Below are 55,937 nucleotides of genomic sequence, written 5' to 3'. Positions count from 1 at the left end.
ACCCAACTTGACTTCAGGACGTGTCGTGTCAGCACCATGCTGCGCCCCTACCGGCCGATTTTGCTCAGCCAGATTGCCGTGTGCATTGCGGGCAAAGTCCGGCAGGAAGGAGGCCAACTTGGGTTCCGGTGCACAGTCCTTCATGCAGGCGACATTGCTGGTGTCCGACTTTTTGGTGCCCCCAAACTCATTACCGGGCCACATGTTGTGCGCTGTCGTCATGCCATTGCGGTTCGGCATGCGGGCCTGCACTTCGGCGATGTTCTTGTCCGACAAAGTGTAGTTATCGGGAACAATGCCGTTCAGGTTTAACAAAAATGCGGTCACTGCATAGACTTCATCCGTCGTCAGCGACTTGGGCGCAGTCCACGGCATAGCACGGTTGATGTAGTCCCAGATCGTTGATAGTGAGGCGACCTTCATGAAAGTCGTCCGACCCGGAAAATTGCGATTGGTCAGGTTCGCAACATGGCCAGTCTTGATATCTTCAGGGGTTATGCCGCCCACCAGCGGGCTGAATACCTCACCTGACTCACCAAAGAAGCCATGGCACTGGGCACATTTACCCTCCCAGATATCTTGCCCCTTGGCAACCGTACCGGAACCTGCTGGCAGCCCCTTAAAGTCTGCCCTCACATCGATGTCCCATGCCGCCACTTCTTTGGGTGTTGCCAAGCGGCCCACCCCTGGGTAATGAGAGGCGGTTTGCGCACCGGCGAATCCGGCGGCAGCAAATAGCGCAGTCAGCAAAACAGCTTTACGAAACCTGAACATTTTTCACCTCACCGTTTTCCTGGACCAACCACGACTGAATGGCGTTGTTGTGATAAATGGAACGCGTGCTACGCACGGCGCGAAGTTGCTGGTAGGTGGGCTGCACAAAACCTGTTTCATCAATGGCCCGGCTCTGAATAATGGCAGGCTTGCCGTCCCACACCCAATCGAGGTTAAAGCGCGTGAGGGCTTTGGACAAGACAGGCGTTTCCAGTCGCGCGGTACGCCAATTACGGCCACCATCCACCGACACATCCACTCGCTTGACCTTGCCACGACCCGACCATGCCAGACCCGTGATGTTGTAAAAACCCTTGTCAAGCAACACCTGCCCACCCGAAGGCGTGGTCACGACACTCTTGCACTCCTGAATGCTGGAGTACTGGCGGTGCTGACCGCTTGGCTGTAAATCAATGTAGTGAACAGCCTCGTCTTTGGTGGCGTAGGGCTTGTCACCGACTTCGATGCGACGCAGGTATTTAACCCAGCTCACACCCTGCACACCGGGCACGATCAGGCGCAGCGGGTAGCCCTGCTCAGGCCGCAGCATTTCGCCATTCTGGCCATAGGCCACAAACACCTCGCCCGACTTGATCAAGCTCATGGGAATGGTCCGGGTCATGGAAGAGCCGTCAGCCCCCTCAGCCAAAACAAACTTGCCATTCTTAAGATCGGCACCCGCCAACTCCAGCAAGGTAATCAGTGGCACACCGGTAAATTCGCTACAGGACAGCATGCCGTGCGTGTACTGCACCGTCGGCACCGCGACATTACCCCAATCGACTGCCGTGTTGGCGCCGCACTCAATGAAGTGGAAACGCGAGACTGAAGGCAGGCGCATGATTTCGTCCAAGGTGAATACCTTGGGCGACTTCACCATGCCGTTGAGCATCAAACGATGCTTGGAAGGATCAATATCCCACCAACCCTGGTGATGACGTTCGAAGTGAAGACCACTTGGCGTCACGATACCGAACAATGACTGCAAAGGCGCAAACGACACCGACGCCTGGGTAGTCTGAGTCAGACCCGGACTTTGGCGGCGCTTGACATTGGCCTCATATTTGGAAGGCTTGCCGTAACTCCCTTCAGGGTCTACCCCCTGCCCCAAACCTTTGCTGTGCTCAGGCAGATTAAGGATATTGGGATCGCCGCCCTCGGCAGGCACCGGATTACCCTGAGCCATGACGGCCGGTACAGCGACACCCGCTGCCGCGGCTGCAAATGCGCTGCGAATGAAATCGCGCCGACCATTCTTGGCTTCGGTCACAACGGTCTTGATTCCGTCCCGATTCAAAAAACTTTCAGGGGCCTTGTGGACTCTCCCCGAACTTAAATCTTCTTGCGTCACACGATCTCCTTCAATGAGTTTCACGGTCTATATTTATATATTCGCAACCAGTAATATATTTTATTGACCGAACAATTCCATAGGTGTTTTTACTGATCTTTAAGCCGTTCTGTTGGTTTTTTGAAAACTACTTGAATCGGTAATGGTCACGATTCAGAACGGCAGCGATTGAGGTGACTTCGTCAGGAAATAGACTGAGGTTGAGTTCGGTATTGCACGACTCCACCATGCCCCGTAAAACGCCAGGGGCATTCACGCGGCCTGCGGGTTTGTAGATAGCACTTCCGTCTCCTCCCACCTTCTGCTGGTGGCAGGCTGAACACTTGCTTTCAGCAATCAACTTTTCACCCAACTTGAGGTCGGCGCCCTCGAACATAGCGGGAACCTGGGCACCAGCCGATGTCAAAGCAAGCAAAAACAGGGGGAAGATAAATTTGTACATACAGCTCACGATTACGGAAGGGAGACTGCGCCATGCAATACACCCGATTTGCGTCAATGAGATATTGATGCATCACGCGCCGGGTCTTGCCCCGGACGTGATGCATCAAGATACCGTGACTAGATCAGCTCAATAGCGCCAGCCGAACTGGATGCCAAGGGCTTGTTGCGACATCTTGACGGTGTCTTGAACAGCAGGATTGAGCAAATTAGCCCCTGTAACTGAATTGGAAGGCGCATACATATAGGAGAAGCTCACCTCTGTTTTGTCAGACAGGGCATAGGTTCCACCCAAGGTGTAATGCGTTGTGACAACACCTGGAGCTAGGATATTGAAGGTCACATCACGACCCTGGACAGGGTTATCTCCTACATTGACGCCACCGCGCATCGTCAGTTGAGGTGTTGCTTGCCATTGAACGCCCACCTTCCAGACGTTAATATCAGACCAACCAAAGCCTGGGCCATCAGCAGCGCCCAACTGCTTACCCAGCAGCAAATTACCGCTTGGATTGCTTATAGCGCGGACGCCACTGTAGCCAATGCGTTGGTAATCCAAGGCGAATAGAACACTCGGCGTAGCTTGAAAACTAGCACCTAAGGTGTAGTTCTCTGGGATATCAAAGCCACCATCTTCCGCAAACAGGCCCGCATATTTGGAGAACTTGGACATGGAAATCTTGGGCGAATATGAAGCACCAAGAGTCACCTTGTCATTGATCTTTCCAAGATAACCCAAGCGCACTCCGATACCATTGCTCGTGTCATATCCATTGTTGGTCAAGGCACCCGGAGAAGCAGAATATCCTGCAAATGGCGAAAGACCCTCTGCCTTGAACCGCTGATGCACCAACAAGGGAGAAACGCCAACCGAATGCTTGTCGCTAAACTTATAGGCCACAGTCGGAGCCACAATCAACTGAATCAAGTTAACACCCAATGCAGGAGTGCCACCGAAAAAGTTAACCGGGTAATCGGTATTCATACCGCCGTTGCCATAAACCGTGATGCCGACACCCAGTTTGTCGTTGATGGCGCGGTTGTAGCCGAACTCCGGCACATAAAACAAATTGCTATCACTTTTTGCAGACGCCCCACCTGTGTTGGACGACTCACGACTGGGCATAAAAAAGTCCAGTCCGAGCTCAGCACGGTTACCTACCCACGCCGCTATCGCCGGGTTGTTGGCACCGGCAAAGGCGTCGTCGGTCATGGCGACGGACGCGCCACCCATGCCTTTGGCTTTCATGCCGTAGCCATGTGAAAAATACCCATTGGTGGCCATGGCCGCTGTCAGTGGTCCGGCAATGATCGCCAGCGCAGCCAGATTACGAACCACTTTTGCTGTCTTTGTCTTACGCATTCAATGTCTCCTGTTTATATTTTTAAGTTGCGCGGTTTAAAACTCGCCTTTGGCAGCGCGGTCCATCATTTGGTAGATGGTTTCGCGAACTTTCCAGGCTTCTTCCTTCAAAGGCGATGGCAACTTGCGTCCCATCTTGACCATCATGTCCATGTTGAGGGTGTAAATCCACAGGCCATCGTCTTTTTCGACCACGGTCAAACGGCAAGGCAGATAAGCCCCCATGTGCGGGCTGAAATCAACCATCATGCGAGCCGTCGTGGGAGAGCAATAAGAGTAAACCTTGAGAAACTTTTGCTTGACACCGGTACGAGACTCCAACTCTTTGGACAGAGGCAGATCGCCCACACTCTTCATGTTTCGCTCAGTCGCAACGGTAGCAAATACCTGCTCAATATCTGCAACGGTTAACCCGGCTTTGACTTTACGTTCCCAGGTCGTGGCCACCGCAATGTCACCACCGCTGTCAACCCAGCGATCCCACATCTTGCTGGCTTCCGTGCCAGCGCCGTCTTCCAGTTTTCCTAGTGTGCTGATGCTGCCGCATCCAGTCAAAAGCACAGCGGCGACCAAAGGCAGCCATTTCAAATATTTTGTCAAAACGTTCACTTTTATTTCCTTGATTCAAGGCGGTTGCCATCGATAGATAGGTGTGCATCAGTGACGAAAATTAATTCTTCTATTGATGTGGATCAGATAGTGCTTCAAGAAGCAAGAAACTAACATTAGGATCAACCCTATACCCTGCGGGGTAGGGTATTAAATCCAGAATAATTTCGTAGGTTGAACGCTTGCAATCTGGCAAACTGCGAGGGTTTTATGCATCGAAACAATGGATTCACATGGCAACAAAAAAAAATTCACATCAACCCGAGTCGGCTACAGCCGTTTCCGACTATCGCGCTGATCACCAAAAAGATGTGGTTAATCGTTTGCGCCGCATTGAAGGCCAGGTGCGCGGCTTGATCGAGATGATCCAGAACGGGCGATCATGTGAAGAAGTTGCGATACAAATGTCTGCTGCGCGAAAAGCCATGGACAAGACGTTTTACCGGATGATGGCCTGCTCGGTGATGGAAGCTGTCTACGATTCCAAATCGGAGGCGCAAACCATTGTTGAGGTGGAACGCTCGGCCCGCATGCTTGAAAAATTCGGATGAAAAAACTGATCACCTGCCAAGCGTGTGCTCAAGCAAGCCGCCTCGCCAGCTAAACCAGTTCTAATTTTCGGGGATATCGCGGCAAACAGTTTTTCCACTTGAGCGGAAGGCTTTGCTATGCGTATACCCACTGAAAATGCCATACCGGCATCAGTGAGGTTTACAAAGTGCGCACATCAGTTTGAATAATCAACTGTGCCTACAGGTCATTAATCGCACGCTAGGTTAGACATTTCAAATGTCCGGGCAATAGGTATTTTTGCGATCACCACGACGTGCCTGCCATCCCGCGACTCCGGACTGGAAACAACGCTTTCACAAGTCACCCGCAACCGGAAGCCTACTTTCCAGGGGCCAACGTGTCGTTCGGTCAATCGGGTTTTATCGCCCAAATATCTTCAATAAAAACAAACACTTAAAACGGGTGTTAAGGGTATTCCCGCGGTCTGACTCAGCTTGGCTCGTGAATTGCGATATGTAGAAAGCCAGTGCATGAACACCGGCCGATGCAGCCCCTAATGCCTCAAGCAAGAGGGGACCTACGAAGATCAAAAAGCAATTGGAGACATCCCAAGATGGAAACTTTTTACGAGGTGATGCGCCGCCAGGGCATATCCCGCCGCAGTTTTTTGAAGTACTGCTCCCTGACCGCCACGTCGCTCGGCCTGGGCCCGGCTTTTGTGCCGCAAATCGCCTACGCCATGGAAAACAAACCACGCACGCCGGTGTTGTGGCTGCACGGACTGGAATGCACTTGTTGCTCTGAATCCTTCATCCGCTCGGCACACCCGCTGGCCAAGGACGTCGTGCTGTCCATGATTTCGCTCGACTATGACGACACCTTGATGGCCGCAGCCGGTCACCAGGCCGAGGCCATCCTCGAAGAGATCATGGTCAAGTACAAGGGCAACTACATCCTCGCGGTAGAAGGCAACCCGCCGCTGAATCAGGACGGCATGAGCTGCATCATTGGCGGCAAACCGTTCATCGAGCAGCTGAAGCATGTGGCCAAGGACGCCAAGGCCATCATCTCCTGGGGCTCGTGCGCCTCCTGGGGCTGCGTGCAGGCCGCCAAGCCGAATCCGACGCAGGCGACACCGATCCACAAAGTCATCTTCGACAAGCCGATCATCAAGGTGCCAGGCTGCCCGCCGATCGCCGAAGTCATGACCGGGGTGATCACCTACATGCTGACCTTTGACCGCATCCCCGAACTGGACCGCCAGGGCCGGCCCAAGATGTTCTACAGCCAGCGCATCCACGACAAGTGCTACCGCCGGCCCCACTTCGACGCCGGCCAGTTTGTCGAAGCGTTTGACGATGAGTCGGCACGCAAGGGCTACTGTTTGTACAAGGTCGGCTGCAAGGGCCCGACAACTTACAACGCCTGCTCGACCACGCGCTGGAACGAAGGCACGAGTTTCCCGATCCAGGCCGGCCACGGCTGTATCGGTTGCTCGGAAGACGGCTTCTGGGACAAGGGTTCGTTCTACGACCGACTGACCGACATCCATCAGTTCGGCGTTGAAGCCAACGCGGACCAGGTCGGCGGCACCGCGGCGGCTGTGGTCGGCGCTGCGGCGGTCGCCCACGCGGCGGTATCGGCCATCAAACGCGCGAACCAGAAGACAGACACCCGCAAAAGTGAATCAGCCCCTGCTGACCACTGAGCCCAACACAAGACAACCAAGGAAACAACATGGGTGCATACGAAACGCAAGGTTTCAAGATGGATAACACGGGCCGACGTATTGTGGTCGATCCGGTGACGCGCATTGAAGGTCATATGCGGGTCGAGGTCAATGTCGACAGCAGCAACATCATTCGCAACGCGGTGTCCACGGGCACGATGTGGCGCGGCCTGGAAGTGATTCTCAAGGGCCGCGACCCGCGCGACGCCTGGGCCTTTGTCGAACGTATTTGCGGCGTGTGCACGGGATGCCATGCCCTGGCATCGGTGCGTGCCGTGGAAGACGCGCTCGGTATCGTGATCCCGAAAAACGCCTACCTGATCCGCGAAATCATGGCCAAGACGCTGCAGGTGCACGACCACGCGGTGCACTTCTACCATCTGCATGCGCTGGACTGGGTGGATGTGGTGTCCGCCCTCAAGGCCGACCCGAAAAAGACCTCCGAGTTGCAGCAGCTCGTGTCCCCCAGCCACCCAATGTCGTCACCCGGCTATTTCCGCGACATCCAGAATCGCCTCAAGAAGTTTGTGGAGAGCGGCCAGCTCGGGCCTTTCATGAACGGCTACTGGGGCTCCAAAGCTTATGTGTTACCGCCTGAAGCCAATTTGATGGCCGTCACACACTACCTTGAAGCACTGGACTTGCAAAAGGAATGGGTCAAGATCCACACCATCTTCGGCGGCAAAAACCCCCATCCGAATTATCTGGTGGGCGGCATGCCCTGTGCGATCAACATCGACAAGGAGGGCGCGGCGGGGGCACCGGTCAACATGGAGCGACTGAACTTTGTTGAGCAACGCATCAAGGAGATGATCGAGTTCAACAACAATGTCTACATCCCGGACGTGTTGGCCATCGGCACGATCTACAAGAACGCCGGCTGGCTTTATGGCGGCGGACTCGCCGCGACTAATGTGATGGACTACGGCACCTACGAAAAAGTCATGGGCGACCACAGCACACAAAAGCTACCGGGCGGCGCCATCCTCGACGGCAACTGGGACAAAATCCACGCCGTTGATGTGCGCGACCCGGAGCAGGTGCAGGAGTTTGTGACGCACAGCTGGTACAAATACGGCGACGAAACCAAAGGCCTGCACGGCTGGGATGGTGTGACCGAACCCAATTACGTATTGGGCGAGAAGACCAAAGGGACCCGCACCAGCATCGACGAAATCGACGAAAGCGCCAAGTACTCCTGGGTCAAGTCACCGCGCTGGCGTGGTCACGCGATGGAGGTCGGCCCGCTGTCGCGCTACATCCTGGGCTACGCCCACGCCCAGCAAGGCAACAAGAATTGCCAGCGGGTCAAGGAGCAAATCGACACCTCCGCCGCCATCATCAACAGTGCGTTCCCCAAGGCCTTGGGCATGGCTGAAACGCAGTACACCGTCAAACAATTGATGCCAACCACGATTGGCCGCACGCTGGCGCGGGCGCTGGAGTCGCAGTACGCCGCCGAAATGATGTATGACGACTTCAAGGAGATGGTTGCCAACATCAAGGCTGGCGATACAGCCACCGCCAATGTCGAAAAATGGGATCCATCCACCTGGCCCAAAGAGGCCAAGGGCGTGGGTACCGTCGCGGCACCCCGTGGCGCCCTGGGTCACTGGATCAAGATCAAGGACGGCCGCATTGAAAACTACCAATGCGTAGTGCCAAGTACCTGGAACGCCAGCCCGCGCGACCACAAAGGCCAGATTGGCGCCTTCGAAGCCAGCTTGATGAACACGCCCATGGCCAACCCGGAACAACCGGTGGAGATTTTGCGCACAATTCATTCGTTCGATCCCTGCATGGCCTGCTCAACCCATGTGATGGGCCCTGACGGGCAGGAAATGGCCACAGTCACAGTGCGCTAAGCGCCTCGGTTGTAACTCATCCAGTATTACCAGGAGACATTTCAAAATGAGAAAAATCAACTTACTGCGGTCCACGGCCGCCTTGACACTGATGACGACGATAGCCTCGGCGCATGCCCATCCCGGGCATGGTGCCGAGGGGTTTATCTCTGGCATCGTCCATCCATTTTTGGGGTTGGACCACTTGCTTGCCATGGTGGCTGTCGGCATTTGGTCCGTCGTCATGTTGCCCAAGGCCCATCGCCTAGCAGGTCCGGCTCTGTTCGTCGCCATGCTGCTCGTAGGTGCTCTTGTGGCATTAACGGGCGTGGTGCTGCCACAAGTAGAGCCAGGCATCGCAGCCAGTGTGGTTGCGTTGGGCACGCTGCTTCTCTTGGCTCGCCGGATAGGACTGATGGCAGGTTTAACTCTGGTATCAGTCTGCGCGCTTCTACATGGATATGCCCATGGTGCCGAGCTGATTTCTGGGCAATCATTTGCAGCCTATGCTGCAGGCTTCATGCTCGGGTCTGCTGCACTGCACGGGGTCGGTCTTGCCGCAGGCGATTCACTGCAGCGCTTGCCGACATGGGTTGGCCGCACCGCAGCCGTACTGATGGGCGCATCAGGTTTGTTGATGCTGGCGGCGCGTTTGTAAGCGCACGCCAAAGATTGCCTTCAACGGAGAAGCACCATGTCTTTAACACGCGCCACACCGGGCAAGCAAATCAACGCAGCGGTAGTTGATGAAGCAGCGGCCGACGCGCTCGCGGTTGCCCAAGCCTCATCCATCAAATCAGTTTACGTCTATGAGGCTCCCGTGCGTATTTGGCACTGGATCAATGCCTTAGCGATCATGGTGTTAGCCGTTACAGGCTATTTCATCGGTTCGCCTTTGCCAACAATGCCTGGGGAGGCAAGTGATCATTTCGTGATGGGCTACATTCGATTCGCTCACTTTGCCTCGGGCTATGTACTCGCTGTTGGTTTACTTGGCCGTATTTATTGGGCAGTCGTGGGTAATCATCATGCTCGTGAAATATTTTGGGTACCAATTTTTCAACGTGTATATTGGCAATTAGTTTGGGACATGTGTAAATGGTATGCATTTCTCAGCACGCGGCCCGGCAGATTTGTAGGCCATAACCCATTAGCACGATTTGCGATGTTCTTCATGTATCTGCTAACAACTATATTCATGGTTGTTACTGGATTTGCACTGTACGGAGAAGGTGCGCAAATGGGTTCTTGGCAAGAGCGATTTTTTGGTTGGGTGATTCCTTTGATGGGGCAATCACAGGACGTACATACTTGGCATCATTTAGGTATGTGGTGGTTAATTATTTTCATAATTGTGCATGTCTATGCAGCAATAAGAGAAGACATCATGGGCCGCTCCAGCGTGGTCAGTACCATGATCTCTGGCCATCGCACTTTCAAGGACTGATGATGGTGACTACCGCGTGGCATCAATTGTCGGCAACGCAGGGCACCCCACCCGGCGTGCCGCCACGCGCGCCCTGGCATCCAGGGCATTTTCTGAATCGCAATTACCTCGCGCCCATGGGTTTGTCTCAGACCAACGCGGCGCGCCTGCTGGGTGTTTCGCGTCGTCGTTTGCATGAATTGGTGCGAGGGCAACGCAGCATGACCCCCGACACGGCCATCCGCTGTGCCTTGGTGTTTCGGTCTGACGCCACGTTTTGGCTGGCCCTGCAAGCCGCGTGGGACAACTTCCAGGCGTGGAAGCTGTTGCGTTCACGGCCGGGCCACGCGCCCGGTATTCGCTAACCCCCTATTGAAGAGATAAATTAACCATGAGCCCTCATTCGCTTCAAACCGCCTGTCACCAGGGTGGTGACAACCCGGAGACCATTTGCGTTCTGGGCATTGGTAACGTCCTGTGGGCCGATGAAGGCTTTGGCGTGCGATGTATCCAGACACTACAAAGTCGCTACGAATTTGCACCCCACGTCCGGTTGATTGATGGTGGCACACAAGGCCTGTATTTGATTCAGCATGTGCAAGAAGCCACCCGCCTGCTTATCTTTGATGCCATCGACTACGGACTTGTCCCTGGCACACTGAAAGTCATTGAGGACGATGAAGTTCCCCGCTTCATGGGCGCCAAGAAAATGAGCTTGCACCAGACTGGCTTTCAGGAAGTGCTCATGCTGGCGCAACTGACCGAAAAATTTCCGCGTCAAGTCATGCTGATCGGTTGCCAGCCCGAGGAGCTGGACGACTACGGCGGCAGCCTGCGGCCCCGCGTCAAGCAAGCCATGGAAGACGCCCTGGCGCTGGGCGTACATGCCTTGCGTAACTGGGGTGCGCAACCACAGGCCCGAACCCGACCTCTCACTGAGCGCGAGGCGGTGACGTTCGCCCAGCTTGATCTGGCGACCTATGAGGACCAACGGCCCGACGAAGACCTGGCTTGCCGCATGGGCGACGAGCGGTTCTTTCCTACTGCTGTAACGAGCTGAGTCCACCCCATCATGTGTATTGGTATTCCCATGCAAGTTGTCACCGTCGAGCCCGGTCATGCCCTGTGCCAGGGACGCGGTGAACGTCGACGCGTCAACACCGCCCTGGTCGGCGCGGTGGTACCGGATGAATGGCTGCTGATCTTCATCGACAGCGCACAGGAGCGGATCAGCGTTGAGCGGGCCCAGGAAATCAATGCCACGCTGGATCTGATGGAAGCGGCACTACAGGGCAACAGTCACGATCTCATCGTGGGATTCAGTCTGCCATCCGCCATGAGCCTGGAACAGCTATTGGCGCTGTCGGGTTCGAATCAACAGCAACCTTTGGAGAAGTCTCTTGAACACTAAAACCGTTGATGCTGCAAGCAGCGAAGCTTTTGTCACCCTACCCGTTCAGCCACCTCGCGCTGTGCCAGAAACATCTCCTCTGATTGAGCGGCTGGTCAGTGTGCATGGTGCCACCTGGGTCGATGAAAAAACCATTGACGCCTGGGCCGCCGAAGGCGGCGACCGGGTGGTCTTGTTTGCCGGTGACGCGGTGCAATTTCCAGAGGGACAGGATGTCGCCGTGGTGCTGCCTGAATTGCAACGCTGCTTTCCGGGTCGTTTCAAGGTGGCCGTCGTACCGCGCCAGATCGAGCAGGACCTGGCCAAACGGTACGGATCTCAACGCTGGCCCACGCTGCTATTTCTGCGAGATGGCCAGTACGTCACCACGCTATGCGGCATGCACGACTGGGACGAGTACGTGCAGGAAATGGCCCGCGCGCTGGCCATGCCGATTTCGCGCGCCCCGACGATTGGCATCCCTGTGGTCAGCGCCACCGCGTCTGGCACGTCCTGCCACTGAAGCTGTTATTAAAAAGGTATATCGAGATGAAAGATTTTCCCATTCCCGTCGTCAGTATCGGCCCCGGCAGCCAACTTGAGGATGAGGTGCTGGACTACATGGCCATGCCGCAGGGCATGGAAACCTTCCGCCCGCCGGTGTTGCCGGAACCGGAAGAAATTGCGGCGCGCGTCGGTGCGCACATCGCTTTGCGCGAGGCACTGGCGCAACTGGAAGAGGTACGCCACGGCGGCCCCAACCGCAGCGTGGACCTGAACCATTTGTCCCTACCTGATTTGAAATTGATCAACCAGGTCCTCGGTGAAGGCGAAGTCAGTTCCATCGTGAAAAGCGCAGGGGATGCGCAAGTCGAGTTGAACATTCAGGAATCGGTGTTTGCCGGCGTCTGGCGCGTCATTCAGTCGGTCAATGGCGCGGTGGTGTCGGACACACTGGAGCTGGGCGCTGTGCCGTCGGTACTCAAGACCACGGCCAGGCAAGACGTCTGGCCCACCGTGCCACGCTGGGAAGGAGCATTGCCACCCAATGTACAGAATGCGCCGTCATTGCTGGCCGAAATCGAGGACCAGTGGCGCACCTGGCAACCCGGCCAGCCGGCGCATGTGGTGAACCTCACTTTGCTGCCCATGTCCAACGAAGACATCGGTTTTCTCGATCACCATCTGGGCACAGGCCGCGTGCTGATTCTCTCGCGCGGCTATGGCAACTGCCGCATCACCAACACCTGCACGCCCCATTGCTGGCGCGTGGTGTATTACAACTCGCAAGATCTGGTGATCCTCAACACGGTCGAGGTCACCGAGATCCCGGAAGTGGCACTGGCCGCGCCGGAAGACCTGAATGACTCCTATGAGCGCCTCAAGGAAGTGCTCGAATGGGTGGAGCAGGCATGATTTCCTCCAGCGCCCCCCGCTTTGAAGGCAGTTACCTCGGCAACAGTGCGCGCTTGCCGGCGACCGCACGGCTGGAGTGCAAGATTTGCTGGTGGGTCTATGACCCGGCGTTGGGCGACCCGGTGTGGCAGGTGGAGCCGGGTACGGCATTCAGCGAACTCCCGAGCCACTGGCGCTGCCCCGTGTGTGATGGCGAAGCCGAACAATTCATGGTACTGGTGGACGCGGCATAGGCCAGGATCAAGATGCGCAACCTGACCCTTCTGTCACCCCTCGCGGTCGCGCTACGTTCGCGAACTGAGGCGCTGGTCGCTTTGTTTGACAACGTGGCCAAGGCCCGCATGGCTGGCGTTCCCATTTTGAACCCGGCGCTGCGCGTGGAAGCCCTTGGGTTTGAACTGTGCGATGGCGATGGCGCCGAAGCGGGCGGCACACACGGTGCCGTGGGTGTGCTGGTGACGCCGTGGTTCATGAATCTGGTCTGGTTCCCGCTGGAGCGTATCGATCAACCCGAGCGTGCAGGAAACAGCCGGGTCCATCAGGTTGGGACCGAAGGCTTTGATTTCATCGCCGGTCATGAAGCCGCTTTTGGCAGTTATGAAGCCTGTTCGCTCTTTTCGCCCATGTTCGAGTTCCCTGACCAGGCGGCGGCGTCCGCCACCGGCGCGGCTGTTCTGGCAGCGCTGCGCCAGCCACCGGCGCCTGCGCCAGTCGCCACACCCGCACTCGCCGTTCAAGGACCTGCCGCGCCAAGCAAAGCTGCCGACCTGGCTGCGCGCCGGGCCTTCCTGTTCGGTCGCCGGTCGGTTGCAGGAGAAGCGACATGAGTCTGCGACGGCCCGACGACTTGGCCGGGAGGCTGCGTGTGGCGCCAGGTCAAGCCCGCCCCCACAACCTGGTGAGCAGCCGCCGCGACTGGGCGGCTCTACTCACGCGCGGCGTGTCCGCCGCCTCCTTGCCAAGCCGGCTGGGCAGCCTTTTCAGTCTGTGTGCTCATGCGCATCGCCTCTGTGCAAACCTGGCCGTCACGGCCGCGCTCGGGCGTTCGGAGCCCTCCGGCTTGAGTGCGGCGCAGGACCTGCAACAGGAAACCCTGCGCGAGCATGTGCGCCGCATCGGTCTGGACTGGCCCGAGCAGCTGGCTTTGGGGCTGGCGTCCGAACAGGCGAGGCAGCAAGCCCATGCCGCCCTGCAACAGTGCCCGCTGTTTACTTCTGTGGCGTTGGACCGGTCCAACGGCCAACTCAACGAGCCCTGTCCCGGCCTGCAGCAGTGGCTGGGAACACATCTGCTGGGTATGCCAACGCAGGCCTGGCTGAGCCAGTGGGAACAGGACCCCGCCGCCTGGTTGCGCGCATGGACCGAAGACAGCCCTGGCTGGCTGGCCGGCTTGTTGCGCCAGGCCCGGCCGCTGGCTGACCGGGCAGCGCCTGCGGCTCCGTTTTTGCGCGTGCACACCAGCGAAGCAGGTTTGAGGGTATTGGCCGACTGCCTGGTTCGCCAGCCCGGCTTCACCCGCCAACCCCTGTGGCGCGGTCAGTGTGCCGAAACCGGCCCCTGGACGCGTCTGCGCCAGGCCACACCAGAAGTGATCAACACACCGTGGCTGCGCCTGGGCTCGCGTCTGGCCGAACTGGTGCGCCTGGCGTTGCCCGATGAACCGGGCCGCTGCGGCGCGTCCTGGCTGACCATGGGCAGCATGGCAACGGCCCGGCGCGAAGGCCTGGCCTGGGTCGAAATGGCGCGCGGCCTGCTGGTGCACCATGTCCAGCTCGACGGTACTGGGGACGATTCGCGGGTGGCATCGTGCCAGGTGCTGGCGCCCACGGAATGGAATTTCCATCCGCAAGGCGCGGTCGCTCAGACGCTGGAACAGCTGCCGACCCCAGGCATGTCAGGGATTTGCCGGGAGGTTGATCTGCTCTTCAGCGCGTACGATCCCTGTGTGAAACATGAAATTTTGACGGAGGACTGCCATGCATGAAGCCAGTCTGGCAGGGGGCATTCTCAAGCTGGTGGAAGACGCGGCGCTGCGCGAAGGGTTTCGCCGTGTCACCCTGCTTCGCCTCGAAGCCGGGCAACTCGCCGGCGTGGAAGCACGCGCCTTGCGGTTTGCCCTGGAGGCCCTGGCGCCGGGCACCTGCCTGCAGGATGCCCGCTTTGACATTGACGAGCCGCCCGGCCAGGCCTGGTGCTTGCCCTGCAGCGCATCGGTCACGATTCAGCAGCGCGGCGACGCCTGTCCGATCTGCGGCCACTACCAACTGCAAGCCACCGGCGGCACCGAACTGCGCGTCGTCGACATGCTGGTGGAAGATGATTGATATGACAACGAAGGAGACAACAACATGTGTGTAGTTTGCGGTTGCGCTGACACGGGCAGATCAGCAGCTGTGGCGGGGGTGCAAGAGCACCCTCACAGCCATACCCATGAACATGGCCATGAAGGTGCGCATTCCCATGTTCACGATGCCGTGCATGACCACGAGCACGACCATGTCCACATCGATCCCCGCAGTGGTGACCTGCATTTTGGCGCCGGTGCTGCCCGGGTTTCCGTGCCCGGCATGAGCCAGACCCGCGCCATCAAGCTGGAGATCGACATACTGGGTGCCAACAACCGCATCGCCAGCCAGAACCGTCACCATTTCGAGGCGCATGGCGTCACGGCCTTGAATCTGGTATCCAGCCCCGGCTCGGGCAAAACCACCTTGCTGTGCGCCACCATCAACGCCCTCAAGCGGCGTGAGCCGGGTTTGCATGTGGCGGTGATCGAAGGCGACCAGCAAACCAGTTTTGACGCCGACCGCATCCGGGCCACCGGCGCCCCGGCGGTGCAAATCAACACCGGCAAGGGCTGCCACCTCGATGCACCGATGGTGGCCCAGGCGTTTGCGCAATTGCACCAGCACCCTGATGATGCGCGTCACGCCGCCCATCAACACGACCACAGCCACGATCACCCGCACGCTCATGAGCATGCGCATGTTGACGCCCGCAGTCTGCTGTTCATCGAGAACGTGGGCAACCTGGTGTGCCCCGCTGTCTGGGACCTGGGCGAAGCGGCCAAGGTGGCCATTTTGTCGGTGACCGAAGGCGAGGACAAGCCGCTCAAATACCCGGACATGTTCGCCGCGTCGAAGCTGATGATCCTCAACAAGATCGACCTGCTGCCCCATGTGCAATTCGATGTGCAGCGCTGCATTGAACTCGCGCGCCGCGTCAACCCGGGCATCGAGATACTGAAGCTGTCAGCCACTACCGGCGAGGGCATGGACGCCTGGCTGAACTGGCTCGGCTACGCCATGGAACCGGCATGAAAACCGCCAACGTGCCCAGCGTGCTGGCCTGCGGTGCGTGGCTCAAAAATGCCGCGTGTTTGTTCACCTCGGGTCAGCCCCAGTGGTCGCCACTGCATGGAGATTTGAGCCACCCCGAGGCGTGCCGGGCGCTGGAAGTGTCCGCGCGCACCCTGCTGCGTCAGGCGCCGCAGCCGGTGACGGCAGTCGCGCATGATCTGCATCCTGATTTCTATAGCACGCGCCTGGCCATCGAACTGGCGCATGAGCTTGGCGTGCCGGCCATCGGCGTGCAGCACCACCATGCACACATTGCCGCCGTCATGGCCGAACACGGCGTGCAGGGTCCGGTGGTCGGTCTGGCGCTCGATGGCGTGGGCCTGGGCACGGACGGCACCGCCTGGGGCGGCGAATTGCTATGGGTCGACCAAACCGCCTGGCGACGTCTGGGTCATCTGTGGCCACTGGCGCTGCCAGGTGGTGACGTGGCGGCGCGCGAACCCTGGCGCATGGCGGCCGCCGCGCTGCATGCGCTGGGCCGCACCGGCGAAGTCGGCCAGCGCTTTACCCCGGTCGTCGGAAAAACTGCCGCCGAAATGGTGCAGCACATGCTGGAGCGCGGCATCAACTGCCCGAGCACCAGCAGCACCGGGCGCTGGTTTGATGCCGCCGCCGGCGCCTTGGGCCTCAGCGTGCGCCAGACCCATGAAGCCGAAGCGGCCATGGCGCTGGAGCAGCAAGCGCAAGCCTGGTTGGCACAGAACGGTACGCCAGCGCAGGCGCACGAGGTGGCCGAGCACAACACGGAACAACTTGACCTGCGCCCGTTGCTGGCGCGACTGCTTGAAACACCGGCAGGCGACGGTGGCGTGCCCGCTGCGGCCGCCTGGTTTCATCTGGCCCTGGCCGATGCGCTGGCCGACTGGGCAGCACAGGCCGCGGAACAGACCGGCACCCGCACCGTGTGTCTGGGTGGCGGCTGCTTTGCCAACCAATTGCTGACAGGCCGGGTTACCACCGGGCTGCAAGGGCGCGGGCTTCGTGTGCTCTTGCCGCAGCAGCATTCCTGTGGCGACGCGGGGCTGGCGCTGGGCCAGGCCTGGGTGGTGGCACACCGCGCATATACTATTAATTCAATAGCTGCTAGCGCATATTCCACGGGGGCTAGAGGCCAATTTCACCCAATTCATTCACCCGAAACCGAAAGCCTGCCATGTGCCTAGCCATTCCCGCCAAACTCGTAGAGCTTCTCGCCAACGAGCAGGCCATTGTCAATCTGGGCGGTATCCGCAAGGAAATTTCCATTGCCCTGGTGCCCGGTGTGGCGGTCGGCGACTACGTGATTGTTCACGTCGGCCACGCCATCGGGCGCATCGACCCGGAAGAAGCCGAACGCACACTCGCCTTGTTTGGCGAGATGGCGGAGTTTGATGCCCAACAGGCGGAGCTTGCCCCATGAAATACATCGACGAATTCCGCGATGGCGACATCGCCCACAAGATTGCCGAGCGTCTGGCAGCCGAAGTGCAGCCCGGCAGGAACTACAGCTTCATGGAGTTCTGCGGCGGCCACACCCATGCGATTTCGCGCTACGGCATCGCCGAACTGCTGCCCAAGAACGTGCGCATGGTGCACGGACCGGGTTGCCCGGTCTGCGTGCTGCCAATCGGCCGCATCGACCTGGCCATCGGGCTGGCGCTGGAGCGCAACGTGATCGTCTGCACCTATGGCGACACCATGCGCGTACCGGCCTCCAATGGCCTCTCCCTGGTAAAGGCCAAGGCACGGGGTGGCGATATCCGCATGGTGTATTCCGCCGCCGACGCTTTGACCATTGCGCGACAGAACCCGGAGCGCGAGGTGGTGTTTTTTGCCATCGGCTTCGAGACCACCACGCCACCCACGGCTTTGGCGATTCGTGATGCGCAGCGCCAGGGTTTGAAAAATTTCACCGTGTTGAGCTGCCATGTGCTGACGCCCTCGGCCATCACACACATCCTGGAATCGCCCGAGGTCCGTCAATACGGCACGGTGCCGATTGACGGCTTCATCGGCCCGGCGCATGTGAGCATCATCATCGGCTCCGGCCCCTACGAGCATTTTGCCGAGGAATACCGCAAGCCGGTGGTGATTGCCGGGTTTGAACCGCTGGATGTGATGCAGGCCGTGCTGATGCTGGTGCGCCAGGTCAACGAAGGTCGCTGCGAGGTTGAAAACGAATTCTCCCGCGCTGTTGACCGCGACGGCAACCTCAGCGCCCAGGCGCTGGTGTCCGAGGTGTTTGAGCTGCGCACCAGTTTCGAGTGGCGCGGCTTGGGCGAGGTGCCTTACAGTGCCCTGAAAATCCGGCCCGCCTTTGCCGAGTTCGACGCCGAGCGCCGGTTCAGTCTCGACTACCGCCCGGTGGCCGACAACAAGGCTTGCGAGTGCGGCGCCATTCTGCGCGGCGTCAAGAAGCCGACGGATTGCAAGATTTTTGGCACGGTCTGCACACCAGAGAATCCAGTCGGTTCCTGTATGGTCTCCAGCGAGGGCGCCTGCGCCGCCCACTATTCCTACGGCCGCTTTCGCGACATCGCCATCGTGGCAGAAACCGCATGACCCTCATGACCAAGAAAAACTACCTCCGCCCACTCGACATCAAACATGGCCGCATCGACATGGGCCATGGCGCCGGTGGGCGTGCCGCCGCCCAGCTGATTGAAGAACTGTTCGTGACCGCGCTGGACAACCCCTATTTGCGCCAGGGCGACGACGGCGCGTCGTTTGCCATTCCCGTCGGGGGGCGCATGGTGATGGCGACCGATGGTCACGTGGTGTCGCCGCTGTTTTTTCCGGGCGGTGATATTGGCTGCCTGAGCGTGCATGGCACCCTCAACGACGTGGCCATGTCCGGGGCACAGCCCCTGTATCTGGCGGCCAGCTTCATCCTTGAAGAAGGTTTCCCGCTGGCCGAACTCAAGCGCATCGTGAACAGCATGGCAGCCGCCGCGCGGGAAGCCGGCGTGCCCGTCATCACCGGCGACACCAAGGTGGTGGAGCGCGGCAAGGGCGATGGCGTGTTTATCAGCACCACCGGCGTCGGTGTGGTGGCGCCGGGTGTTGATATTTCAGGCATCAATGCGCGCCCGGGCGATGTCGTGCTGCTGTCGGGCACCATTGGCGACCACGGCGTGGCAATTATGTCAAAACGTGAGTCGCTGGAGTTCGAGACCACGATTCAGTCCGATACGGCCGCCCTGCACACGCTGGTGGCGGCCATGCTGCAGGCCGCACCCGGCGGCGTGCGCGTGTTGCGCGACCCGACGCGTGGTGGCTTGGCCACCACGCTCAACGAAATCGCTGGTCAGTCGGGCGTTGGCATGGTGCTGGAAGAAGCCTCAATTCCCGTGTTGCCGCAGGTCGATGCGGCCTGTGAGTTGCTAGGCCTGGACCCGCTGTACGTCGCCAATGAGGGAAAACTGATTGCGATTTGCAGCCCTGAGAGTGCCGATGCCCTCTTGCTGGCCATGCGTGCCCACCCGCTAGGAACTCAGGCGGTGCGCATAGGGACGGTGACCGAGGACCCCCACCATTTTGTGCAAATGAACACCAGTTTTGGTGGACGCCGCGTGGTGGACTGGCTTAGCGGAGAGCAACTACCGCGAATCTGTTGACGCCATGCGCATTCTCTTGCTCTGCCACAGCTTCAACAGCCTGTCACAACGGCTGTTTGCGGCGCTGAAAGCACGGGGGCACCAGCTGTCCGTGGAGCTGGACATTTCGGACTCGGTCACCGAAGAGGCCTGTGCCCTGTTCCAGCCGGATGTGCTGATCGCAACGTTTCTCAAGCGACGCATTCCCGAGTCCGTCTGGCGCTCGGTGGTGTGCTTGGTGGTGCATCCCGGCCCGCCCGGGGATCGCGGGCCGGCGGCACTGGACTGGGCGGTGCTGGAGCAGGCGCCGCAATGGGGCGTCACCGTGTTGCAGGCCAATGCCGATTTCGACGCCGGCCCGGTGTGGGCTCACGCCAGTTTCGATATGCGCCCGGCCAGCAAGGGCAGTCTCTACCGGTCGGAAGTGACCCAGGCGGCCGTGGTGGCGGTGCTGCGCGCCGTGCAGCGCTTGGACGTCAACGACCCGCTGGTGGCACCGACGGAGGGGGTCGAGGCCGGCCCGGGCTCGGTTGGCAGCGCTTGGCGACCCGCCATGCCGCAGACCGCGCGCCGCATCGACTGGCTGAGCAGTAGCACAGCCGACATCCTGGCCCGCCTGCGCAGCGCCGACGGCCAGCCGGGCGTCCAGGACGCGCTGTTTGGCCACCCCTGCCATTTGTTTGACGCCCAACCGGCCACCGGAACGGCTCTGCAGGCGCTGGCAGGCACTGCAGCAGGTGCGGTGGTGGCCCAACGCGACGGTGCCCTGTTGCGGCGCACCGTGGATGGCGGCGTCTGGATCGGACAAGTGCGCCTGGCCCGCGCCTGCGGCGATGAGTCGGCCTTCAAGCTGCCGGCGACGCTGGCCTTTGCGCCGGAGGCGGCCACGCTGCCGGTGTGGTCCGTGCCGCTTGAACGCGAAAACGACGAATGGGCCGAGCTGCGTTATTGGGAGCGGGGGCCGGCGGGCGCCCGCGTGGGCTGTCTCTCGTTTGACTTCTACAACGGCGCCATGTCCACCGAGCAGTGCGAGAGCTTGCTGGCCGCGCTCCAACAAGTCAAGCAACGCGACACCCAGGTACTGCTGCTGCTCGGCGGGCGCGACTTCTTCAGCAACGGCATCCACCTGAACTGCATCGAGGCGGCAGCGCATCGACCTGACAGCAGCGCAGCGGACGAATCCTGGCGCAACATCAACGCGATGAACGATGTGGCCCAAGAACTCATAGCCACCACCGACCGGATCACGGTCGCGGTGCTGCGCGGTAATGCCGGTGCGGGCGGTGTGTTTCTGGCCCTGGCGGCCGACGAGGTCTGGGCGCACCCCGGCGCAGTGCTCAACCCCCACTACCGCAACATGGGCAACCTCTACGGTTCCGAATACTGGACCTACCTGCTGCCGCGGCGTCTGGGGCCAGAGCGGGCGCGCGAACTTATGACGCAGCGCCTGCCTCTGCTGGCCGTTGACGCGCAGCGCATGGGGCTGCTGGACCGCTGTCTGGACACCTCCCCTGCCGGGCTCGAACGTGACGTTATCCCTGATGCACTGGCGCTGGCGCTCACCTACAATTTGCCGGAGCGAATCCTGCAGAAACAGCAGGTCCGCGCGGCCGACGAGGCCACCCGGCCGCTGGCTGATTACCGCAAGGAAGAATTGACCCGCATGCACCGCAATTTTTACGGTTTCGATCCCAGCTACCACGTGGCACGCTACCACTTTGTGCACAAGCTGCCCCATGCCTGGACGCCCCGGCATCTGGCCGTTCACCGCCCATGAACCTGACTGACACCTTGCCGACGGTACTGGTGGTGGACGACGAAGTGCGTTCGCAAGAGGCCATGCGCCGCACGCTCGACGAAGACTTCACCGTGTACACCGCCGGCGACGCCGACGAGGCGCGCGCGCGGCTGGAGCGCACCGACATCAGCGTGATCCTGTGCGATCAGCGCATGCCCGGGCTGACCGGTGTCCTCTTCCTGAAAGAAGTCCGCGAGCGCTGGCCGGACACGGTGCGCATCGTGATCTCGGGCTACACCGACTCCGAAGACATCATTGCCGGCATCAACGAGGCGGGCATTTACCAGTACATCCTGAAACCCTGGATACCCGACCACCTGCTGGCCACGGTGCGCAATGCAGTGGAGGCGCAAACGCTGCAACGCGATACCAACCGGCTCCACCTGGAGCTGCGCTCCAGCACCCCCGTACTGCGCCAGCGTGCAACGGCCAAGCTGACGCGGGCGCGCAGCATCTTCGATTTCGACCGCATTGAACGGGCACCCGGCAGCCCGCTGGACGCCGTCTGCGAAGTCGCGGTGCGCGTAGCGCGCTACGACCTGAGCGTGCTGGTGCTGGGGGAATCCGGCACCGGCAAGGAACTGCTGGCGCGCGCCGTGCACTACGCCAGTCCGCGTGCGGCGGGCGCCTTCGTCGTGGAAAATTGTGCCGCGATTCCCGACACGCTGCTGGAGTCGGAACTGTTTGGCCACAAACGTGGCGCGTTCACAGGCGCCTATGAAGACCATCCCGGGCTGTTCCAGCGGGCCAACGGCGGCACGGTATTTCTCGACGAAATCGGAGAAACCTCGCCCGCATTCCAAGTGCGCTTGCTGCGGGTGCTGCAAGAGCGCGAGGTCCGCCCGGTCGGTGCTGCCCACTCGGTCCCTGTGGATGTGCGCGTGGTGGCAGCCACCCACCGGGATCTGGAACAACGCGTGAGTGAAGGCCTGTTTCGCGAAGACCTGTACTACCGCATCGCAGGTGTGTCGATCACGGTGCCACCGCTGCGCGAACGTGCTGGCGACATCGCGCCAATTGCCCGCCGTCTGGTGCATGAAGTAGGTGCCGAACTGGGCCGCCCGGGCGCCACCCTCAGCGATGAAGCGCTGGCGTGCCTGATGGGCTACCCGTGGCCGGGCAATATTCGCGAATTACGCAATGAAATTGCCCGTGCTATTGCACTCAGCGATGACGATGTTGTTGGCGCTCAGGCTTTTTCATTGCGGGTTCTGCACGGCCAGGCTGGCTTGGCGACGGCGAGCCAGGCCAGATCCAACGCCGCCGCCCTGCCCCGCAGCGGCACGCTGAGTGAGCGGCTTGATGCCATTGAAGCCATGGTGCTGCGCGAAACCCTGCTGCGCCACCGCTGGAACAAGACACGCGCCGCCACGGAACTCGGCTTGTCGCGCGTCGGCTTGCGCGGCAAGATGGCCCGCTTCGGACTGGAGGGTTGATCATGGCAAATTCGGTACCAACCGGCCCGGCCTTCAATGTGCTGTGGCTGCAATCCGGTGGCTGCGGTGGCTGCAGCATGTCGCTGCTGTGCGCCGACACCACCGATTTTCATGGCCAGTTGCGCGACGCGGGTGTCAACCTGATGTGGCACCCTTCCCTCTCGCTGGAAAGCGGCCACGAGCTGATCGCCATGCTGGAGGACATCGTGGCCGGGCGCTTGCGACTGGATGCCCTGTGTATTGAGGGCTCACTCCTGCGCGGACCGCACGGCACCGGCCGCTTCCATGTGCTGGCCGGCACCGGCATTCCGATGATTCACTGGGTTACGCGGCTGGCAGCGCGGGCGCGCCATGTGGTGGCGGTCGGCAGCTGCGCCGCCTGGGGCGGCGTGACGGCCGGTGGCACCAACCCCACCGATGCCTGTGGCCTGCAGTATGAGGATGACCGCATGGGCGGTCTGCTGGGGGCCGAGTTCCGCTCGGCCAGCGGCTTGCCGGTGATCAACATCGCGGGTTGCCCCACGCACCCCAGCTGGGTGATCGACAGCTTGATGGCTCTGGCCGCCGAAACGTTTGGCGCGGATGATCTCGACACGCTGGGGCGCCCCCGCTTTTACGCCGACCAGCTGGTGCACCACGGCTGCACGCGCAACGAATATTACGAATACAAGGCCAGCGCCGAAAAACCGTCCGATCTGGGCTGCATGATGGAGAACATGGGCTGCAAGGGCACGCAGGTGCATGCCGACTGCAACACCCGGCTGTGGAACGGTGAAGGCTCCTGCACGCGCGGCGGCTACGCCTGCATTGCCTGCACCGAACCTGGTTTCCAGGAGCCCGGCCATCCTTTTCACAACACCCCCAAACTCGCCGGTATTCCAATCGGCCTGCCGACCGACATGCCCAAGGCCTGGTTTGTGGCCCTGGCATCGCTGTCCAAGTCCGCCACGCCCCGGCGCGTCAAGCTCAACGCCGTGGCCGACCACCTGGTCGTCGCTCCGGTCGCCCGTAAAACCCGATTGAAATGACGCTCTTGCCATGACACGCTTAATCGTTGGCCCGTTCAACCGCGTCGAGGGCGACCTCGAAGTAACGCTCGACATCGATGCGGGCCGCGTTACCTCGGCCCACGTCAATGCCCCGATGTACCGGGGTTTCGAGCAGATTCTGCAGGGTAAAAACCCGCACGATGCGCTGGTCTATGTGCCACGCATCTGCGGTATCTGTTCAGTTTCGCAGTCGGTGGCTTGCGCGCGAGCCCTGGCCAGCTTGGGCGGCATCGAGATGCCACCCAATGGCCAGCACGTGACCAACGTGATTCTGGCCACCGAAAACCTGGCCGACCACCTCACGCATTTCTATCTTTTTTTCATGCCCGACTTCACGCGCCCCGTCTATGCGCACCTGCCCTGGCATGCCGAGGCAGTGCGCCGCTTCGCCACGCAGACCGGTGAGCAAACGCGGGCAGCGATCGCTGCCCGTCAGCGCTGGTTCACGCTCATGGGCACACTGGCAGGCAAGTGGCCACATACACAAAGCATCGAACCCGGTGGTTCGACGCGACCCATCGAAGTAGCCGAGCGCATTCGCCTGTTGGCCAAGGTCCGCGAATTCAGGGGCTTTCTGGAGCGCCAACTGTTTGCGGCGCCGCTGGAGCAGATCAGTGAACTTGCCACCGAAAACGCGCTGTGGGCCTGGCATGCCCAAAACCCCTGGGGCGGCGATTTCCGCCTGTTTTTAAGCATGGTGCAAGACACTGCACTGGCGCGTTTGGGGTCTGGCCCCGGTCGTTACCTCAGTTACGGCGCCTATCCACAACCGCAGGGCGGCTTTGAATTTGGCGCCGGCGTATGGCACGCCAACACCGGCGCACTGGCACCACTGGACGAGCGCGGCATCCGTGAGGACGCCACCTACGCCTGGCTGTCCGATGCGGCTGGACCACGGCACCCGGTCGAAGGCATCACGCTGCCGGATGCCAACAAGGCGGCGGCCTACACCTGGAACAAAGCCCCGCGCCTGGCTGGCGAGGTGATTGAAACCGGCGCCATTGCACGGCAACTGGCCGCCGGGCACCCGCTCATCCAGGACGTCGTGGCCCGTTATGGCGGCACCGTTTACACGCGGGTCCTGTCACGCCTGCTGGAACTGGCGCGCGTCGTGCCCATGATGGAGCGCTGGCTGCAACAACTGCAACCCAATCAAGCCTACTGCGTACCAACCCCGACGTTCACCGAAGGGGTGGGTGTGGGCCTGAGCGAGGCGGCGCGTGGCAGCCTGGGCCACTGGGTGGTGGCCAGCAAGGGCCGCATTGCCAATTACCAAATTGTGGCGCCCACCACCTGGAACTTCTCGCCCCGCGATGCGGCAGGCATGCCCGGTGCGCTGGAGCAGGCGCTTGTTGGCGCCCCGGTCCAAGCCGGAGAAACCACGCCTGTGGCGGTGCAACACATCGTGCGCTCCTTCGATCCGTGCATGGTTTGTACCGTGCATTGACCGCAACACATTTGCATCCCATGGTTGAACCTTCCTCCGCGAGTCTGCCCGCCTCTCATCCCCAAGGGCTGGAAAACCTGATGCCGAACGAGCCCATGGAAGGCGTCGACGAGTCCACCTGGATGGACGTGATCCAGAAAATGGACGAGGTCTACTCCCAGCTGATCCACGACGAGATTGAGCTGGAGAAGAAAAACACCGAACTGGAACTCTCGCAGCAATTCATCTTCAGCGTGCTCTCGGCCATGTCCGATGTGCTGCTGGTGTGCAACGAACGCGGTGTGATCGAGGAAACCAATGCCGCCCTGTGCGAACTGGTCGGCCAAACGGATGCCGAGTTGCGTGGCACCTCGTTTTATGACTTGCTGGCCGATACCCAAAGTGTGGAGCGGGCGCGCTCCGTGCTGGAGAATACCGACCCACCGCGCCGCGGCGAAGGGCTGGAACTCAACTTGCTGGATGCCCAGCGCCAGAGCGTGCCAGTCGATGCCAATTGCACGCCCCGGGTCGCCGCCGGCGGGCGCCGCGTTGGCACGGTGTTCGTGGCCCGGCCCACGGCCGAGATCAAGCGCGCCTACCACGAGCTGCGGGCCGCGCATGAAGCGCTGAAACGCGCGCAGCAGCAACTGTTGCATTCCGAAAAAATGGCCTCCTTGGGCCGACTGGTGGCCGGTGTCGCGCATGAGCTCAACAACCCCATCAGCTTTGTATTGGGCAACGTGCATGCACTGAGCCGCTACTGCGACCGCATTCGCCTTTACCTGGCGACCGTGCATGCTGGCGAACCGGTCGAGCAGCTTGACGCATTGCGTAAAAAATTACGCATTGATCATCTGCTGGGCGACCTGCCATCGCTGATCGAAGGCACGCTGGAGGGCGCACAGCGCACGGCGGACATTGTGAATGGCCTCAAGCGTTTCTCGGCCATGGACCCGGAGGTTCGCACACCGGTTAACTTGAACGAGGTGATCGAGCGCGCCATTCATTGGGTCCGCAAGGGCGCCGCCCCCAGCTTTGAGATGAAATGGCAGCCTGGCGCGCCGTGCCTCGTGACGGCCAGTGCGGGCCAGTTACAACAAGTGCTGATGAACCTGCTGCAAAACGCGCTGGACGCGGTCACCAGCGCGGGCCACAACCGCCCGGTGGTGTGGATTGAGACCGAGTCGGGCAACAACCGTGTACGTTTAAGCCTGCGTGACAACGGTCCGGGCATTGCACCGGAACACCTGTCTCGCATCTTTGACCCCTTTTTCACCACCAAGCCCGTCGGCAAAGGCACTGGCCTGGGCCTGTCCATCAGCTACGGCATTGTGGAGCAGCACGGCGGCCACCTGAGCGTACGCAACCACCCGGATGGCGGGGCGGAGTTTGTATTGGAGTTGCCGCTGGCGGAGGCAGCGCCAGCTTGATAAAGGGGAATGCTATGCTTCGCCGCCATGAACTTTGCCCGCGATTCCCGCAATACCCCGCCCCGCCAAATTGTGGCCAGCGCTGCCAGCGCGCCCACCCGGTTGCTACGTTTCAACAAACCCTACGGCGTGCTCAGTCAGTTCACCCCTGAAGGGCGCTGGCGCGGGCTCAAGGACTTCATCGCGATACCGGACGTTTATGTGGCCGGCCGGCTGGATGCCGACAGCGAAGGCCTGCTGCTGCTGACGAACAACGGTCAACTCCAGGCCCGCATCGCCGATCCGCGCTTCAAGATGGAAAAGATCTACTGGGTTCAGGTGGAAGGCGTGCCGGACGAAGCTGCGCTGGAGGCCTTGCGTCAGGGCGTGCCACTCAAGGATGGACTCACTCGCCCGGCCCGGGCTAGTCTGATGGTGCCGCCGCCCGCGCTTTGGGAGCGGGAGCCGCCCGTGCGGGTTCGCCAAGCCATCCCCACCGCCTGGATTGAGCTGGCCATCAAAGAGGGGCGCAATCGCCAGGTGCGGCGCATGACGGCGGCCGTGGGGTTTCCGACTCTGCGCCTGATCCGCGCCGCCATTGGCCCCTACAACCTGGAGGGACTGGCGCCGGGCAGCCACCTGGAAGCAGAAGTGACCACCACCGGTTAATGGGCCGTGTCCAGCCCGTCATCAGCCACCAGATACTGCTTCACCAAGTCAAAAAAACTGTCATAAAAAGAAACTGAGACGATGGTTTCGCTGCCGACCTTGACCAGCGAATCACTGCTTGAGGTAAAGGGCAGCGAGACGGAGCCGATCACGCCCACGCCCAGACTGGCCGAATTATTGCTTTTCTTGAGGGCGTAACGGTCTTGCAAGGCGGTAACAAAACCAAGGCTGACTTTCCCGTCTTTGCTATCGGGCACGCACACAATCCGAATCTCTAACTGCAAGTGTGACTCTACATCCGGCTGAAAACTTTTTTGACCACTCACCAGATCCTCGCGGGCTGTGCTGATGATGTAGCCCTGGCTCAGCAACGCCCTTCGGGCGGCTTCGCAGGTTTGCGCGGGGCTGGCATCGAACAAGCGCGAATAGGTCGCAGTGGAGCCGAACTTTTCCTGTGACGGGAACTTCTTGAGGGAAGTTCCACAACCCGTCAGCAAGCTTGACAGGCTCACGAGGCCCACCAGCCAGAGGGTGGTACGACATCGTATCCATGACAATTTCAAAGCCGGGCACTCCTTTAGGCGTCAAAAATCGGATTTTTGGGTTTCCCAGACAACACCGAAAAATCCAGGAGTTGCACTGCGTTCATCCTAAAAGTGGAGGCGCCGTGGTCCTGCAAATCGTTGCCTGCGACGGGATGGAAGAGTCCACCCGCTCCGCGTTTTGCAGAGCATGTCAGGTTACCACAGCACCCTCTGACGGATGTAACAGCGCAGAATTTTCGCCCCGGAGGACGACGTCATACCCCCGATGCATCGGGTTCCGATCAGCGCTTGCCCTCAGGCATAGCGCTTTGCCATGGCCTCCAGCGATACCGGCTTGATCTTCGAGCCCATGCCGGCGCAGCCAAAGGCCTCAAAGCGGGCTTTCACAATGCCACGCGCAGCCATTTTGGCGGCGATCAGGGCTTTGCGCGGGTCGAACTCGCTGGGTTGCTAGGCCAACACTTGCCGCATGGCGCCGGTCATGGCCAGGCGGATGTCGGTATCGATGTTGATCTTGCGCACGCCGCTCTGGATGCCGCGCTGGATTTCTTCCACCGGAACGCCATAGGTTTCCTTGATGTCGCCGCCAAACTGGCGAATGATCGCCAGCCATTCCTGCGGCACGCTGCTTGATCCATGCATCACCAGGTGCGTGTTCGGGATTTGCGCATGGATGGCGACGATGCGGTCCATGGCCAGAATGTCGCCCGTGGGCTTGCGCGTGAACTTGTAGGCGCCGTGGCTGGTGCCGATGGCAATCGCCAGCGCATCAACGCCGGTCTGGGCAACAAAGTCCTTGGCCTGCACCGGGTCGGTCAGCATCATGTCGTGCGTCAGTTTGCCGACGGCGCCGGAGCCATCTTCTTCCCCGGCTTCACCGGTTTCCAGGGAACCCAGGCAGCCCAACTCGCCTTCCACCGACACGCCAATCGGGTGCGCCATTTCGCAGACGCGGCGCGTGATGGCGACGTTGTACTCATAACTGGCCGGGGTCTTGGCGTCTTCCAAAAGCCATGAAATCTCCTTAAATATATACAAAACAAGCTTCTAGCCCCCGTGCTATATGCACAAGCAGCTATACAAAAAATAGCAAATTACGCAGCGGCGCGCTGCTGCAATATCTCAAACGCGGGCAGCGTCTTGCCTTCCAGCACCTCCAGGAAGGCACCGCCACCGGTGGAGATGTAGCCCACCTGTTTTTCGATGCCGTACTTGGCAATGGCGGCCAGCGTGTCACCGCCGCCGGCAATGCTGAAAGCGCTGGAGTCAGCAATGGCCTGGGCAATCACCCGGGTGCCGTTCTCGAACGCCGCAAGATTCATCACATTTTTTTCTTTACCACACAGAAAAACTAGGCTAATATATAGTCAACTATCTATCTCACACAATTTACATGTTTGAACTTAAAGACCTGCCAAGTCAAGAGACGCTGGCGGCATTCGCCCTACAGTATTGCAACCCGGACGTCGAAGGCCTGCACCTGTGGTTGATGTGGGCGTCTTCAACCGAGGCGATGCTGTCAGCATTTACAGACCAGCTTGCCACGAATGGACTCACACAAGCCAAGTTTTTTGTCCTGCTGCTGCTGCTGCGTAATCCGTCTGGTCTCAGCATCGGTGCCTTGGCCGAAGGTGTCAATGTGACATCCCCCACGATGACCCGCATCATTGACCGCATGGAAGTAGCAGGCTTGTGTGAACGAGAACAACACACGGTGGACCGGCGCGCTTGGGTGGTTCGCATAGCGAAGGCCGGCGAGGCGGTGATGGCGCAAGCTATACCTGATCACTACACATGGGTGGCGGAGTTGATGAGTCACTTCAATGCCGAGGAAAGAAGCCAGATCCGTCATTTGATGAACAAACTCAACAAAGCGACGCAGGCGGTCGGCGCCGCCAATGCTTAGTTTGCACCCCCAAAAAAACGCCTCTCTTTTTTCTCAAATAGGTAGCCAACTACTAAATCGTCAGCTATATGAATACAACTCACATCCAACACTCACCTTGGCTGACAGGACAACTGGTTTTATGCGCTCTTGCAGTTGTCGCCCAACTGTATTTACCCATTCCGATCTTAAGCGCCTTGGCGACCGAGTTCGGAATGCAGCAGGCCGAGGCCGGGTACGCACTCACAGCCTTCAGCGTTCCCTACGCATTCGGATTTTTGGTGTTCGGCCCTTTGTCTGATCACATCGGCAGACGCCGAGTGATGACATATGGTCTCGTCGTCCTGTCGGTCAGCAGCCTTTTGCTCCAACTCGCAACGACGCCAGTCGTTTTCCTGACTTTACGGGCACTGCAAGGGTTCGCTGCAGCAGCTTTTCCGCCAATCGCCTTGGCTTATCTGGCAGAACGCGGCACACCGAGACAGCGCGCATGGGGCGTGTCGTGGATGAGCACCGCTTTTCTCATGGCCGGTCTGCTGGGGCAGATGTATAGCGCTTTTGCCACTCCGCTTGTCGGGTTCAGCAACGCATTGATTCCCTTGTGTGTTGTCTATCTTTGCACCGCCGCCTGGCTATGGCGAGGGTTGGCAAGCGATGCACACGTGACGCCCGCCGGACAGCCCTCGGGATTAGCGTCCATATTCCCAGCTTTGCGGGACGTAGTAGGTGACCCCAGTCTGCGTCGTGTTTATGGTCCTGCGCTGGTACTGCTTCTGTGTTTCGTCGCGTTCTATCTCGGACTCGACGCACGAATGGGCGTCATCTTGCAGCAATCAGGATTCAACCAGTTCGCCGTCCGCTTGGTGGCCCTGCCTGGATTCCTGGCCCCGTTGGCGGTGGCGGCACTGATTCCACGTTTCGGCCCGCACCGCATGGCGGGCACCGGTCTTACGGTCGCGACTGTCGGACTGGTATTGGCTGCGTTGACGGCTGTCGCGGGTAAGCCAATGCTCGTCCTGGCGGCGAGCCTGTTATTCGCCACAGGGATCGGCATCACTGTTCCGAGCTTGATTGCCCGCGTCGCGAGGTCGGCGCCCCAACATTGTCGCGGCATGGCCATCGCCTTCTACACCTTCACGCTTTTCATCGGCGCAAGCCTTGGGCCATGGGTTGCAGGCCGCTCATCAAACCTTACGGCAGGGACTTTCTTTGGCATGTTGGCGGCATTAATGGCACTAGCGGCGGCGATCAGTTGGAGTCCGCCGCCTGCGGTCTTGTCAAAGAACAACGGTTAAAACTCGAAGACCAAGCATGAATCACACCCAACGCATCATTGCCCACACGATTGCAGTCATGTCATTGGCGACAAGTCTTTCGACGTACGCACAAACGACCAAGGAAACGCACATGCCAAATGCAGCGATGAATACAACCCAAATGAGTTCATCTATAAACCGATTGATCCCTGCGGGCTATATCAATATCAACACACGCAGCATCCATGTTGATGCTGACCGGGCCACTTTGCTGCGCTATGAACGTGAGGATCACCGAAACAACGGCCTCGGGGGTGAGCACTTCAGTATCGTCATAGACGACGCCGGGCAACTCAAGGGCTTCACGCACATGGATATCGTCTTGATGGGCGGAACTTTGCCCACACGCGAACATGCACGAGAGATTGCGCTGGATTTCCTGCGTGAAATGACACCCGACCTGTTGCCACGCATGGAAATAGCCTGGATCAAACCACACGACGAGACCATTCACGCCATGCGAAACGGTCAACGAGAATCCGTCATCCTGACCGGGATGAAAGTCAAGGCCAGGAACCTTGCCGACGGTCGCTGGTTCTGGGTCATTGTCGGCACGAATGAAAAGGTCATGGTGTTCGAGCGCGACATCGTATGGATTACGTTCCCAGGCCGTCGCAAAACGGAGAAATGGCTGCACGATCAATGGCTTGTAGAACAGAACCGCAAACCAGCAACAGCCACCTCACGCCTGGCAGGCTAGTTTTCGGTTATAGCGCCAGCGCGCGTTGGATGGGCTGGTGGACAAGCATTTGAGTAAAAACGAGAAAACCTCAACCTCGTGTCTTACAGATCACCCGTACCGCTTCGCCATCGCCTCCAGCGACACCGGCTTGATCTTCGAGCCCATGCCGGCGCAGCCAAAGGCCTCAAAGCGGGCTTTCACAATGCCACGCGCAGCCATTTTGGCGGCGATCAGGGCTTTGCGCGGGTCGAACTCGCCGGGTTGCTGGGCCAACACCTGGCGCATGGCGCCGGTCATGGCCAGCCGAATATCGGTGTCGATGTTGATCTTGCGCACGCCGCTCTGGATGCCGCGCTGGATTTCTTCGACCGGCACGCCATAGGTTTCCTTGATGTCGCCGCCAAACTGGCGAATGATGGCCAGCCATTCCTGCGGCACGCTGCTCGATCCATGCATCACCAAGTGGGTGTTCGGAATCTGCGCATGGATGGCGACGATGCGGTCCATGGCCAGAATGTCGCCGGTGGGCTTGCGCGTGAACTTGTAGGCGCCGTGGCTGGTGCCAATGGCAATCGCCAGCGCATCAACGCCGGTCTGGGCGACAAAGTCCTTGGCCTGCACCGGGTCGGTCAGCATCATGTCGTGCGTCAGTTTGCCGATGGCGCCGGAGCCATCTTCTTCCCCGGCTTCACCGGTTTCCAGGGAACCCAGACAGCCCAACTCGCCTTCCACCGACACGCCAATCGGGTGCGACATTTCGCAGACGCGGCGTGTGATGGCGACGTTGTACTCATAACTGGCCGGGGTCTTGGCGTCTTCCATCAGCGAGCCGTCCATCATCACGCTGGTGAAACCGGAGCGGATCGACTGGATGCAAACGGCCGGCGAGGCGCCGTGGTCCTGGTGCACCACCACCGGAATATCGGGGTGCGTTTCCACCGCAGCCAGCATCATGTGGCGCAGGTAGGCCTCACCGGCGTATTTGCGGGCGCCAGCCGACGCTTGCAGAATGACCGGGCTGTCGGTCTCCTGCGCCGCTTCCATGATGGCGAGAATCTGCTCCAGGTTGTTGACATTGAACGCCGGCACACCGTAGCCGTGCTCAGCCGCGTGGTCCAGCACTTGACGAAGGGAAACAAAAGCCATGAAAATCTCCTTAAATATATACAAAAATAGCCTCTAGCCCCCGTGCTACCTGCACAAGAAGCTATTGAATCAATAGCAATTTACGCAGCGGCGCGCTGCTGCAAAATCTCAAACGCGGGCAGCGTCTTGCCCTCCAGCACCTCCAGGAAGGCACCGCCGCCGGTGGAGATATAGCCCACCTGTTTTTCGATGCCGTACTTGGCAATCGCCGCCAGCGTGTCACCGCCGCCGGCAATGCTGAAAGCGCTGCTATCGGCGATGGCCTGGGCAATCACTTTGGTGCCGTTCTCGAACGCGGCAAACTCGAACACGCCCACCGGGCCGTTCCAGACGATGGTGCCGGCCTGCATCAACTGCTCGGCCAGTCGCTTGGCGGTCTCGGGGCCGATGTCCAGGATCAGGTCGTCGTCTTCGACTTCGGTGGCGGCCTTGACGGTGGCGACGGCGTCGGCGCTGAAGGTTTTGGCGGTCACCACGTCGGTGGGAATCGGCACTTCGGCGCCGCGCGCTTTCATGGCTTCAATCACCGCTTTGGCATCGCCGATCAGGCCCGGCTCGGCCAGGCTTTTGCCAATGTTCAGTCCCGCCGCCAGCATGAAGGTGTTGGCAATGCCGCCACCCACGATCAGCTGGTCCACGTTCTTGGCCAAAGCTTGCAGGATGGTGAGCTTGCTGGAGACTTTGGAGCCGGCCACGATGGCCACCAGCGGGCGCTTCGGGTTGGCCAGCGCCTGGTTGATGGCGTCGAGTTCGGCCGCCAGCAGCGGCCCGGCGCAGGCAATCGGCGCGTACTGGGCGATGCCATAGGTCGTGCCTTCGGCGCGGTGCGCGGTGCCGAAGGCGTCGTTCACAAAGATGTCGCACAGGGCGGCCAGCTTGCGGGCCAGCGCCTCGTCGTTCTTCTTCTCGCCAACATTGACGCGGCAGTTTTCCAGCATGACGAGTTGGCCGGGAGCGACCTCCACCCCATCAACCCAGTTTGCAATCAGCGGCACCCCATTCGGAGCGTATTTGGGCCCCAGCAACTCACCCAAACGCTTCGCCACCGGGGCCAGCGAGTCGGCAGGCTTGAAAGCACCCTCGGTGGGTCGCCCCAAGTGGCTGGTGACCATCACGGCCGCGCCGGCGTCCAGCGCCATCTGGATGCACGGCACCGAGGCCCGGATGCGCGTGTCTTCCGTGATGTTGCCACTCCCGTCTTGTGGCACGTTCAGGTCAGCGCGGATGAAGACGCGCTTTTTATCGGCAAAACCGCTTTTGATGACATCGGCGAAACGCAGGACCTTCACAGCGCACCGCCTTGCTTGCCGGCCAGCACGCGCGCCATTTCCAGGCACTTGCTGGAGTAACCCCACTCGTTGTCGTACCAGCTCACGACCTTCACGAACGTGCTGTCCAGCGCCATGCCAGCATCGGCGTCGAACACCGAGGTGCAGCTCTCGCCGCGGAAGTCGGTGGAGACCACTTTGTCTTCGGTGTAGCCGAGCACGCCCTTCATGGCGCCTTGCGAGGCGGCCTTCATGACGGCACAGATTTCAGCGTAAGTGGCGGGCTTGTTCAGCTCGCAGGTCAAATCGACCACCGACACATCGGAAGTCGGCACACGGAACGACATGCCGGTGAGCTTTTTGTTGAGTTCAGGAATCACCACACCCACCGCCTTGGCGGCGCCAGTGCTGCTCGGGATGATGTTTTCCAGAATGCCGCGGCCGCCGCGCCAGTCTTTGTTGGACGGACTGTCCACCGTTTTTTGCGTCGCGGTGGCGGCGTGAATCGTCGTCATCAGGCCACGCTTGATGCCCCAGTTGTCGTTCAGCACCTTGGCCACCGGGGCCAGGCAGTTGGTGGTGCAACTGGCGTTGGAGATGATGGCCTCCCCGGCGTAGCTGCTGTCGTTCACGCCATAGACAAACATCGGCGTGTCGTCTTTGCTGGGGGCCGACATGATGACTTTTTTGGCGCCGGCGGTGATGTGCTTTTGGGCCGTCTCTTTGGTCAGGAACAGGCCGGTCGATTCGATCACGATGTCGGCGCCGACTTCGCCCCAATTCAACTCGGCCGGATCCCTGACCGCGGTCAGGCGGATCTTTTTGCCATTGACGATCAGGTTATTGCCCTCCACCGCGATGTCGCCCTTGAAGCGGCCGTGCACCGAGTCAAACTGCAGCATGTAGGCCAGGTACTCCGGCTCCAGCAGGTCGTTGATGCCGACGACTTCGATGTCGGAGAAATTTTGCACCGCAGCGCGGAACACCATGCGCCCGATGCGACCAAAGCCATTGATACCTAGTTTGATGGTCATGTAAAAGTCCTTATATATAAAAATGGGTTGTAGCCGCCGTCGCTATTGCGTAAGCAGCTATTAATTCAGTAGCAACGAGCAATCCGCGATGACCCGGTCCGGCGCACAAGCCTCAATCGGCTGCCCCATGTTGTAGCCATAAGGCAACGCCCAGACTGGTACGCCGGCATTGCGCGCGGTGGCGACGTCGATGCTGGAATCGCCGACGAAGAGAGCCCGGTGGCGCGGCACGCCAAACTGCGTCAGGCAGCTCTCGATACCGGCCGGGTTGGGTTTTTTGGTCGGCAGCGTGTCGCCGCTGACCACGCCGTCCAGCAAGGGCATCAGTTGGTGGGCGTCCAGCACGGTGCTGGTGTAGCGGCCTTCCTTGTTGGTCACCACCGCCAGCTTGACGCCACGCTCGCGCAAGGCGATCAGCGTCTCGCGCACCTGGGGATAGAGATGGCTGCGCGTGCCGCAGCGGCGTTGGTAATGCTTGTCAAACTCGGCGGCAATCAGCGCCAGGCTGTCGCTGGCGCGCACCGTTGCCACGTCTGTTTTGCCGCTGTAGGCCAAGGCCTGAATCAGCAGCTCACGCGTGCCGTGGCCAATCCAGTCGTTCACTTGCTGCTGCGCAACTTCCGGCAGGTCAAAGCGGCGCAGGGTGTCGTTGACGGCGTCGCAAATTTCCGGCGCGGTTTCAATCAGGGTGCCATCCAGATCGAACATGATCAGGTCAAACATAGGCTTTGTGCTTGGTTTCATGGTCAGTTGCTCGAAGGCACGATGTGGTCGGACAGCGGCCCGGAGGTTCGCTCGTCGCTGTTGGTCCAGGTTTCGCGGCGGTGCGCGGCACGGTGCGCCAGCGTGCGCACGGCATCCACCACGCGCTGGGCCGTGATGCCGAAGTGGGCGTACAAATCCTTGGCCGGCGCCGATTCACCAAAGCTGGCGATGCCCACCACCACGCCGGTGCGGCCGACGTATTTACGCCAAAAGTCCGGGTGCGCCGCCTCAATCGCCACGGTGGGCAGGGTCAGTGGCAACACCCTTTCCTGATACGCCTCGCTCTGGCGGTCAAACACATTGGTGCAGGGCATGGACACCACGCGGGTGGCAATGCCCTCGCTGGCCAACAGGGCCTGTGCTTGCATCGCCAGCTCCAGCTCCGAGCCGGTGGACACGATGGCCGCTTGAGCCCCATCCATGTCGGACAACACATAACCACCACGGCGGATACTCTCGACCATGCCCGCATGGGTCAGGCGCGGCAGGTTTTGGCGTGACAGGCACAGCGCGCTGGGGCCGTCCTTGCGTTCAATGGCACTGGCCCAGGAAACCGCAGTTTCCAGCCCATCGGCCGGCCGCCAGACGTCCAGCCCCGGAATGATGCGCAGACTTGGAATGTGCTCCACGCTCTGGTGCGTGGGGCCGTCTTCGCCCAGGCCGATGCTGTCGTGCGTGAAGACGTGAATCACGCGCAGCTTCATCAGCGCCGCCATGCGGATGGCGTTGCGGCTGTAGTCGCTGAAGGTCAGAAACGTGCCGCCGTACGGGATGTAGCCACCGTGCAGGGCGATGCCGTTCATGATGGCCGCCATGCCGAACTCGCGCACGCCGTAGCTCATGTGGTTGCCCCAGTGGTCGCGCCCGGCTTTGACGCAGCCCTTGAAGTTGGTCAGGTTGGAGCCGGTCAGATCAGCGCTGCCGCCAAAAAACTCGGGTACCAGCGGTGCCAGCGCGTCCAGTGCGTTCTGGCTCGCCTTGCGAGTGGCCACGGCGTCCGGTTTGGCGGCAATGGCGGCCAGCAACTCGGGCAGTTTTTCGGCAAAAGCGGGCAGTAAATCGCCCGCCATGCGGCGCTCAAACTCGGCCGCCTCCAGCGGAAACTGCGTGCGGTAGGCCTCAAAGCGCAGGCGCCAGGTCCGCTCGGCCTCTTGGCCGCGCTCGACGGCGTTCCAGGCGTTGGCGATCTCGGCCGGCACTTCAAACGGCGCGGCGGTCCAGCCCAGCGCTTCGCGGGTGGCGGCGACCTCCAACGTGCCGAGTGCGGCGCCATGCACGTCGTGCGTACCGGCCTTGTTCGGCGAGCCCATGCCAATCACGGTTTTGCAGCAAATCAGCGTCGGCTTGCCATGCGGCAACACGGCCTGCGCCTTGGCGGCGCGCACGGCCGCGTCCAGCGCCTCCGGGTCATGCCCGTTGACGGCAGGGATCACGTTCCAGCCGTAGGCTTCAAAGCGCTTGGGCGTGTCGTCGGTGAACCAGCCTTCCACATGGCCGTCAATCGAGATGCCGTTGTCGTCGTAAAAACCCACCAACTTGGACAGGCGCAGCGTGCCGGCCAGCGAACAAGCCTCGTGGCTGATGCCTTCCATCAGGCAGCCGTCGCCCATGAACACATAAGTGAAGTGGTCGACGATGGTGTGGCTGGTTTCTTCTTCATCACGGTTGAACTCGTCGGCGAGCAGCTTCTCGGCCAGCGCCATGCCGACCGCGTTGCTCAGGCCCTGGCCGAGCGGACCGGTGGTGGTTTCTATCCCGGGCGTGACACCGACTTCGGGGTGGCCGGCGGTCTTGCTGTGCAGCTGGCGGAAGTTTTTCAACTCGGCCATCGGCAGGTCATAACCGGTGAGGTGCAACAGCGCATAGATCAGCATCGAACCGTGGCCGTTGGACAGCACAAAACGGTCGCGATTCGGCCAGTGTGGGTTGGCCGGGTTGTGCTGCAGGTGCCGGTTCCACAGCACCTCGGCAATGTCGGCCATGCCCATCGGCGCGCCGGGGTGGCCGGACTTGGCTTTTTCAACCGCATCGACGGCGAGCATGCGGATGGCGTTGGCCATCTGGCGGGCGAATTCAGGTGTAGGAGTGTTCATGGTCTTAATCAGTTGGGGACAGAGCGGGTTCAGGCGTTCAGGAAGCGCGCTTTTGCCGTTCCATCATCCGCCACACAAAGGGCGTGAAGATCAGTTGCATCGCCAGTTCCATCTTGCCGCCGGGCACCACGATGGTGTTGGCGCGGCTCATGAAGGACGCATCAATCATGTTGAGCAGGTACTGGAAATCGATGCCCTTGGGCTTGGCAAAGCGGATCACCACCATGCTCTCGTCCGGCGACGGAATGTCGCGCGCAATGAACGGGTTGGAGGTGTCCACCATCGGCACGCGCTGGAAGTTGACATGCGTGTGCATGAACTGCGGGCAGATGTAGTTCACGTAATCGGGCATGCGGCGCAGGATGGTGTCGGTCACCGCTTCAGTGCTGTAGCCGCGCTGCTTCTTGTCGCGATACAGCTTTTGAATCCACTCCAGGTTGATGACCGGCACCACGCCAATCAACAGGTCCGGGTGCTGGGCGATGTTGACCTCGGGCGTGACGACGGCGCCGTGCAGGCCTTCATAAAACAGCAGATCGGTGTTGACCGGCACGTCTTCCCAAGGCGTGAAAGTGCCGGGCTCCTGGCTGTAGGGCGCGGCTTCCTCGGGGTCATGCAGGTACTTGCGGCGCTTGCCGGTGCCGGTTTCGCCATAGGCGCGAAACAGCTCGGCCAGTTCGGGAAACATATTGTTTTCCGGTCCAAAGTGGCTGAAGTTATTGTTGCCCGCCGCCTCCGCTTCGGCCGCCTTGCGCTTCATTTCCTTGCGGTCATGGCGGTGAAAACTGTCGCCCTCGATCACCGCGGCGTTGACGCCTTCACGGCGAAAAATGTTCTCGAACGTCTTGGTGACCGAGGAGGTGCCGGCGCCGCTGGAGCCGGTGATGGCGATGATGGGGTGGCGTTCAGACATGGTGCTGTCTCCGAAAGTTAAAATTTATAAGAAATAGGCCTCTAGCCCCCGCGCTGTCTGCGCAAGCAGCTACTAAATCAATAGCATCATCAGTCGATGAACAGGCTGCGCTCGGCAAACAAGGGGTTGTTCAACGTCGCCCTCACCGGCTCCGCGTGGTAGCGCTCAATGCGCTCCACTTCATTCTTCGAGCCGAACACCAGACCGATGCGCTGGTGCAGCGACGTCGGCTGCACCTCCATCATGGGAATCTCGCCGGTCGAGGCGCGGCCACCGGCCTGCTCCATGATCATGCCGACCGGGTTCGCTTCGTACAGCAGGCGCAAGCGGCCGGGCTTGCTGGCATCCTTGCTGTCGCGCGGGTACAAAAAGACCCCGCCGCGCATCAGAATGCGGTGCGCCTCGGCCACCATGCTGGCAATCCAGCGCATGTTGAAATCCTTGGCCCGGGGCCCGGTTTTACCGGCCAGGCATTCGTCCACATAGCGTTTGACCGGCGCCTCCCAGAACCGGCTGTTGGAGGCGTTGATGGCGAACTCGTGGGTATCTTCCGGGATTTTCATCATCGGATGCGTCAGCATGAACTCCCCTAACGTCGGGTCCAGCGTGAAACCGTTGACACCGTCACCGACCGTCAGCACCAGCATGGTGGTCGGGCCATACAAGGCATAGCCGGCGGCAACCTGTTGTGCGCCGGGCTGGAAAAAATCAGATTCCGACACATCCAGACCCGTGTCCACCACGTCTTGCGGTGCGCGCAATACCGAGAAGATGCTGCCGACCGAAACGTTGACGTCAATGTTGCTGGAGCCGTCCAGCGGGTCAAACACCAGCAGGTATTTGCCACGCGGGTACTGTCCCGGAATCTGGTACGGCACGTCCATTTCTTCCGAGGCCATGCCCGCCAGATTACCGGCCCATTCGGTGCGCCGGATGAAGACCTCGTTGCTCAACACGTCAAGCTTTTTTTGCGTCTCGCCCTGCACATTGATGGAGCCGCCCGCCTCGGCCGCATGGTTGCCCATGATGCCGCCCAGTTCGCCAAAGGCGACGGCGCGGGCGATGGCTTTGCAGGCCAGCGCCACGTCCAGAATCAGGGCATTGAAATCGCCGCTGGCGCTGGGGAAACGACGGCGTTCTTCAATCAGGAATTGGGTCAGGGTGGAGCGGTTGGTTAAAGGCATGGTGAGGTCTCCTCGTAATTAAAATAGTTAAGGCGTGGGGGCTGGTTTGGGCTCAGGCCGGGTGCGCGGCACGGCGCAGCGCCTGCATGACGTTGTAGTAGCCGCCGTCGGCGTCCGGTGCACTGAACACCGCGCTGCCCGCCACACAGGTATCGGCCCCGGCGAGCACGATCTCGGCAATGTTCTCCAGCTTCACGCCGCCGTCCACTTCCAGCCAGATCGGCTGGCCACCGCGCGCCTGATGCATCTCGATGCGCTGGCGTACCGTGCGCAACTTGCCCAGGGTGCTTGGGATGAACTTTTGGCCACCAAAGCCCGGGTTCACGCTCATCAGCAAAATGATGTCCAGCCGGTCCATCACATGGTCCAGCCATTCCACCGAGGTGGCCGGGTTCAGCACCAGCCCGGCTTTGCAGCCGTGCTCATGAATCAACTGGAGCGTCCGGTCCACATGTTTGGTGGCTTCCGGGTGAAAGGTGATGATGTTGGCACCGGCCTTGGCAAACAGCGGAATCAACGCATCCACAGGCTCCACCATCAGGTGCACATCAATCGGAATTTGAACATGCGGGCGGATTGCCTCACAGACCAGCGGGCCAATGGTGAGGTTGGGCACGTAGTGGTTGTCCATCACATCAAAGTGCACCAGATCAGCGCCAGCGGCTTGAATCGCGCGCACTTCGTCCCCCAGGCGGGCGAAGTCGGCGGACAAAATAGACGGGGCCAGGCGCAGGATGGGCGTTGCAGATTGAGGGGTCATGGTGCGGATGTTGGTAAAAAGTTCATTGATTCAAATGGGTGCGACTCAAGCGCGGCGCGCCGCGCCCTGTTGCGCCGCGTGCCAGCTTCGCAATTGCGCCAGATCGACCTGGCTCAGATCGGGCAGCACGCGCATGGCGCTCGAAAAATCGTGTTGCGCCGTGTAATGCGTGGGGGTGATCAGGGTCGCCAGCCCCGCCGCCGTGGCCGAGCGCAAGCCGTTGCTGGAGTCTTCAAATGCCAGGCATTGCGCCGGCGCCAATTTAAGCGCGTCCAGCATTTGCAAATACACCTGGGGATGTGGTTTTTTAATCGGCGCCGTCGAAGCGTCGCCAATGGCGGTGAAGTTCAGCCGCCAATCCGGGCCCACCGCGTGGCGCAGCAAAGCCACAATATTGACCGGCGAGGTGGTGGTGGCAATCGCCAACTGCACGCCCTGCGCCAGGGCCTCGTCCATCAATTCGAGCACACCGGGGCGCAAGCGCACCGCGCCGCTGTTGACGGCACTCTCATAGGCGGCGGTCTTGAGTTCATGAATGCGGTGGATGGTGTCCACCACCGCCTGCCCATTCAGCGCCTTGATATCGGGGTGCGCCAGTTTCCAGTAGTGCAGGATGCGCTCCTTGCCGCCCGAGATGTTGAGCAGCTCGGTGTAGAGCGCCTCATCCCATTCCCAGCCCAAGCCCAGTTCGGCAAACGCATGGTTGAACGCAGCGCGGTGCGCGCTCTCGGTGTCGGCCAGAGTGCCGTCCACATCAAAAATCAGGGCTTGCAGCGTGGTTGTAAACATCGGATTCTTTCAAAAAGTGAAGGAATGAAACACGGAAATCAGTGAAGAATGATTTACTTTAAACGCCTCAACCCATAAACTCCAATCACGTTTTATAGAAATATCATCAGGTAGAACTGATAAAACAGGAGTCTTCCATGCGCCCCTATACCCTGAAACAACTCCAGACTTTCATGGAAGTGGCGCGCCAGCGTTCCGTCTCCAAGGCCGCCGAGCGGCTGTTTGTGACCCAACCCGCTGTGTCGATGCAAATCCGCCAGCTCGAAGAGGCGTTTGGCGTGCCACTGATCGAGCCCGTGGGCCGCAACATCGGGCTCACCCACGCCGGCGAAGCCTTTTTGACGCACGCCATCGCCGCCATGGGGCAACTGAAAGACCTGGAAGCGCTGATGGCCGAACATGTTGGCCTCAAAAAAGGTCGCATTGACCTGGCCGTGGTCAGTACCGCCAAATACTTTATTCCCATGCTGTTGGTGCGTTTTGGCAAACTTTGTCAGGGCATTGACGTGCAACTGAAGATCGACAACCGCGAAAACATTCTGGGCCTGCTGGCGCGCAACGAGGCGGACCTGGTGGTGATGGGCCGCGCCCCCGCCAACCTGGACTGCGAAGCCACTCCCTTTGCCACCAACCCGCTGGCCATTGTGGCCGCGCCAGACCATGCCCTGGTGCGGCGCAAAAACCTGCCGTTCTCGGTGCTGGGCGAGCATCGCTTTGTGGTGCGCGAAGAAGGCTCCGGCACCCGCGCCGCGATGGAACGGCTGTTTGCAGAGCACAACACGCCGTTGAGCGTGGTGATGGAAATGCCCAGCAACGAGACCATCAAGCAGGCCGTGATGGCCGGCATGGGCCTGAGTTTTTTATCGATGCGCACGGTGCGCCATGAGTTGGCCAGCGGCCACATCGCCCTGGTGGACATTGAAGGCATGCCGATGATGGGCAACTGGTACGTCACCCACCTGAGCCACAAAAAACTCTCCCCCGCCGCCCGCGCCTTCAAGGAGTTTCTGATCGAGCAAGGCGGCGGGCTGATGGATTCGTGGAGTTGAGCCGGTTTGACTTCCTCCATAAAGCAGTCGCGGCGTCACCGGCAAGAAATATTGGGCCTCTAAGATAGGCGGTTTACCAACCTTACCAAGACTCACCATGACCGCTCCCCGCTTGCTCAACAAAATCAGTCTCATCACCGGCTCCGCCCAAGGCATTGGCCTGGCAACGGCCCTCAAGTTTGCTGCTGAGGGGGCCACCGTCATCGTCTGCGACATCAAGCAGGCCGGCGTGGACGAAGCGGTGGCGCAGTGTCGCGCGCTGGGAGCAACGGCAGAGGGCTTTGTGATGGATGTGACGCAGCGCGCCATGATCGACGAGGTGGTGGCCCGCGTGAAGGCCCAGTTTGGGCGCATCGACGTGCTGGTCAATAACGCGGGCATCACGCAGGACGCGCGGCTGCAAAAGATGACACTGGAGCAGTTTGACCGCGTGATCGACGTCAATCTGCGCGGCGTGTTTCATTGCTCGCAGGCCGTGGCCGACATCATGGTGGCCCAGGGCAGCGGCGTGATTCTCAACGCCAGCTCCGTGGTGGGCATTTACGGCAACTTTGGCCAGACCAACTACGCCGCCACCAAGTTCGGCGTGATCGGCTTCACCAAGACCTGGAGTCGCGAGCTCGGGCCCAAGGGCGTGCGCGTCAATGCGGTCGCGCCCGGCTTCATCACCACCCCGATGGTGGCCGCCATGCCCGAGAAGGTGCTGAAGGAGCTGGAAGCCAAGGTGCCGCTCAAGCGTCTGGGCAAGCCGGAAGAGATTGCCAACGTCTATGCCTTCCTGGCCAGCGACGAGGCCAGCTACATCAACGGCGCGGTGATCGAGGTGTCGGGCGGCATGTCACTCTGAGACCGGGCCGGTCTCGCGTCTGACCGACTACGCGCGTTGCAACACCGCGTGCAACGCCACCAGTGCCTGCGTCAGCTTGTGGTTGGGGTCCATGTAAATCATGGGCAGTGACTGCTCGTGGGATTCCCGTATCTTGACCGAGGAAGGCAAGTAAGGCTGCAGCACCGGCAGGCCTTCGGCGATCAGTTCCGCGACCATGCGCTGCGGTAGGTTGGCACGCGGCTGAAACTGGTTGACCACAATGCCTTCCACCACCAGCTTGGGGTTGTGGTCCGCGCGGATTTCCTGCACGTTGTCCATCAAGGTATAGAGCGCCTTGCGGGCAAAGTCGTCGCAGTCAAACGGGATCAGACAGCCCGTAGCGCCGATCAGGGCGGAGCGTGTGAAGAAGTTCAGCGCGGGCGGCGTGTCAATGTAAATCCGGTCATAGTCGCCCGCCAATTGCTGCAGGGCTTCCCGCAGCTTGTAAATCTTTTGGCGCGACTCCAGCTTGCTCTCCAACTCCCCTAAACCCGGGCTCGACGGCATGAGGTGCAGGTTCTCGTGCGGCGTGGCCACAATGAACTCGCTGGGCAGCACGGTGCGAAAGCTGTAGCTCAAGGAGTGTTCAAAAAAACCCGCCACATTGGGCTGATCTGCTTTGGCCTGAGCCCCCAGCAGGTAACTGCTGGAGTTGCCCTGCGGGTCCAGGTCAATCACCAGGGTACGCAGGCCCTGGCTGGCGCTGATGGCGGCCAGGTTGCAAGTGATGGTGGATTTGCCTACCCCACCTTTTTGATTGAAGACGACGAGCGGCATGACACGATTCCTTGTGCGGGTGGACGAATGGACAAATGGATGTATCCGATTGTGCCCGGCTTCAACACATCACAAAAAACTGATTTAACCATCAATTAATTTGAATTTTCTTTATGAATAACCCTCCCTATAGTTCAGCGCATCGCCAACCACAACCGGAGATTCCACATGGATCAATCGAACCGCTACGCTGACCTGAGCCTCAAAGAAGCCGACCTCATCAAAGGTGGCACCCACATTTTGGTGGCTTACAAGATGAAGCCCAAGGCCGGCTTCGGTAGCTATCTGCAATGCGCGGCTCACTTCGCCGCTGAGTCTTCGACCGGCACCAACGTTGAAGTCTCCACCACCGATGACTTCACCCGTAATTTGGACGCGCTGGTGTACTACATCGATGAAGCCACGGAAGACATGCGCATTGCGTACCCGATGGATTTGTTTGACCGCAACATGACCGACGGCCGCATGATGATGGTGTCGATCCTGACGCTGATCATCGGCAACAACCAGGGCATGGGCGACATTGAGCACGGCAAGATTCACGACATTTACTTCCCGGAACGCGCCATCCAGTTGTTTGACGGACCCGCCAAGGACATCACTGATTTGTGGCGCATTCTGGGTCGCCCGATGAAAGACGGCGGCTACATTGCCGGCACCATCATCAAGCCCAAGCTGGGCCTGCGTCCCGAACCGTTTGCTGCTGCTGCTTACCAGTTCTGGCTGGGTGGTGACTTCATCAAGAACGACGAGCCACAGGGCAACCAGGTGTTCTGCCCGGCCAAAAAGGTTTATCCGCTGGTGTATGACGCCATGAAGCGCGCCCAGGACGAAACCGGCCAGGCCAAGATCTTCTCGGCCAACATCACGGCCGACGACCACCATGAGATGTGCGCCCGCGCCGATTTCATTCTGGAATCTTTTGGCCCGGACGCTGACAAGGTGGCGTTTCTGGTGGACGGTTTTGTCGGCGGCCCCGGCATGATCACCACGGCGCGCCGTCAGTACCCGAATCAGTACCTGCACTACCACCGCGCTGGCCACGGCATGGTCACAAGCCCCAGTGCCAAGCGCGGTTACACCGCCTTTGTGCTGGCCAAGATTTCGCGTCTGCAAGGGGCTTCCGGCATCCACGTTGGCACCATGGGCTACGGCAAGATGGAGGGTGAAAATTCGGACAAGGGCATCGCGTACATGATCGAGCGCGATGAGGCGCAAGGCCCGGTTTACTTCCAGAAATGGTACGGCATGAAGCCCACCACGCCAATCATCTCCGGTGGCATGAACGCGCTGCGCCTGCCCGGCTTCTTTGAAAACCTGGGCCACGGAAACGTGATCAATACCTCGGGCGGCGGCGCCTATGGCCACATCGACAGCCCGGCTGCGGGCGCGATTTCGCTGCGCCAGTCGTATGAGTGCTGGAAGTCGGGGGCGGATCCGATCGAATTTGCCAAGGAGCACAAAGAGTTTGCGCGGGCATTTGAGTCCTTCCCAGGAGATTCGGACAAGCTATACCCCGGCTGGCGCGAAAAGCTGGGTGTGCACAAGTAAACGCTAATGTGCTGAACATGATCGCAGAATGGCTTGTTGCGACAGGCTGCCCTGCGCCGCTCATGTCCCCCGGTGGCGACCTGCGGCCACCGCCTCCTCCTTGACTTCGCTTTGCAGGGCAGCCCGCCGCAACAAGCCCGAGACGTTGCGGGTATTCCATGGAGGGCTCACCTCAACCCGCTAGCAGAGCGCATTGGGTCTCTGGCGCAGCGAAGTCAAGGAGGAGGTTCGGGCAAAGCCCGAGCCGGGGGACATGAGCGGAGTCGGATACCCAATGCGCTCTGCGAGTAAATACTCCGTACATCCCATGTCACCTATTCCCCATAGTGACCACACAGGAAACAGCCATGACCACCGACTACCGAATTCAGAGCGAGCCGTTTTATCAACAGCAGGCCAATGAAGTCGCCCTGTACCAAGCTGCTTATACGGCCCGACTGCCGGTGATGGTGAAGGGGCCGACCGGGTGCGGCAAGTCGCGGTTCATTGAATACATGGCCTGGAAGCTGGGCAAGCAGCTCATTACGGTGGCCTGTAACGAGGACATAACGGCCTCCGACCTGCTGGGACGCTACCTGCTGGAAGCCAATGGCACGCGCTGGCTCGACGGCCCACTGACTACCGCCGCCCGCATCGGCGCCATCTGCTATCTGGATGAAATTGTGGAGGCCCGGCAGGACACCACGGTGGTGATTCACCCGCTGACCGACCACCGCCGCCAACTGCCACTGGACAAGCGCGGCGAGCTGATTCACGCGCACCCAGATTTTCAACTGGTGATCTCTTACAACCCTGGCTACCAGAGTCTGATGAAAGACCTGAAGCAGTCCACCAAGCAACGCTTCGTCGGCTTTGACTTTGACTATCCGAGCGCCGAGCTGGAGGCCTCCATCGTGGTGTCTGAGACCGGCGCGGACTTGGACACTGCCGCCAAGCTGGTCAAGATTGGCAGCACCGCCCGCAAGCTCAAGGGCCATGGACTGGACGAGGGCATCTCGACCCGGCTGCTGGTCTACGCCGCCACCTTGATCAAGGGCGGCGTGAACCCGACCGATGCCTGCCGCATGGCACTGGTGCGGCCCATTACGGACGACGCCGATATTCGCGCCACGCTGGACCACGCGATTGACGCCGTCTTTGCCTGAAGTCTGCCACCGTGCATAAAAGTCCCTCACTGGAACAACTAGCCGTCTGGCGCGAGCAGCTTGACTGCGGCTTTCCTCAAGTCGCCGATGTGTTTGCGGACTGCATCGCCGAAGCACAAACCCTGCTGACACCCGAAGGCATTGACGCTTATCTTGAAAACGGACGCTTCCTGGGCAAGATGGGACGCGGCGTCGAGCCGGTATTGATCTTTTTGCAAGAGTGGCCGCAGGTCGCCCGGATACTGGGCGAGGTTGCCCTGCCGGCCGTCATGGACACCATTCGCGCCATGACGAAATCACCCAATAGCCAAGCGATCGCGCCCTTTCTGCAATCGCTGGCGGCCATTGCCAGACGCCTGCCATCCCAGGAACAGCTGCAGCACTATCTGGATTTGGCGCTGAGTTTCATGGACCGTACCAGCGGCTCCATTCACGGCATCCACAAGACCTATGCCAGCCCCAGCCTACCGGACTTTTTCCTGCAATCGCCCCACTTGCTAAACCAGCTGTCGATGGAGGGCCTGCGCAACTGGGTGAACTATGGCGTACGCAACTACAGCCACCACCCGGAGCGCCAGCGCGATTACTTCAGCCTGCAGTCGGCCGACAGCCGCGCTGTGCTGCAACGCGAACGCCATGGCACGCTGCTGGTGGACAACACGCGCAAACTCGACTTGTACCTGCTCGGGCTGTGGCAGGACGCTGACCATCTGGTCCCTTACTCTTTAGGTTTTGACGAGTTGCGCAAGCCAATACCCTACTTCGACAAGCTCGGCATCCGGCTGCCGGATGTCTATGACGCGCGGCATGGCATCAGTGGACTTGACCGCTACCGCGCCGCACTGGCCCACATGGCTGCGCACCGGCGCTGGAGCAGCGCCATCTTTGCCGACAACTACAGCCCGTTTCAACGCCTGGCGGTCGAGTTTTTCGAGGATGCGCGGGTGGAAACGCTGGCCATGCGCGAGTACCCGGGCCTGCGCCGAATTTTTCTGGCGCTGCATCCGGCACCAGTGGAAGGCGCCTGCGACCCAGAGACCCATTCCTGCCTGCGCCATCGCCTGGCCATGCTGTCACGCGCCCTGCTCGACAACCCGCAGGCACCAACCCACGGCTATCTGGATGCCCCCCTGAACGTCTTCGTCCGGCGCTTTCATGACACCATGGCGCAGGGCGAATCCAGCACCGAAGAGATTGCCGGTCTCGCCCTGTCTTACGTCGCCAAAACCCGGCGCCAGAGCGACCAGCTGCCCAAGACCTTTTTCACCGACACCGAAGTTGACTACCGTGATGACAACCGCCACCTGTGGCGGTTTCACGAACTGAGTGATGACGAGGAAATGTTCGAGGAACATCGCGAAGCTTCCGTCGCCGAAGACGTCAAGAGCCTGCCGCCGCGCCACTACCCGGAATGGGACTACGCCAGCCAGAGCTACCGCCCGGACTGGATCAGCCTGTACGAGCGGCTGCACCCGTCCGGCAACCCGGCCGACATCGACACCTTGCTGGCCAAACACAGCGCCCTGGCCAAGCGCCTCAAACGTCTGCTGGACCTGCTCAAGCCGCAGGAAAAAGTGCGCGTGCGCTACCAGGAAGAAGGCAGTGAACTGGATCTGGATGTCGCCATTCGTTCACTCATCGATTTCAAAAGCGGCGGCCAACCCGACCCGCGCATCAACATGAGCCACCGGACCGATGGCCGCAACATCGCCGTCATGCTGCTGCTGGACCTGTCGGAATCACTGAATGAAAAAACGGTCGGTTCAGAGCAGACCATTCTGGCACTCAGTCAGGAAGCGGTGTCTTTACTCGCCTGGTCAATTGAACAATTGGGAGACCCTTTTGCTATTGCCGGCTTTCACTCCAACACGCGCCACGACGTGCGTTACCTGCACATCAAAGGTTTTGGCGAGCACTGGAATGATGACGTCAAAGGACGACTGGCGGCAATGGAGGCCGGTTACTCCACCCGCATGGGGGCCGCCATGCGCCATGCCGCCCATTACCTGGAAGGGCAAAAGGCCGACAAGAAGCTGATGCTGATTCTGACCGACGGACAACCGTCCGATGTGGACGCGCATGACGAACGCCTGCTGATTGAAGATGCGCGTCAGTCGGTCAAGGAACTTGATCAACAGGGCATCTTCACCTACTGCATCAACCTGGACCCCAAGGCTGACGAATATGTGAGCGACATCTTCGGCCACCAGTACACGGTGATTGACCACATCGAGCGTTTGCCCGAGCAACTGCCGAAGCTGTTCATGGCGCTGACACGCTGAGTCTGCCGATGATCCGCAGGCGGCCTGCGTCTAAGTGACTTGCAAACGCGCCAGCTGTTGCACCCGATAAACACGCCCCTGTCTGTCCTGCGGCGCAATCACTTCTTCGCGTACCAGTCGACTAACCTCACGGCTGACGGTCTCCAGTTTCAGGTTCAGCATGGCACCCATGTCATCCCGCGCAAACAAGATGCTGATCTGGCTGTCAGCGGGACTGCGCATTTTGAGAATGAGATTGGAAACCCGTTGCCTGGCCGTGCCAAAGTTGAGGTCGGCCAGCCAGTCATCGGCATCCTTGAGCGCTTTCTGCCACTTTTGCATGAGCATGTGGTGAAGGCGATGGCTGCTGGCACCCAGGGTATGAATCACGTCCAGGGGAATCCGGCACACGGCAACGTCAGTCAGGGCCACGGCCTCGCTGTCGTAGCGCGATGTCGCCAAGGCTTCCAGCCCGGCCACATCGCCGGGGCGCAGCACCCGCACAATGCGATGCCTTCCATCGGACGTCACTCGCACCAACTTGATCATGCCGGTGCGCACCGTGAACACGCCTTGTGCACGGCTACCCTCGTCATAGAGCGTCGCGCCCTGCTTGAACTCCAGGTCATCAATCGGTGCATGAATCATGCCGAAATCCTGTTCATTGAGATCAGCAAACAGGACCATGTCGCGCATACCGCAGTTGCGGCAATCTGATTTTCCGCGCCAGGCGGATTCTGTTTTTATCGGAATCATCGTGCGACTCAGGAACGCAGTGCAGCACGCGCCAAACGCAAGCGCTCATCAAGATATGCGCCGTAAAAATCGGGGATATAGCCACCGACCAGACGCTCGGCAACTTCCACACCACCGCGTCCAAAAAACAGCACGGTAGGCGCCACCTTGATGCGCCAGCTGCGAACCAATTCGTCCTGGGTGAGCGACGCCCCCTTGAAGTCTTTGAGCATCCGGTTGCTGCGCATGTCAACCTGGACGACCGCCAAGCCCTGCTGCTCGCGCAGGGGACCCAGGTAATTCTCGCGGGCGACTTTGCAAAACGGGCAACCCTCAAGGCTGACCATCACCAACAAGGGGCCACCTTTTTTCAGCGCCTGGGCCAACTCGTCAGCCAGTGACACGGCCGTGGGCAAGCTGGCCGGCGCAGCGTTGGCTACGCCGAAGGCACAGGCAGCCCCACCGGCCAGTATGAAACGACGACGCGAGAGGAGCAACTGCCCGGCCCCAGTCAATGGCGTCATCGGAATGAGCGTGGGCGTCATTTAGTCTCGTGTTCCAGCAGCAAATAAGTGTTGTAGGCGTTCATGCGGTTAGCCACACGAAACAGCGGGAGGTGTTCAAACTGCGACCAGTCGGTGACCTTGTAGGCGTCTTCAAAGGGTTCCAGATTCTTGGCCGCCTGCCCCATCGTGGCCCGCAGATAAACGAGGTAGTCACGCGTGAGCTGCATATCCTTGCGCGCTTCAGTCGAGAGGGGACCATGCCCTGGCACGATGACCTTGGTATCAAACGCGAGCAAATTGTCGATCGCGGCGATCCAGTGGCGACTGTCCGCCTGACCCACAAATGGAATACGGCTGCGGAACACCAGATCGCCCGCGAACAACACTTTTTCGGCTGGCATGTAAACGGCCAAATCTTCCGGCGTGTGAGACGGCCCTACGGGTTTGATCTGAAAATGAACGCCACCCACCACAATCTCTTTGTCACCATCGATCCACTCGTCTGCCTCGACCAAATGGGTGTTTTCATCGACCCAGGGCGCAAGCTGCTGACGCGATGCTTCCAGCCGCAGGCGCGCTGTTTCAGAATTCAGATAGACCAGTGCCGCGCGGTGCGCAATGATGTGCGCACCCTGCGCCTTGAATGTCTGCAATCCATAAATGTGGTCGGCATGGTAGTGCGTTGCGATCACATGGGTGATGGGTTGAGTCGTTATCTTGCGAATCTCGGCGATCAAACGCACCGCCAAGGCGGGCGAGCCGAGCGCATCAATCACGACGACGCCCCCGGGCGTGACGACAAAGGCCGCATTGGAAATAAAGTTCTGGTTGGCCGGCGAACCCAGGGCCGACACGCCCTCGACATACCAGGCCGAGGCTGACACCTGCTGAGCCACCATCGTGGGCACTTCGTCAGCGCTGGCCATTGAGACACTGAACCCAAGCAGCCATGCTGCCAGGTAGCGCCAAACAAAAGCATTCTTCGATACCATCAGATTTATTCCCCATAAGGTTGCACGCATCGTCTTTCAGTTCGAAAGATGGCACCAAACCAAAACAACTTGAGTCACATCAAAAAGCTACCATGCAATTCGATCTAACATAATATAAGCTAATAGTGAATTATTTGGAATCCATATGAACCCTACAAGCATTCTTGATCGCTACGGTGATAGCGTGGTTCTGGCGCTGGGGGGCCTCCTCATCGGGGTCATGTTTGGTTTTTTTGCCCAGCGTTCCAAGTTTTGCATGCGGGCTGCGGCCATTGAATTCTGGCATCGAAAATTCGGCGAAAAACTCTCTGTGTGGCTGCTGGCGTTTTCCAGTGCCGTGGTCGTTGTTCAGTTGCTCATCCTGACGCATTCACTGGATGTCAGCACGGCGCGCCAACTTGCCACACGTGGCAGCATTTCTGGCGCGTTGGTCGGTGGTCTGATGTTTGGTGCCGGCATGATCATGTCGCGGGGTTGCGCCAGCCGATTGCTTATTTTGTCCGCCAATGGCAATTTACGGGCCCTGCTGTCAGGACTGATCTTTGCGGTCACGGCCCAGGCTTCACTCTCAGGATCGCTAGCCCCATTGCGCAACACCATCAGCGCCTGGTGGACTGTGGATGGCGGTAGTTCGCGTGACCTGCTGGCCATCACCGGGATTGGCCACTGGGGTGGACTTCTATCTGGCTTGGTGTGGTTTGCAGCAGCGCTCTACTTCTCCGTTCGCAGCGGCTGGGGCTTCTGGAAATGGGTCGGCGGCGTGGGCACGGGCTTGGCGGTGGCCGCTGGATGGTGGTACACCTACTTTATCTCGGCCAGTTCATTCCAGCCGGTCCAGGTGCAAGGCCTGACGTTCAGTGGCCCGTCTGCAGAATGGCTGATGCGCATACTGGCCTCGCCAGCGCCTGAAATCGGGTTTAACTTCGGTCTGTTACCGGGCGTCTTTGCCGGCTCCTTTTTGGGCGCATGGATCGGCAACGACCTCAAGCTTGAAGGCTTCAAGGATGGCTACAGCATGCGGCGCTACATCGCAGGCGCAGTCCTCATGGGCTTTGGCTCCATGCTGGCCGGTGGCTGCGCAGTGGGTGCGGGCATGACAGGCGGGGCCATTTTTGCATTGACGGCCTGGGTCGCGCTGATTGGCATGTGGGTCGGCGCGGGCTTGACCGACCGTCTGCTCGACCCAGACACCAGCCGCAAGTCTGCGACAAAAAATCAACCACAGACGGTTCTCGCAACCTGAAGAAACCGTTACTTGCCGCGCAGGTATTCGGCGACAACGGCCGCCAACCAGGGGTTGATCGCATTCATGGCATCAGCCAAATCTATCGGTCCAGATGGCTCGTCATGAACGGGATAGAAATTGCACAAAATGGACTGCTGAGCAAGCATCAAGAATGAGTCTTATGATGCAGGTCCGGTCGATAAAACGTCCGGTCAACCTAAAAATTTTTATTAGAGACCGTCCATGAACAAACTATTTTTTTCTTTCATCCTGGCCGCCTGGGTCAGTTTTGCCAGTGCACAAGATGTCAAAGTTGTTTATCACATCACCACGGGAATTGAGACGGCTGCGGGCGCACTGAACAACATCCAGAACCATCTGGACGCAGACCCCAAAGTCAAGATTGTGGTGGTCACCAACGGCCCCGGCGTTGACTTTTTGCTGCAGGACGCGAAGGACAGCCATGGCCGCGAATTCAGCTCATCGGTGAGTACGTTGGCGGGTCGTGGCGTTGAATTCAGGGTCTGCAACAACACCCTGAAAGGGCGAGGTATTTCGCCCGACAAGCTCCTGATGGAAACCAAAATTGTTCCATCAGGCGTTTCAGAAGCGGCCAAATTGCAGGCCAAAGAAGGTTTCGTCTACATCAAACCCTGATGCGCGGGTGGGTGCGAGGATAGAAGAATCCTTGCACCTCAGGCATCCTGAAAGTTACCCTCAGTCTCAATCTGAGTACATACCGCACGGCAAAGCGCAGCCACCCGGTCATCGACGATTCGGTAATGAATCTGAACCCCTTCACGGCGTTTCCCCAATACCCCTGCCTGATACAACGTATTCAGATGCTGGGACATATTGGGCTGGGTGGTATCGATTTTTCCGAGCAGATAGCTCACATTCTTCTCGCCATCACACAGGCAGCTGATAATTTTCAACCGCATCGGCGCGGACATGACCCGGAACAATTCCGCCGCCATCTCAAACACTTCATCAGGCTTGTCCAACTCTGATGGGATTTTGGGTACTGAAAGCTTTGCCATAAGAAGAATGCTGTCGGTATGAAGTCCGACTCGTAATTTCGTTGCACCTAATATACGCTTTTTGTGCAATTTAAATAGTCCCAATGAGGACAAGACGTCTGAATCACCAGTTTCTGGCCAGAGAGTCGACTTGAGTAGCTCGTCTTCACATCTCGCAGGCCAACGTCCTGCGTAACTTGTGCTCTGCGCCTTATTTTTCTTCCCCCGCGAGCACACCGCGACGCACCTGGTCACGTTCGAGCGATTCAAACAGAGCCTTGAAATTGCCTTCGCCAAAGCCCTCGTCGCCCTTGCGCTGAATAAACTCAAAGAACACGGGGCCGAGCTGCGTTTCTGAGAAGATTTGCAACAACAAGCGTGGCGTACCGCCTTCGGTAGAGCCATCCAGAAGAATGCCGCGTGTCTGCAGTTCAGACACTGGTTGACCGTGACCGGGCAGCCGACTGTCGAGCATCTCGTAATAAGTGTCGCTGGGTGCTGGCATAAGTGGCACACCCGCCATGGCGAGACTGTCCACGGTAGCAAGTAAGTTGTCGCAGATCAGGGCAATGTGCTGGATGCCTTCACCGTTGAACTTCAGCAAGAACTCTTCAATTTGGCCGCCGCCCTGCCTGGATTCTTCGTTCAAGGGGATACGGATCTTGCCATCGGGCGCGGTCATGGCGCGGGAGGTCAGGCCGGTGTATTCGCCCTGAATATCAAAGTAGCGAATTTCCCGAAAGTTGAACAGCTTCTGGTAGAAGCTACCCCAGAAGGCCATGCGGCCGCGATACACGTTGTGCGTCAAGTGATCAATCAACTTCAAGCCATGCCCCACCGGGTGACGGTCTACACCGTCGATGAAATTGAAGTCAATATCGTAGATCGACTTGCCATCTTCAAAGCGGTCAATCAAATACAGGGGTGCCCCGCCAATGCCCTTGATGGCGGGCAAGCGCAACTCCATCGGTCCGGTCGAAATTTCAATCGGCTGCGCACCCAACGCTAAGGCGCGGCTGTAAGCGTAGTGTGAATCTTTGACCCGAAACGCCATCCCGCAAGCGCAAGGACCATGCTCTGCCGCAAAGTAACCCGCGACGCTTTTGGGCTCCCTATTGACGATGAAATTGATATCACCCTGACGGTACAGGACGACGTCTTTGGAACGGTGTTTTGCCACCAGCGTGAAGCCCATTCGCTCAAAAACAGGTTCCAAAACGCCGGGCGTTGGCGATGCGAATTCAACAAACTCAAAGCCCATCAACCCCATGGGGTTTTCAAACAAATCAGACATGATGATATTTCCAAAAATCAAACAAGAACGAAAGTCGAAAGCGGTCGAACTGCCTCAATGAAGGGCTTCGGCGGGAACAAGCGCACAGAGGGAAGCCCTTATTCCGCATCCCCCTGCCGAGCTGGAGAGGCGTTCTGGAACGCCTCCATCGACTCACAGGCCGCGACGATACGCTGGATGGTTGGCAGTCCCTCCAGGGGACAGTTAAAACGACGCGCGTTGAAAACTTGGGGGATCAAGCAGCAATCGGTCATGCCCGGCATCTCACCGTGGCAAAAAGTGCCGGTGCGCGGGTCGTCCCCAAGCAGTTTTTCGACGGCCGCCAGTCCATCGTTCACCCAGTGCCGGTACCAGTCATTTTTCTGCTCTTCGTTGATGCCGAAGTTTTTAGTCAGATAGCCCAGCACCCGCAGGTTGTTGAGGGGGTGAATGTCACAGGCAATGGTTTGGGCAATGGCCCGCACACGGGCCCGACCATCGGCCTCGGCGGGCAGCAGCGGCACTTGTGGATAGGTTTCATCCAGCCATTCAATGATGGCCAACGATTGTGTCAGCACC

The 55,937-nt window shown here is 59.8% G+C and carries 58 protein-coding genes and 2 pseudogenes (2 of these 60 cut by a window edge); 35 read left to right on the top strand and 25 right to left on the bottom strand.

Going from position 1 to position 55,937, the window contains the following annotated elements:
- The 5 genes from HHJ17_RS03230 to HHJ17_RS03210 all read right to left on the bottom strand — a co-directional run.
- On the bottom strand, positions 1-774 hold the 5' portion of the coding sequence (locus HHJ17_RS03230) for a c-type cytochrome (RefSeq protein WP_296503503.1). Its footprint begins 348 nt before the window's first position; the window shows 774 of its 1,122 coding nt (coding positions 1-774); the start codon lies at positions 772-774; its stop codon lies beyond the left edge, outside the window.
- Positions 758-2,149: a sulfite dehydrogenase gene (soxC, locus tag HHJ17_RS03225; RefSeq protein ID WP_296503505.1), complete on the bottom strand. Its 1,392-nt coding sequence runs from the start codon at positions 2,147-2,149 to the stop codon at positions 758-760. Before soxC ends, HHJ17_RS03230 begins: the two co-directional genes overlap by 17 nt.
- A gap of 103 nt (positions 2,150-2,252) precedes the next feature.
- Positions 2,253-2,567, bottom strand: coding sequence for a hypothetical protein (locus HHJ17_RS03220; protein ID WP_296503507.1), 315 nt, complete (start codon positions 2,565-2,567; stop codon positions 2,253-2,255).
- 129 nt (positions 2,568-2,696) lie between these two features.
- Positions 2,697-3,929: an outer membrane protein transport protein gene (locus tag HHJ17_RS03215; RefSeq protein WP_296503509.1), complete on the bottom strand. Its 1,233-nt coding sequence runs from the start codon at positions 3,927-3,929 to the stop codon at positions 2,697-2,699.
- A 36-nt stretch (positions 3,930-3,965) separates the two neighbouring features.
- On the bottom strand, positions 3,966-4,538 hold the full coding sequence (locus tag HHJ17_RS03210; protein WP_296503511.1) for a DUF302 domain-containing protein: 573 nt from the start codon (positions 4,536-4,538) through the stop codon (positions 3,966-3,968).
- Positions 4,539-4,720: 182 nt separating this feature from the next.
- On the opposite strand from HHJ17_RS03210, the gene HHJ17_RS03205 reads away from it, so the two are divergent.
- From HHJ17_RS03205 to HHJ17_RS03085, 25 genes are all read left to right on the top strand, one after another.
- On the top strand, positions 4,721-5,089 hold the full coding sequence (locus HHJ17_RS03205) for a metal-sensitive transcriptional regulator (protein WP_296504980.1): 369 nt from the start codon (positions 4,721-4,723) through the stop codon (positions 5,087-5,089).
- 575 nt (positions 5,090-5,664) lie between these two features.
- Positions 5,665-6,759: a hydrogenase small subunit gene (locus tag HHJ17_RS03200; RefSeq protein ID WP_296503520.1), complete on the top strand. Its 1,095-nt coding sequence runs from the start codon at positions 5,665-5,667 to the stop codon at positions 6,757-6,759.
- Positions 6,760-6,788: 29 nt separating this feature from the next.
- Positions 6,789-8,645: a nickel-dependent hydrogenase large subunit gene (locus HHJ17_RS03195; RefSeq protein WP_296503523.1), complete on the top strand. Its 1,857-nt coding sequence runs from the start codon at positions 6,789-6,791 to the stop codon at positions 8,643-8,645.
- Positions 8,646-8,691: 46 nt separating this feature from the next.
- Entirely contained in the window at positions 8,692-9,282 is a 591-nt protein-coding gene (locus HHJ17_RS03190) for a HupE/UreJ family protein (protein WP_296503526.1), read from the top strand.
- Between the two features lie 36 nt (positions 9,283-9,318).
- Positions 9,319-10,071 carry a Ni/Fe-hydrogenase, b-type cytochrome subunit gene (gene cybH / locus HHJ17_RS03185; protein ID WP_296503529.1) on the top strand — a complete coding sequence of 251 codons (753 nt, stop codon included), beginning with the start codon at positions 9,319-9,321 and terminating at the stop codon, positions 10,069-10,071.
- Positions 10,071-10,415, top strand: coding sequence for a HigA family addiction module antitoxin (locus HHJ17_RS03180; protein WP_296503532.1), 345 nt, complete (start codon positions 10,071-10,073; stop codon positions 10,413-10,415). The genes cybH and HHJ17_RS03180 overlap by 1 nt, the downstream gene beginning before the upstream one ends.
- A gap of 26 nt (positions 10,416-10,441) precedes the next feature.
- Positions 10,442-11,110 carry a HyaD/HybD family hydrogenase maturation endopeptidase gene (locus HHJ17_RS03175; protein WP_296503535.1) on the top strand — a complete coding sequence of 223 codons (669 nt, stop codon included), beginning with the start codon at positions 10,442-10,444 and terminating at the stop codon, positions 11,108-11,110.
- A gap of 12 nt (positions 11,111-11,122) precedes the next feature.
- Positions 11,123-11,461 (top strand): HypC/HybG/HupF family hydrogenase formation chaperone, encoded by a 339-nt coding sequence (locus HHJ17_RS03170; RefSeq protein ID WP_296503538.1) that lies wholly within the window; start codon positions 11,123-11,125, stop codon positions 11,459-11,461.
- Positions 11,451-11,963, top strand: a complete 513-nt coding sequence (locus HHJ17_RS03165) for a hydrogenase (protein ID WP_296503541.1) — start codon at positions 11,451-11,453, stop codon at positions 11,961-11,963. The genes HHJ17_RS03170 and HHJ17_RS03165 overlap by 11 nt, the downstream gene beginning before the upstream one ends.
- Positions 11,964-11,989: 26 nt before the next feature.
- Positions 11,990-12,856, top strand: coding sequence for a hydrogenase expression/formation protein (locus tag HHJ17_RS03160; protein ID WP_296503544.1), 867 nt, complete (start codon positions 11,990-11,992; stop codon positions 12,854-12,856).
- Entirely contained in the window at positions 12,853-13,089 is a 237-nt protein-coding gene (locus HHJ17_RS03155) for a rubredoxin (RefSeq protein ID WP_296503546.1), read from the top strand. The genes HHJ17_RS03160 and HHJ17_RS03155 overlap by 4 nt, the downstream gene beginning before the upstream one ends.
- Before the next feature lie 12 nt (positions 13,090-13,101).
- Positions 13,102-13,683, top strand: coding sequence for a [NiFe]-hydrogenase assembly chaperone HybE (gene hybE / locus HHJ17_RS03150; protein WP_296503549.1), 582 nt, complete (start codon positions 13,102-13,104; stop codon positions 13,681-13,683).
- Entirely contained in the window at positions 13,680-14,840 is a 1,161-nt protein-coding gene (locus HHJ17_RS03145) for a hypothetical protein (protein WP_296503554.1), read from the top strand. The genes hybE and HHJ17_RS03145 overlap by 4 nt, the downstream gene beginning before the upstream one ends.
- The gene (locus tag HHJ17_RS03140; protein WP_296503557.1) at positions 14,833-15,180 is read left to right on the top strand and encodes a hydrogenase maturation nickel metallochaperone HypA; all 348 of its coding nucleotides are present in this window, start codon (positions 14,833-14,835) and stop codon (positions 15,178-15,180) included. Before HHJ17_RS03145 ends, HHJ17_RS03140 begins: the two co-directional genes overlap by 8 nt.
- Positions 15,181-15,258: 78 nt before the next feature.
- On the top strand, positions 15,259-16,176 hold the full coding sequence (gene hypB / locus HHJ17_RS03135) for a hydrogenase nickel incorporation protein HypB (RefSeq protein ID WP_296504978.1): 918 nt from the start codon (positions 15,259-15,261) through the stop codon (positions 16,174-16,176).
- The gene (locus HHJ17_RS03130; RefSeq protein WP_296503564.1) at positions 16,173-17,378 is read left to right on the top strand and encodes a carbamoyltransferase HypF; all 1,206 of its coding nucleotides are present in this window, start codon (positions 16,173-16,175) and stop codon (positions 17,376-17,378) included. The genes hypB and HHJ17_RS03130 overlap by 4 nt, the downstream gene beginning before the upstream one ends.
- On the top strand, positions 17,369-17,614 hold the full coding sequence (locus tag HHJ17_RS03125) for a HypC/HybG/HupF family hydrogenase formation chaperone (RefSeq protein ID WP_296503567.1): 246 nt from the start codon (positions 17,369-17,371) through the stop codon (positions 17,612-17,614). The genes HHJ17_RS03130 and HHJ17_RS03125 overlap by 10 nt, the downstream gene beginning before the upstream one ends.
- Positions 17,611-18,756 (top strand): hydrogenase formation protein HypD, encoded by a 1,146-nt coding sequence (gene hypD / locus HHJ17_RS03120; protein ID WP_296503570.1) that lies wholly within the window; start codon positions 17,611-17,613, stop codon positions 18,754-18,756. The genes HHJ17_RS03125 and hypD overlap by 4 nt, the downstream gene beginning before the upstream one ends.
- Entirely contained in the window at positions 18,753-19,811 is a 1,059-nt protein-coding gene (hypE, locus tag HHJ17_RS03115; RefSeq protein WP_296503573.1) for a hydrogenase expression/formation protein HypE, read from the top strand. The genes hypD and hypE overlap by 4 nt, the downstream gene beginning before the upstream one ends.
- A 4-nt stretch (positions 19,812-19,815) precedes the next feature.
- Positions 19,816-21,567, top strand: coding sequence for an enoyl-CoA hydratase-related protein (locus tag HHJ17_RS03110; RefSeq protein ID WP_296504976.1), 1,752 nt, complete (start codon positions 19,816-19,818; stop codon positions 21,565-21,567).
- Positions 21,564-23,024 carry a sigma-54 dependent transcriptional regulator gene (locus HHJ17_RS03105; RefSeq protein ID WP_296504975.1) on the top strand — a complete coding sequence of 487 codons (1,461 nt, stop codon included), beginning with the start codon at positions 21,564-21,566 and terminating at the stop codon, positions 23,022-23,024. Before HHJ17_RS03110 ends, HHJ17_RS03105 begins: the two co-directional genes overlap by 4 nt.
- Positions 23,025-23,026: 2 nt before the next feature.
- Positions 23,027-24,052, top strand: a complete 1,026-nt coding sequence (locus tag HHJ17_RS03100; RefSeq protein ID WP_296504973.1) for a HupU protein — start codon at positions 23,027-23,029, stop codon at positions 24,050-24,052.
- Between the two features lie 10 nt (positions 24,053-24,062).
- The gene (locus tag HHJ17_RS03095; protein ID WP_296504972.1) at positions 24,063-25,520 is read left to right on the top strand and encodes a nickel-dependent hydrogenase large subunit; all 1,458 of its coding nucleotides are present in this window, start codon (positions 24,063-24,065) and stop codon (positions 25,518-25,520) included.
- Between the two features lie 80 nt (positions 25,521-25,600).
- The gene (locus HHJ17_RS03090; RefSeq protein WP_296505045.1) at positions 25,601-26,929 is read left to right on the top strand and encodes an ATP-binding protein; all 1,329 of its coding nucleotides are present in this window, start codon (positions 25,601-25,603) and stop codon (positions 26,927-26,929) included.
- 9 nt (positions 26,930-26,938) lie between these two features.
- Positions 26,939-27,577, top strand: a complete 639-nt coding sequence (locus tag HHJ17_RS03085) for a pseudouridine synthase (protein ID WP_296504971.1) — start codon at positions 26,939-26,941, stop codon at positions 27,575-27,577.
- Here the strand turns inward: HHJ17_RS03085 and HHJ17_RS03080 are convergent.
- The 3 genes and pseudogenes from HHJ17_RS03080 to pgk all read right to left on the bottom strand — a co-directional run.
- A complete protein-coding gene (locus tag HHJ17_RS03080) occupies positions 27,574-28,089 on the bottom strand; it encodes a DUF2242 domain-containing protein (RefSeq protein ID WP_296504969.1) in 516 nt (171 codons plus the stop codon). The two genes, HHJ17_RS03085 and HHJ17_RS03080, sit on opposite strands and share 4 nt — an antisense overlap.
- A 327-nt stretch (positions 28,090-28,416) precedes the next feature.
- A pseudogene (locus HHJ17_RS03075) lies at positions 28,417-29,130 on the bottom strand (class II fructose-bisphosphate aldolase); the annotation flags it as partial.
- 86 nt (positions 29,131-29,216) lie between these two features.
- Positions 29,217-29,435 (bottom strand): annotated as a pseudogene (gene pgk, locus HHJ17_RS03070) (phosphoglycerate kinase); the annotation flags it as partial.
- An 80-nt stretch (positions 29,436-29,515) separates the two neighbouring features.
- Here pgk and HHJ17_RS03065 point away from each other — a divergent pair.
- The 3 genes from HHJ17_RS03065 to HHJ17_RS03055 all read left to right on the top strand — a co-directional run bounded on the left by HHJ17_RS03065 (position 29,516) and on the right by HHJ17_RS03055 (position 32,023).
- Complete coding sequence (locus HHJ17_RS03065) at positions 29,516-30,028, top strand: MarR family transcriptional regulator (protein WP_296504967.1); 513 nt, start codon at positions 29,516-29,518, stop codon at positions 30,026-30,028.
- A gap of 68 nt (positions 30,029-30,096) precedes the next feature.
- A complete protein-coding gene (locus HHJ17_RS03060) occupies positions 30,097-31,302 on the top strand; it encodes an MFS transporter (protein WP_296504966.1) in 1,206 nt (401 codons plus the stop codon).
- Positions 31,303-31,318: 16 nt separating this feature from the next.
- The gene (locus tag HHJ17_RS03055) at positions 31,319-32,023 is read left to right on the top strand and encodes a hypothetical protein (RefSeq protein WP_296503599.1); all 705 of its coding nucleotides are present in this window, start codon (positions 31,319-31,321) and stop codon (positions 32,021-32,023) included.
- A 90-nt stretch (positions 32,024-32,113) separates the two neighbouring features.
- Here the strand turns inward: HHJ17_RS03055 and fba are convergent, their stop codons facing one another.
- The 9 genes from fba to HHJ17_RS03010 form a co-directional block, all read right to left on the bottom strand.
- Positions 32,114-33,151 carry a class II fructose-bisphosphate aldolase gene (gene fba / locus HHJ17_RS03050; protein ID WP_296504965.1) on the bottom strand — a complete coding sequence of 346 codons (1,038 nt, stop codon included), beginning with the start codon at positions 33,149-33,151 and terminating at the stop codon, positions 32,114-32,116.
- Between the two features lie 80 nt (positions 33,152-33,231).
- Positions 33,232-34,440 (bottom strand): phosphoglycerate kinase, encoded by a 1,209-nt coding sequence (locus HHJ17_RS03045; protein WP_296504963.1) that lies wholly within the window; start codon positions 34,438-34,440, stop codon positions 33,232-33,234.
- Positions 34,437-35,453 carry a type I glyceraldehyde-3-phosphate dehydrogenase gene (gene gap / locus HHJ17_RS03040; RefSeq protein WP_296504961.1) on the bottom strand — a complete coding sequence of 339 codons (1,017 nt, stop codon included), beginning with the start codon at positions 35,451-35,453 and terminating at the stop codon, positions 34,437-34,439. The genes HHJ17_RS03045 and gap overlap by 4 nt, the downstream gene beginning before the upstream one ends.
- A gap of 60 nt (positions 35,454-35,513) precedes the next feature.
- A complete protein-coding gene (locus tag HHJ17_RS03035) occupies positions 35,514-36,197 on the bottom strand; it encodes an HAD-IA family hydrolase (protein ID WP_296504959.1) in 684 nt (227 codons plus the stop codon).
- A 2-nt stretch (positions 36,198-36,199) separates the two neighbouring features.
- Positions 36,200-38,311, bottom strand: a complete 2,112-nt coding sequence (gene tkt / locus HHJ17_RS03030; protein ID WP_296504957.1) for a transketolase — start codon at positions 38,309-38,311, stop codon at positions 36,200-36,202.
- A gap of 37 nt (positions 38,312-38,348) precedes the next feature.
- The gene (locus tag HHJ17_RS03025) at positions 38,349-39,224 is read right to left on the bottom strand and encodes a phosphoribulokinase (protein WP_296503618.1); all 876 of its coding nucleotides are present in this window, start codon (positions 39,222-39,224) and stop codon (positions 38,349-38,351) included.
- Positions 39,225-39,313: 89 nt separating this feature from the next.
- Positions 39,314-40,408 (bottom strand): class 1 fructose-bisphosphatase, encoded by a 1,095-nt coding sequence (locus HHJ17_RS03020; RefSeq protein ID WP_296503620.1) that lies wholly within the window; start codon positions 40,406-40,408, stop codon positions 39,314-39,316.
- Between the two features lie 52 nt (positions 40,409-40,460).
- Positions 40,461-41,168 carry a ribulose-phosphate 3-epimerase gene (rpe, locus tag HHJ17_RS03015; RefSeq protein ID WP_296503623.1) on the bottom strand — a complete coding sequence of 236 codons (708 nt, stop codon included), beginning with the start codon at positions 41,166-41,168 and terminating at the stop codon, positions 40,461-40,463.
- A gap of 45 nt (positions 41,169-41,213) precedes the next feature.
- Positions 41,214-41,957 (bottom strand): HAD-IA family hydrolase, encoded by a 744-nt coding sequence (locus tag HHJ17_RS03010; RefSeq protein WP_296503625.1) that lies wholly within the window; start codon positions 41,955-41,957, stop codon positions 41,214-41,216.
- 137 nt (positions 41,958-42,094) lie between these two features.
- Here HHJ17_RS03010 and HHJ17_RS03005 point away from each other — a divergent pair, with 137 nt between their 5' ends.
- On the top strand, positions 42,095-43,006 hold the full coding sequence (locus HHJ17_RS03005) for a LysR family transcriptional regulator (protein ID WP_296503627.1): 912 nt from the start codon (positions 42,095-42,097) through the stop codon (positions 43,004-43,006).
- A 97-nt stretch (positions 43,007-43,103) separates the two neighbouring features.
- Positions 43,104-43,853: a 3-oxoacyl-[acyl-carrier-protein] reductase gene (fabG, locus tag HHJ17_RS03000; protein WP_296503629.1), complete on the top strand. Its 750-nt coding sequence runs from the start codon at positions 43,104-43,106 to the stop codon at positions 43,851-43,853.
- 27 nt (positions 43,854-43,880) lie between these two features.
- On the opposite strand, the gene HHJ17_RS02995 is transcribed toward fabG, so the two are convergent.
- Positions 43,881-44,651, bottom strand: coding sequence for a ParA family protein (locus tag HHJ17_RS02995; protein ID WP_296503631.1), 771 nt, complete (start codon positions 44,649-44,651; stop codon positions 43,881-43,883).
- Between the two features lie 168 nt (positions 44,652-44,819).
- On the opposite strand from HHJ17_RS02995, the gene HHJ17_RS02990 reads away from it, so the two are divergent.
- From HHJ17_RS02990 to HHJ17_RS02980, 3 genes are all read left to right on the top strand, one after another.
- A complete protein-coding gene (locus tag HHJ17_RS02990) occupies positions 44,820-46,202 on the top strand; it encodes a ribulose-bisphosphate carboxylase (RefSeq protein ID WP_296503634.1) in 1,383 nt (460 codons plus the stop codon).
- A gap of 347 nt (positions 46,203-46,549) precedes the next feature.
- On the top strand, positions 46,550-47,347 hold the full coding sequence (locus HHJ17_RS02985; protein ID WP_296503636.1) for a CbbQ/NirQ/NorQ/GpvN family protein: 798 nt from the start codon (positions 46,550-46,552) through the stop codon (positions 47,345-47,347).
- Between the two features lie 11 nt (positions 47,348-47,358).
- Positions 47,359-49,629, top strand: a complete 2,271-nt coding sequence (locus tag HHJ17_RS02980; protein ID WP_296503642.1) for a VWA domain-containing protein — start codon at positions 47,359-47,361, stop codon at positions 49,627-49,629.
- A 30-nt stretch (positions 49,630-49,659) separates the two neighbouring features.
- On the opposite strand, the gene HHJ17_RS02975 is transcribed toward HHJ17_RS02980, so the two are convergent.
- Genes HHJ17_RS02975 through HHJ17_RS02965 form a run of 3 tightly spaced genes read right to left on the bottom strand, consistent with a single transcriptional unit; the run spans position 49,660 to position 51,748 of the window.
- Positions 49,660-50,364 carry a Crp/Fnr family transcriptional regulator gene (locus tag HHJ17_RS02975; protein ID WP_296504955.1) on the bottom strand — a complete coding sequence of 235 codons (705 nt, stop codon included), beginning with the start codon at positions 50,362-50,364 and terminating at the stop codon, positions 49,660-49,662.
- A gap of 8 nt (positions 50,365-50,372) precedes the next feature.
- Complete coding sequence (locus tag HHJ17_RS02970) at positions 50,373-50,888, bottom strand: thioredoxin fold domain-containing protein (protein ID WP_296503646.1); 516 nt, start codon at positions 50,886-50,888, stop codon at positions 50,373-50,375.
- Positions 50,885-51,748, bottom strand: coding sequence for an MBL fold metallo-hydrolase (locus HHJ17_RS02965; protein WP_296503681.1), 864 nt, complete (start codon positions 51,746-51,748; stop codon positions 50,885-50,887). The genes HHJ17_RS02970 and HHJ17_RS02965 overlap by 4 nt, the downstream gene beginning before the upstream one ends.
- Before the next feature lie 238 nt (positions 51,749-51,986).
- On the opposite strand from HHJ17_RS02965, the gene HHJ17_RS02960 reads away from it, so the two are divergent.
- Positions 51,987-53,084: a YeeE/YedE family protein gene (locus HHJ17_RS02960; protein WP_296503649.1), complete on the top strand. Its 1,098-nt coding sequence runs from the start codon at positions 51,987-51,989 to the stop codon at positions 53,082-53,084.
- 8 nt (positions 53,085-53,092) lie between these two features.
- Here the strand turns inward: HHJ17_RS02960 and HHJ17_RS02955 are convergent, their stop codons facing one another.
- Entirely contained in the window at positions 53,093-53,233 is a 141-nt protein-coding gene (locus HHJ17_RS02955) for a hypothetical protein (RefSeq protein WP_296504954.1), read from the bottom strand.
- 76 nt (positions 53,234-53,309) lie between these two features.
- On the opposite strand from HHJ17_RS02955, the gene HHJ17_RS02950 reads away from it, so the two are divergent.
- Entirely contained in the window at positions 53,310-53,723 is a 414-nt protein-coding gene (locus HHJ17_RS02950) for a DsrE family protein (RefSeq protein ID WP_296503652.1), read from the top strand.
- Between the two features lie 38 nt (positions 53,724-53,761).
- Here HHJ17_RS02950 and HHJ17_RS02945 read toward each other — a convergent pair whose 3' ends face one another.
- From HHJ17_RS02945 to maiA, 3 genes are all read right to left on the bottom strand, one after another.
- Positions 53,762-54,106, bottom strand: a complete 345-nt coding sequence (locus HHJ17_RS02945; protein ID WP_296503654.1) for a metalloregulator ArsR/SmtB family transcription factor — start codon at positions 54,104-54,106, stop codon at positions 53,762-53,764.
- 190 nt (positions 54,107-54,296) lie between these two features.
- Entirely contained in the window at positions 54,297-55,379 is a 1,083-nt protein-coding gene (hppD, locus tag HHJ17_RS02940) for a 4-hydroxyphenylpyruvate dioxygenase (RefSeq protein WP_296503656.1), read from the bottom strand.
- 98 nt (positions 55,380-55,477) lie between these two features.
- On the bottom strand, positions 55,478-55,937 hold the 3' portion of the coding sequence (gene maiA / locus HHJ17_RS02935) for a maleylacetoacetate isomerase (RefSeq protein WP_296503659.1). The gene runs 185 nt beyond the window's last position; 460 of the gene's 645 nt are visible here — the last part of the coding sequence; its start codon lies beyond the right edge, outside the window; the stop codon is at positions 55,478-55,480.

Source organism: Rhodoferax sp. (assembly GCF_012927445.1).
Classification (GTDB): Bacteria; Pseudomonadota; Gammaproteobacteria; order Burkholderiales; family Burkholderiaceae_C; genus Rhodoferax.
The sequence above is the reverse complement of the archived record's forward strand: the minus strand, read 5'-3'. Positions and strand labels throughout refer to the sequence as shown.

Excerpts from the sequence above, each read along its gene's own strand:
- HHJ17_RS03035 (WP_296504959.1), bottom strand. The coding sequence starts at position 36,197 with ATGAAACCAAGCACAAAGCCTATGTTTGACCTGATCATGTTCGATCTG.
- HHJ17_RS03065 (WP_296504967.1), top strand. The coding sequence starts at position 29,516 with ATGTTTGAACTTAAAGACCTGCCAAGTCAAGAGACGCTGGCGGCATTC.
- fba (WP_296504965.1), bottom strand. The coding sequence starts at position 33,151 with ATGGCTTTTGTTTCCCTTCGTCAAGTGCTGGACCACGCGGCTGAGCAC.
- HHJ17_RS03140 (WP_296503557.1), top strand. The coding sequence starts at position 14,833 with ATGCATGAAGCCAGTCTGGCAGGGGGCATTCTCAAGCTGGTGGAAGAC.
- cybH (WP_296503529.1), top strand. The coding sequence starts at position 9,319 with ATGTCTTTAACACGCGCCACACCGGGCAAGCAAATCAACGCAGCGGTA.
- HHJ17_RS02990 (WP_296503634.1), top strand. The coding sequence starts at position 44,820 with ATGGATCAATCGAACCGCTACGCTGACCTGAGCCTCAAAGAAGCCGAC.
- HHJ17_RS03170 (WP_296503538.1), top strand. The coding sequence starts at position 11,123 with ATGTGTATTGGTATTCCCATGCAAGTTGTCACCGTCGAGCCCGGTCAT.
- HHJ17_RS03125 (WP_296503567.1), top strand. The coding sequence starts at position 17,369 with ATGTGCCTAGCCATTCCCGCCAAACTCGTAGAGCTTCTCGCCAACGAG.
- HHJ17_RS02945 (WP_296503654.1), bottom strand. The coding sequence starts at position 54,106 with ATGGCAAAGCTTTCAGTACCCAAAATCCCATCAGAGTTGGACAAGCCT.
- HHJ17_RS03020 (WP_296503620.1), bottom strand. The coding sequence starts at position 40,408 with ATGCCTTTAACCAACCGCTCCACCCTGACCCAATTCCTGATTGAAGAA.
- HHJ17_RS03055 (WP_296503599.1), top strand. The coding sequence starts at position 31,319 with ATGAATCACACCCAACGCATCATTGCCCACACGATTGCAGTCATGTCA.
- HHJ17_RS03090 (WP_296505045.1), top strand. The coding sequence starts at position 25,601 with ATGCCGAACGAGCCCATGGAAGGCGTCGACGAGTCCACCTGGATGGAC.
- gap (WP_296504961.1), bottom strand. The coding sequence starts at position 35,453 with ATGACCATCAAACTAGGTATCAATGGCTTTGGTCGCATCGGGCGCATG.
- HHJ17_RS03155 (WP_296503546.1), top strand. The coding sequence starts at position 12,853 with ATGATTTCCTCCAGCGCCCCCCGCTTTGAAGGCAGTTACCTCGGCAAC.
- HHJ17_RS03100 (WP_296504973.1), top strand. The coding sequence starts at position 23,027 with ATGGCAAATTCGGTACCAACCGGCCCGGCCTTCAATGTGCTGTGGCTG.
- hppD (WP_296503656.1), bottom strand. The coding sequence starts at position 55,379 with ATGTCTGATTTGTTTGAAAACCCCATGGGGTTGATGGGCTTTGAGTTT.
- HHJ17_RS03005 (WP_296503627.1), top strand. The coding sequence starts at position 42,095 with ATGCGCCCCTATACCCTGAAACAACTCCAGACTTTCATGGAAGTGGCG.
- HHJ17_RS02975 (WP_296504955.1), bottom strand. The coding sequence starts at position 50,364 with ATGATTCCGATAAAAACAGAATCCGCCTGGCGCGGAAAATCAGATTGC.
- tkt (WP_296504957.1), bottom strand. The coding sequence starts at position 38,311 with ATGAACACTCCTACACCTGAATTCGCCCGCCAGATGGCCAACGCCATC.
- HHJ17_RS02960 (WP_296503649.1), top strand. The coding sequence starts at position 51,987 with ATGAACCCTACAAGCATTCTTGATCGCTACGGTGATAGCGTGGTTCTG.
- hypE (WP_296503573.1), top strand. The coding sequence starts at position 18,753 with ATGACCCTCATGACCAAGAAAAACTACCTCCGCCCACTCGACATCAAA.
- hybE (WP_296503549.1), top strand. The coding sequence starts at position 13,102 with ATGCGCAACCTGACCCTTCTGTCACCCCTCGCGGTCGCGCTACGTTCG.
- HHJ17_RS03105 (WP_296504975.1), top strand. The coding sequence starts at position 21,564 with ATGAACCTGACTGACACCTTGCCGACGGTACTGGTGGTGGACGACGAA.
- HHJ17_RS03190 (WP_296503526.1), top strand. The coding sequence starts at position 8,692 with ATGAGAAAAATCAACTTACTGCGGTCCACGGCCGCCTTGACACTGATG.
- HHJ17_RS03060 (WP_296504966.1), top strand. The coding sequence starts at position 30,097 with ATGAATACAACTCACATCCAACACTCACCTTGGCTGACAGGACAACTG.
- HHJ17_RS03025 (WP_296503618.1), bottom strand. The coding sequence starts at position 39,224 with ATGTCTGAACGCCACCCCATCATCGCCATCACCGGCTCCAGCGGCGCC.
- HHJ17_RS03085 (WP_296504971.1), top strand. The coding sequence starts at position 26,939 with ATGCTATGCTTCGCCGCCATGAACTTTGCCCGCGATTCCCGCAATACC.
- HHJ17_RS02965 (WP_296503681.1), bottom strand. The coding sequence starts at position 51,748 with ATGGTGGCTCAGCAGGTGTCAGCCTCGGCCTGGTATGTCGAGGGCGTG.
- HHJ17_RS02985 (WP_296503636.1), top strand. The coding sequence starts at position 46,550 with ATGACCACCGACTACCGAATTCAGAGCGAGCCGTTTTATCAACAGCAG.
- HHJ17_RS03195 (WP_296503523.1), top strand. The coding sequence starts at position 6,789 with ATGGGTGCATACGAAACGCAAGGTTTCAAGATGGATAACACGGGCCGA.
- HHJ17_RS03010 (WP_296503625.1), bottom strand. The coding sequence starts at position 41,957 with ATGTTTACAACCACGCTGCAAGCCCTGATTTTTGATGTGGACGGCACT.
- fabG (WP_296503629.1), top strand. The coding sequence starts at position 43,104 with ATGACCGCTCCCCGCTTGCTCAACAAAATCAGTCTCATCACCGGCTCC.
- HHJ17_RS02955 (WP_296504954.1), bottom strand. The coding sequence starts at position 53,233 with ATGCTTGCTCAGCAGTCCATTTTGTGCAATTTCTATCCCGTTCATGAC.
- HHJ17_RS02995 (WP_296503631.1), bottom strand. The coding sequence starts at position 44,651 with ATGCCGCTCGTCGTCTTCAATCAAAAAGGTGGGGTAGGCAAATCCACC.
- HHJ17_RS03180 (WP_296503532.1), top strand. The coding sequence starts at position 10,071 with ATGATGGTGACTACCGCGTGGCATCAATTGTCGGCAACGCAGGGCACC.
- HHJ17_RS03095 (WP_296504972.1), top strand. The coding sequence starts at position 24,063 with ATGACACGCTTAATCGTTGGCCCGTTCAACCGCGTCGAGGGCGACCTC.
- HHJ17_RS03160 (WP_296503544.1), top strand. The coding sequence starts at position 11,990 with ATGAAAGATTTTCCCATTCCCGTCGTCAGTATCGGCCCCGGCAGCCAA.
- HHJ17_RS02970 (WP_296503646.1), bottom strand. The coding sequence starts at position 50,888 with ATGACGCCCACGCTCATTCCGATGACGCCATTGACTGGGGCCGGGCAG.
- HHJ17_RS03145 (WP_296503554.1), top strand. The coding sequence starts at position 13,680 with ATGAGTCTGCGACGGCCCGACGACTTGGCCGGGAGGCTGCGTGTGGCG.
- HHJ17_RS03110 (WP_296504976.1), top strand. The coding sequence starts at position 19,816 with ATGCGCATTCTCTTGCTCTGCCACAGCTTCAACAGCCTGTCACAACGG.
- HHJ17_RS03200 (WP_296503520.1), top strand. The coding sequence starts at position 5,665 with ATGGAAACTTTTTACGAGGTGATGCGCCGCCAGGGCATATCCCGCCGC.
- hypD (WP_296503570.1), top strand. The coding sequence starts at position 17,611 with ATGAAATACATCGACGAATTCCGCGATGGCGACATCGCCCACAAGATT.
- rpe (WP_296503623.1), bottom strand. The coding sequence starts at position 41,168 with ATGACCCCTCAATCTGCAACGCCCATCCTGCGCCTGGCCCCGTCTATT.
- HHJ17_RS03220 (WP_296503507.1), bottom strand. The coding sequence starts at position 2,567 with ATGTACAAATTTATCTTCCCCCTGTTTTTGCTTGCTTTGACATCGGCT.
- HHJ17_RS03215 (WP_296503509.1), bottom strand. The coding sequence starts at position 3,929 with ATGCGTAAGACAAAGACAGCAAAAGTGGTTCGTAATCTGGCTGCGCTG.
- HHJ17_RS03175 (WP_296503535.1), top strand. The coding sequence starts at position 10,442 with ATGAGCCCTCATTCGCTTCAAACCGCCTGTCACCAGGGTGGTGACAAC.
- HHJ17_RS02950 (WP_296503652.1), top strand. The coding sequence starts at position 53,310 with ATGAACAAACTATTTTTTTCTTTCATCCTGGCCGCCTGGGTCAGTTTT.
- HHJ17_RS03130 (WP_296503564.1), top strand. The coding sequence starts at position 16,173 with ATGAAAACCGCCAACGTGCCCAGCGTGCTGGCCTGCGGTGCGTGGCTC.